The sequence below is a fragment of the Massilimicrobiota sp. An134 genome, assembly GCF_002160815.1.
Lineage (GTDB): Bacteria > Bacillota_I > Bacilli_A > Erysipelotrichales > Coprobacillaceae > Allocoprobacillus > Allocoprobacillus merdigallinarum.
On record NZ_NFLH01000002.1, the window covers coordinates 1 to 57671 of the forward strand.

Annotated in this window: 57 protein-coding genes and 1 riboswitch (1 of these 58 running past the window's edge); of the genes, 45 read left to right on the forward strand and 12 right to left on the reverse strand. The window is 32.0% G+C overall.

Annotation, left to right across the window (positions count from 1 at the left end):
• The 5 genes from B5E79_RS01180 to B5E79_RS01200 form a co-directional block, all read right to left on the reverse strand.
• Nucleotides 1–510: transposase (locus tag B5E79_RS01180; protein ID WP_143746756.1), on the reverse strand; the 510-nt coding region annotated here is incomplete at its 3' end.
• A 215-nt stretch (nucleotides 511–725) separates the two neighbouring features.
• Nucleotides 726–911 carry a hypothetical protein gene (locus tag B5E79_RS01185; RefSeq protein ID WP_087244417.1) on the reverse strand — a complete coding sequence of 62 codons (186 nt, stop codon included), beginning with the start codon at nucleotides 909–911 and terminating at the stop codon, nucleotides 726–728.
• Nucleotides 912–1362: 451 nt separating this feature from the next.
• Nucleotides 1363–1971, reverse strand: a complete 609-nt coding sequence (locus tag B5E79_RS01190) for an ATP-binding cassette domain-containing protein (protein WP_087244418.1) — start codon at nucleotides 1969–1971, stop codon at nucleotides 1363–1365.
• Nucleotides 1972–1980: 9 nt separating this feature from the next.
• Nucleotides 1981–2478: a hypothetical protein gene (locus B5E79_RS01195; protein WP_087244419.1), complete on the reverse strand. Its 498-nt coding sequence runs from the start codon at nucleotides 2476–2478 to the stop codon at nucleotides 1981–1983.
• Nucleotides 2471–3313 carry a hypothetical protein gene (locus tag B5E79_RS01200; protein WP_087296671.1) on the reverse strand — a complete coding sequence of 281 codons (843 nt, stop codon included), beginning with the start codon at nucleotides 3311–3313 and terminating at the stop codon, nucleotides 2471–2473. Before B5E79_RS01200 ends, B5E79_RS01195 begins: the two co-directional genes overlap by 8 nt.
• 162 nt (nucleotides 3314–3475) lie before the next feature.
• Between B5E79_RS01200 and B5E79_RS01205 the strand changes: the two genes are divergently transcribed.
• The 28 genes from B5E79_RS01205 to B5E79_RS01340 all read left to right on the forward strand — a co-directional run bounded on the left by B5E79_RS01205 (nucleotide 3476) and on the right by B5E79_RS01340 (nucleotide 34406).
• Nucleotides 3476–4180, forward strand: a complete 705-nt coding sequence (locus tag B5E79_RS01205; RefSeq protein WP_087244421.1) for a LytTR family transcriptional regulator DNA-binding domain-containing protein — start codon at nucleotides 3476–3478, stop codon at nucleotides 4178–4180.
• Nucleotides 4181–4227: 47 nt separating this feature from the next.
• A riboswitch (ZMP/ZTP riboswitch) is annotated at nucleotides 4228–4306 on the forward strand.
• 128 nt (nucleotides 4307–4434) lie between these two features.
• Nucleotides 4435–6105 carry a formate--tetrahydrofolate ligase gene (locus tag B5E79_RS01210; RefSeq protein WP_087296672.1) on the forward strand — a complete coding sequence of 557 codons (1671 nt, stop codon included), beginning with the start codon at nucleotides 4435–4437 and terminating at the stop codon, nucleotides 6103–6105.
• An 18-nt stretch (nucleotides 6106–6123) separates the two neighbouring features.
• Entirely contained in the window at nucleotides 6124–6612 is a 489-nt protein-coding gene (gene purE / locus B5E79_RS01215; protein WP_087244423.1) for a 5-(carboxyamino)imidazole ribonucleotide mutase, read from the forward strand.
• On the forward strand, nucleotides 6609–7334 hold the full coding sequence (purC, locus tag B5E79_RS01220; RefSeq protein ID WP_224759479.1) for a phosphoribosylaminoimidazolesuccinocarboxamide synthase: 726 nt from the start codon (nucleotides 6609–6611) through the stop codon (nucleotides 7332–7334). Before purE ends, purC begins: the two co-directional genes overlap by 4 nt.
• Before the next feature lie 11 nt (nucleotides 7335–7345).
• Nucleotides 7346–8371, forward strand: coding sequence for a phosphoribosylformylglycinamidine cyclo-ligase (gene purM / locus B5E79_RS01225; RefSeq protein WP_087244425.1), 1026 nt, complete (start codon nucleotides 7346–7348; stop codon nucleotides 8369–8371).
• A complete protein-coding gene (purN, locus tag B5E79_RS01230) occupies nucleotides 8365–8958 on the forward strand; it encodes a phosphoribosylglycinamide formyltransferase (RefSeq protein ID WP_087244426.1) in 594 nt (197 codons plus the stop codon). Before purM ends, purN begins: the two co-directional genes overlap by 7 nt.
• Entirely contained in the window at nucleotides 8959–10482 is a 1524-nt protein-coding gene (purH, locus tag B5E79_RS01235; RefSeq protein ID WP_087296673.1) for a bifunctional phosphoribosylaminoimidazolecarboxamide formyltransferase/IMP cyclohydrolase, read from the forward strand. It begins immediately after the preceding gene.
• Between the two features lie 10 nt (nucleotides 10483–10492).
• Entirely contained in the window at nucleotides 10493–10930 is a 438-nt protein-coding gene (locus B5E79_RS01240) for an ASCH domain-containing protein (protein ID WP_087296674.1), read from the forward strand.
• A 12-nt stretch (nucleotides 10931–10942) separates the two neighbouring features.
• The gene (purD, locus tag B5E79_RS01245) at nucleotides 10943–12199 is read left to right on the forward strand and encodes a phosphoribosylamine--glycine ligase (RefSeq protein ID WP_087244429.1); all 1257 of its coding nucleotides are present in this window, start codon (nucleotides 10943–10945) and stop codon (nucleotides 12197–12199) included.
• Nucleotides 12200–12208: 9 nt separating this feature from the next.
• Nucleotides 12209–15967, forward strand: coding sequence for a phosphoribosylformylglycinamidine synthase (locus tag B5E79_RS01250; RefSeq protein ID WP_087296675.1), 3759 nt, complete (start codon nucleotides 12209–12211; stop codon nucleotides 15965–15967).
• Nucleotides 15968–17344 carry an adenylosuccinate lyase gene (purB, locus tag B5E79_RS01255; RefSeq protein ID WP_087244431.1) on the forward strand — a complete coding sequence of 459 codons (1377 nt, stop codon included), beginning with the start codon at nucleotides 15968–15970 and terminating at the stop codon, nucleotides 17342–17344.
• A 155-nt stretch (nucleotides 17345–17499) separates the two neighbouring features.
• On the forward strand, nucleotides 17500–17880 hold the full coding sequence (locus B5E79_RS01260; RefSeq protein ID WP_087296676.1) for a hypothetical protein: 381 nt from the start codon (nucleotides 17500–17502) through the stop codon (nucleotides 17878–17880).
• Between the two features lie 184 nt (nucleotides 17881–18064).
• Entirely contained in the window at nucleotides 18065–19762 is a 1698-nt protein-coding gene (locus B5E79_RS01265) for a Na/Pi cotransporter family protein (protein WP_087296677.1), read from the forward strand.
• 120 nt (nucleotides 19763–19882) lie between these two features.
• Complete coding sequence (locus B5E79_RS01270) at nucleotides 19883–20257, forward strand: RidA family protein (protein WP_087244434.1); 375 nt, start codon at nucleotides 19883–19885, stop codon at nucleotides 20255–20257.
• Entirely contained in the window at nucleotides 20244–20603 is a 360-nt protein-coding gene (locus B5E79_RS01275) for a hypothetical protein (protein ID WP_087244435.1), read from the forward strand. The genes B5E79_RS01270 and B5E79_RS01275 overlap by 14 nt, the downstream gene beginning before the upstream one ends.
• A 156-nt stretch (nucleotides 20604–20759) precedes the next feature.
• Nucleotides 20760–22436 carry a GGDEF domain-containing response regulator gene (locus tag B5E79_RS01280; protein WP_087296678.1) on the forward strand — a complete coding sequence of 559 codons (1677 nt, stop codon included), beginning with the start codon at nucleotides 20760–20762 and terminating at the stop codon, nucleotides 22434–22436.
• Nucleotides 22437–22576: 140 nt separating this feature from the next.
• Nucleotides 22577–23716, forward strand: coding sequence for an anhydro-N-acetylmuramic acid kinase AnmK (gene anmK / locus B5E79_RS01285; protein WP_087296679.1), 1140 nt, complete (start codon nucleotides 22577–22579; stop codon nucleotides 23714–23716).
• A gap of 52 nt (nucleotides 23717–23768) precedes the next feature.
• Complete coding sequence (locus tag B5E79_RS01290; RefSeq protein ID WP_087296680.1) at nucleotides 23769–24608, forward strand: MurR/RpiR family transcriptional regulator; 840 nt, start codon at nucleotides 23769–23771, stop codon at nucleotides 24606–24608.
• Between the two features lie 167 nt (nucleotides 24609–24775).
• A complete protein-coding gene (locus B5E79_RS01295) occupies nucleotides 24776–25804 on the forward strand; it encodes a serine hydrolase domain-containing protein (RefSeq protein WP_087296681.1) in 1029 nt (342 codons plus the stop codon).
• A gap of 117 nt (nucleotides 25805–25921) precedes the next feature.
• Complete coding sequence (locus tag B5E79_RS01300; protein ID WP_087296682.1) at nucleotides 25922–27217, forward strand: PTS sugar transporter subunit IIC; 1296 nt, start codon at nucleotides 25922–25924, stop codon at nucleotides 27215–27217.
• Between the two features lie 22 nt (nucleotides 27218–27239).
• Complete coding sequence (locus tag B5E79_RS01305) at nucleotides 27240–28274, forward strand: MupG family TIM beta-alpha barrel fold protein (RefSeq protein ID WP_087296683.1); 1035 nt, start codon at nucleotides 27240–27242, stop codon at nucleotides 28272–28274.
• Nucleotides 28275–28286: 12 nt separating this feature from the next.
• Nucleotides 28287–29189: an N-acetylmuramic acid 6-phosphate etherase gene (gene murQ / locus B5E79_RS01310; RefSeq protein WP_087296684.1), complete on the forward strand. Its 903-nt coding sequence runs from the start codon at nucleotides 28287–28289 to the stop codon at nucleotides 29187–29189.
• Between the two features lie 40 nt (nucleotides 29190–29229).
• Entirely contained in the window at nucleotides 29230–30366 is a 1137-nt protein-coding gene (locus B5E79_RS01315; RefSeq protein WP_087296685.1) for a PTS transporter subunit EIIC, read from the forward strand.
• Complete coding sequence (locus B5E79_RS01320) at nucleotides 30363–31457, forward strand: DUF871 domain-containing protein (RefSeq protein ID WP_087296686.1); 1095 nt, start codon at nucleotides 30363–30365, stop codon at nucleotides 31455–31457. The genes B5E79_RS01315 and B5E79_RS01320 overlap by 4 nt, the downstream gene beginning before the upstream one ends.
• A gap of 2 nt (nucleotides 31458–31459) precedes the next feature.
• Nucleotides 31460–32359 carry an N-acetylglucosamine kinase gene (locus B5E79_RS01325; protein ID WP_087296687.1) on the forward strand — a complete coding sequence of 300 codons (900 nt, stop codon included), beginning with the start codon at nucleotides 31460–31462 and terminating at the stop codon, nucleotides 32357–32359.
• A gap of 55 nt (nucleotides 32360–32414) precedes the next feature.
• On the forward strand, nucleotides 32415–33518 hold the full coding sequence (locus tag B5E79_RS01330) for a metallophosphoesterase (protein WP_087296688.1): 1104 nt from the start codon (nucleotides 32415–32417) through the stop codon (nucleotides 33516–33518).
• 32 nt (nucleotides 33519–33550) lie between these two features.
• Nucleotides 33551–33958, forward strand: a complete 408-nt coding sequence (locus tag B5E79_RS01335; protein WP_087296689.1) for a hypothetical protein — start codon at nucleotides 33551–33553, stop codon at nucleotides 33956–33958.
• A gap of 97 nt (nucleotides 33959–34055) precedes the next feature.
• Nucleotides 34056–34406: a molecular chaperone Hsp90 gene (locus tag B5E79_RS01340; protein WP_087296690.1), complete on the forward strand. Its 351-nt coding sequence runs from the start codon at nucleotides 34056–34058 to the stop codon at nucleotides 34404–34406.
• Nucleotides 34407–34435: 29 nt separating this feature from the next.
• On the opposite strand, the gene B5E79_RS01345 is transcribed toward B5E79_RS01340, so the two are convergent.
• Both B5E79_RS01345 and B5E79_RS01350 read right to left on the reverse strand, forming a co-directional pair.
• The gene (locus B5E79_RS01345; RefSeq protein ID WP_087296691.1) at nucleotides 34436–37009 is read right to left on the reverse strand and encodes a cation-translocating P-type ATPase; all 2574 of its coding nucleotides are present in this window, start codon (nucleotides 37007–37009) and stop codon (nucleotides 34436–34438) included.
• 298 nt (nucleotides 37010–37307) lie between these two features.
• Nucleotides 37308–39179 carry a transglycosylase domain-containing protein gene (locus B5E79_RS01350; RefSeq protein WP_087296692.1) on the reverse strand — a complete coding sequence of 624 codons (1872 nt, stop codon included), beginning with the start codon at nucleotides 39177–39179 and terminating at the stop codon, nucleotides 37308–37310.
• A gap of 133 nt (nucleotides 39180–39312) precedes the next feature.
• Here B5E79_RS01350 and B5E79_RS01355 point away from each other — a divergent pair, with 133 nt between their 5' ends.
• From B5E79_RS01355 to B5E79_RS01405, 11 genes are all read left to right on the forward strand, one after another.
• Complete coding sequence (locus B5E79_RS01355; protein WP_087296693.1) at nucleotides 39313–39717, forward strand: DUF1934 family protein; 405 nt, start codon at nucleotides 39313–39315, stop codon at nucleotides 39715–39717.
• Nucleotides 39704–41209: a cardiolipin synthase gene (gene cls, locus B5E79_RS01360; protein WP_087296694.1), complete on the forward strand. Its 1506-nt coding sequence runs from the start codon at nucleotides 39704–39706 to the stop codon at nucleotides 41207–41209. Before B5E79_RS01355 ends, cls begins: the two co-directional genes overlap by 14 nt.
• Before the next feature lie 65 nt (nucleotides 41210–41274).
• Nucleotides 41275–42936, forward strand: coding sequence for an arginine--tRNA ligase (gene argS / locus B5E79_RS01365; RefSeq protein ID WP_087245823.1), 1662 nt, complete (start codon nucleotides 41275–41277; stop codon nucleotides 42934–42936).
• 9 nt (nucleotides 42937–42945) lie between these two features.
• Nucleotides 42946–43278, forward strand: a complete 333-nt coding sequence (rpoE, locus tag B5E79_RS01370; protein ID WP_087245822.1) for a DNA-directed RNA polymerase subunit delta — start codon at nucleotides 42946–42948, stop codon at nucleotides 43276–43278.
• A gap of 140 nt (nucleotides 43279–43418) precedes the next feature.
• Nucleotides 43419–44147 (forward strand): alpha/beta fold hydrolase, encoded by a 729-nt coding sequence (locus B5E79_RS01375; protein ID WP_087296695.1) that lies wholly within the window; start codon nucleotides 43419–43421, stop codon nucleotides 44145–44147.
• Nucleotides 44110–44862, forward strand: a complete 753-nt coding sequence (gene aroD / locus B5E79_RS01380) for a type I 3-dehydroquinate dehydratase (protein WP_087245818.1) — start codon at nucleotides 44110–44112, stop codon at nucleotides 44860–44862. The genes B5E79_RS01375 and aroD overlap by 38 nt, the downstream gene beginning before the upstream one ends.
• Nucleotides 44855–45631 (forward strand): HD domain-containing protein, encoded by a 777-nt coding sequence (locus B5E79_RS01385; RefSeq protein ID WP_087296696.1) that lies wholly within the window; start codon nucleotides 44855–44857, stop codon nucleotides 45629–45631. The genes aroD and B5E79_RS01385 overlap by 8 nt, the downstream gene beginning before the upstream one ends.
• Nucleotides 45628–46137, forward strand: coding sequence for a Gx transporter family protein (locus B5E79_RS01390; RefSeq protein ID WP_087245814.1), 510 nt, complete (start codon nucleotides 45628–45630; stop codon nucleotides 46135–46137). Before B5E79_RS01385 ends, B5E79_RS01390 begins: the two co-directional genes overlap by 4 nt.
• Before the next feature lie 44 nt (nucleotides 46138–46181).
• Nucleotides 46182–46514 carry a VanZ family protein gene (locus tag B5E79_RS01395; protein WP_087296697.1) on the forward strand — a complete coding sequence of 111 codons (333 nt, stop codon included), beginning with the start codon at nucleotides 46182–46184 and terminating at the stop codon, nucleotides 46512–46514.
• A 102-nt stretch (nucleotides 46515–46616) separates the two neighbouring features.
• Nucleotides 46617–48101 carry a glycerol kinase GlpK gene (gene glpK / locus B5E79_RS01400; protein WP_087296698.1) on the forward strand — a complete coding sequence of 495 codons (1485 nt, stop codon included), beginning with the start codon at nucleotides 46617–46619 and terminating at the stop codon, nucleotides 48099–48101.
• Between the two features lie 9 nt (nucleotides 48102–48110).
• On the forward strand, nucleotides 48111–48581 hold the full coding sequence (locus B5E79_RS01405) for an immunoglobulin-like domain-containing protein (protein ID WP_087296699.1): 471 nt from the start codon (nucleotides 48111–48113) through the stop codon (nucleotides 48579–48581).
• Nucleotides 48582–48663: 82 nt separating this feature from the next.
• Here B5E79_RS01405 and B5E79_RS01410 read toward each other — a convergent pair whose 3' ends face one another.
• The 4 genes from B5E79_RS01410 to B5E79_RS01425 all read right to left on the reverse strand — a co-directional run bounded on the left by B5E79_RS01410 (nucleotide 48664) and on the right by B5E79_RS01425 (nucleotide 52976).
• Entirely contained in the window at nucleotides 48664–50412 is a 1749-nt protein-coding gene (locus B5E79_RS01410; protein WP_087296700.1) for a DUF2207 family protein, read from the reverse strand.
• Between the two features lies 1 nt (nucleotide 50413).
• A complete protein-coding gene (locus tag B5E79_RS01415) occupies nucleotides 50414–50962 on the reverse strand; it encodes a LemA family protein (protein ID WP_087296701.1) in 549 nt (182 codons plus the stop codon).
• Between the two features lie 130 nt (nucleotides 50963–51092).
• On the reverse strand, nucleotides 51093–52427 hold the full coding sequence (locus B5E79_RS01420; RefSeq protein WP_087296702.1) for an MATE family efflux transporter: 1335 nt from the start codon (nucleotides 52425–52427) through the stop codon (nucleotides 51093–51095).
• Nucleotides 52428–52436: 9 nt separating this feature from the next.
• On the reverse strand, nucleotides 52437–52976 hold the full coding sequence (locus B5E79_RS01425; protein WP_087244517.1) for a TetR/AcrR family transcriptional regulator: 540 nt from the start codon (nucleotides 52974–52976) through the stop codon (nucleotides 52437–52439).
• Between the two features lie 164 nt (nucleotides 52977–53140).
• Between B5E79_RS01425 and B5E79_RS01430 the strand changes: the two genes are divergently transcribed.
• From B5E79_RS01430 to B5E79_RS01450, 5 genes are all read left to right on the forward strand, one after another.
• Entirely contained in the window at nucleotides 53141–53407 is a 267-nt protein-coding gene (locus B5E79_RS01430; RefSeq protein WP_087244518.1) for a DUF2624 family protein, read from the forward strand.
• Nucleotides 53408–53480: 73 nt separating this feature from the next.
• The gene (locus tag B5E79_RS01435) at nucleotides 53481–54461 is read left to right on the forward strand and encodes an asparaginase (protein WP_087244519.1); all 981 of its coding nucleotides are present in this window, start codon (nucleotides 53481–53483) and stop codon (nucleotides 54459–54461) included.
• Nucleotides 54451–55326, forward strand: a complete 876-nt coding sequence (locus B5E79_RS01440; protein WP_087296703.1) for a DMT family transporter — start codon at nucleotides 54451–54453, stop codon at nucleotides 55324–55326. Before B5E79_RS01435 ends, B5E79_RS01440 begins: the two co-directional genes overlap by 11 nt.
• Nucleotides 55327–55872, forward strand: a complete 546-nt coding sequence (locus B5E79_RS01445) for a uridine kinase family protein (protein WP_087296704.1) — start codon at nucleotides 55327–55329, stop codon at nucleotides 55870–55872.
• A gap of 41 nt (nucleotides 55873–55913) precedes the next feature.
• Nucleotides 55914–56321, forward strand: a complete 408-nt coding sequence (locus tag B5E79_RS01450) for a hypothetical protein (protein ID WP_087296705.1) — start codon at nucleotides 55914–55916, stop codon at nucleotides 56319–56321.
• Here B5E79_RS01450 and B5E79_RS01455 read toward each other — a convergent pair.
• Nucleotides 56303–56899 carry an ATP-dependent Clp protease proteolytic subunit gene (locus B5E79_RS01455; protein ID WP_087244523.1) on the reverse strand — a complete coding sequence of 199 codons (597 nt, stop codon included), beginning with the start codon at nucleotides 56897–56899 and terminating at the stop codon, nucleotides 56303–56305. The genes B5E79_RS01450 and B5E79_RS01455 overlap by 19 nt on opposite strands.
• Before the next feature lie 221 nt (nucleotides 56900–57120).
• Between B5E79_RS01455 and gap the strand changes: the two genes are divergently transcribed.
• Nucleotides 57121–57671, forward strand: partial view of a type I glyceraldehyde-3-phosphate dehydrogenase gene (gap, locus tag B5E79_RS01460; protein ID WP_087244524.1) — the 5' portion only. 466 nt of this gene lie beyond the right edge of the window; only the first 551 of its 1017 coding nucleotides appear in the window; it begins with the start codon at nucleotides 57121–57123; its stop codon lies beyond the right edge, outside the window.

Consider the following 57671-nt stretch of genomic DNA (forward strand, 5'->3'; position numbering starts at 1 on the left):
TTTCTTGACGATCTCCACGACCTTGTTTTCGTGTTTTCTACTATTGGCGTTGGCTTTTCGATGTGTTCCATCTCCAAATACTGTATCAAGATCCACAAAATCATATGCTATGGCTTCTTTGATGATCCTGTTGAAAATCTCATCAAAAATTTCTGAATCTCCATATCTTCTGATATAGTTCTGTGACCAGGTTGAATAGTTTGGAACCTCATCATCAATGGACAACCCTAAAAACCATCTGTAGGCAAGGTTCACCTTTGTTTCTTCACATGTTCTTCTCATGGAATGAATACCAAATGCAAAGTTGATAAAAAGCATTTTAAAAAGTACCACCGGATCAATACTTGGTCTGCCAAAAGAACTATATAAAGGTCTAACGAGAGGATATATGAAATTCCAGTCAATAGCTTCTTCAAGCTCTCTTACCTTGTGATCCAATGGTACTAATTCATCTATAGTACTCAAAATCAAGCTGTCATTTTTTCGATTGTTTAAACATGTCATTGCCATAATATTTTACCTCCAAATATGCATTTACATTATACCATATTTTCATGATATAGTGGTAAAATAAAAAGTCGTGGAGCCTCAAAATTTGCATATTTGGAACGAAGTCATCCACGACAATAGATATAATACCATATATTTTTCTATTTGAAAACTAAAAGCTGTTGACTTTTTACTTTGTCAACAGCCTGAAAAATAGATGTTATCAAACATCTATTTTAGGCTGTATGTGTGCGCATTTCATTTTTTAATTCATATAATGCATGACGGGCTTCTTCAATGTCATCAATCACATCATAAATTTCTTTACGTTGTTCTTCATTGATAGAATCATATTTAGAAATATCAAGAAGCTTTTCTAAAGCCTGATAAATATAATGATTTGCCTGATTTAATTGTTCCATCATTAACCTCCTTTAAATAAATAGATGTATACCAATCATAATCAATATCATTGATACATAATGATAACTCCAAATCTTATAGAATACAAGTAAAAAAATAAAAACAAGACTCCATAGGATCAATTGTAGAGCGATTAGTCCAAAAGATAAAGGTAAAGAAAAGAAAATAAAAAAGAAAATGTGAATCAATGTATAAAAGCTTATATATTTGAACCATTGTTTCAAAAAAATCTCATGTTTCTTTCGTTTAGAAAGACGTAAGCTTATCAATGTATCAAGATAGAGATACTGATAAACGATTTGATAGAAAATATAACTCCAGAATATTTGGGTGATAACAAAAATAAGATATCGAAAATCGAAGAAGGGATAGTGAAGAAGAATATAAGGTGTTATATCCTGATAAAGATATTTCAAAAAATAAACAAGCAAGCCATAAATAACAGTTATTTTAATCCATTTCATCTAAGAATAATTGTCCCTCTTCTAAACGATAGATATGTGTATAATGGATATCTGGTAAGTAATCATGAGCAGCAATCACAATGGTATGTCCTTTGTCATGTAATTGATTGATGAGCTGACAGAATGTATGAATAGATGTCTGATCTAAACCACGTGTGGGTTCATCTAATAAAATAAGTTCCTGATTTTCCATAATGGCTTGAATGATACCTGCTTTTTGACGCATACCAACAGAAAAGTTTTTTAACTTCATGGAGCTATGTAAATCTAATTGAAATTGTTGACACAATGATTCAATATAGCTGCTATCATATTGATTTTTTAAAGAAGCCAGGAATTGAAGATTATAAGCGAGAGTTTCGTTTTCTAGAAAACCTGGATTTTCAATTAAAGCTCCAATCTGTAAATCATTCTTTTTGGTGATTGTCCCTGAAGTAGGTTTGATAATATCGCAGATCAGCTTAAAAAGTGTTGATTTTCCTGAACCATTGATACCATGAATATAGATACATTCATGACCATCAAGATGAAATGAAAGATGTTGTAATACGGGTTGTTTATGAAAACTTATACTTAAATCTTGAATATCTAACATAAATCCTCCTTAAAATAGTTTTGTATAAACAATATGAAATAAAAAGTTCATAAAGATAGGTAAAGCTAAATAAATAAAATTCTTTTTTTGACCAATTTGTAGATATATGAATGTTGTTTCAATAAAAGTGACAATAAGATTAAGAATCATAAATAAAATCGTCACAAACATATCTTCTGGTAAGATGCCACCAAAAAAGAAAGCATAGCTTATATAAATAATCATTGTATAAATAAAACTGACCATCATTAAGAAATAATAAACGGAAGTATATGTTTTCTGTTCACCAATTCTTGTGATAATAGGAGATAGCAAGCGATTGCATTGTGCTGTAAACTGATAGTTCATTAATAAAAAGACATTATTCATATAAACACAAAGATAATTCGAATAAATGAGACAAATTGTATAAGTGTTTTTTCCACAAAGGATGGGTGATGCAAACAACATCATAATCAATATGATCATGACTTTCACATCGAGAAGTTTGAACCATTTTTTAATCATTTGTTTCTCTCCTTTTCAATAAGATCTGAAAACAAAGATAAGAAACTATGGCATATATGAAAAAACAAATCGCATACAATGCAAGATGTGAAAGACCAAATGGATTTTCACGAACATGTTCTAATCCTAATGCAACTAAATTGTTGATTTGAATAAGAAAAGCTGCTTCTGGAATAGGTAAATACCCTTGAATCAAGGCGGGAATTAATACCAGCAAAATACCAATGATCACACCACAACAACGATAGACATATTTGTTGGTGATAAAAGTCTGTAATGCCAAAATAACACTGGACATTAAAGCATAGCCTAAAGAAGTGAGGGTTATAAAAAGAATCAGATTGATCACTTCAATAGGGCATAGAAGCTGAGTCGTGATATAGTATCCATCAGGATAAGTCATGCTTTGAAAATGTATAGGAATTAAAAAAACATGACAGAAAATAAGTAGGCCTACTTGGATCAGGGTGATTACTCCAAAGGTCAAAAGTAAATTTTTGATGCTGACTTCCAGATAATAATGTCTTCTTGTTAATCGTGTTTCAATTATGTAAGCACTGCGAGTTTGATGCATATTTAAAAAATCATATGCCATGATATTTGGCAGCAACAGCATCAGTAAAATAAATAAAAATGGGTTTGTACCTATACGATATAAACTGTAAAAAAATTCAAGTCCAGCATTAGGATAAGCTTCCTGATAACCAGGACTGGAAAAAATAGATTGTTGAAAACTATAAATAGTGCTTATGATAATGAATATAAAAGTGACAGTCACTAGAAATAGTTTTTCTTTTGAAAGAAACGCTTTCCATAAGGAACGATGTCTTTCCATAAAATTATTGTCCTCCTTTCTTATATGTTTCCTTTATACCTTAACAGACTTATGCAAAAATAAGTCGAAAGTGTGCTAAAAATGCACAAACAGGAGTGAAAGTGGCATTTTTTATTTAAAAATGAATAGGTAAAATAAAAAAAGGGATAAGGAGTGAAGGACATGAAAGTATTTATTTGTATGGATGATGAAGATTGTATAGAAAAATTAAGTGAATTATTATATCAGACACATATGGAAGAAGATATATCTATTGATAGCTATGATCAATTTGTCAATATAGCATTTTTACGTCAAAGAGAAAGCTACGATGTGGCTTTTATTGGAGATCGTATTCATGGTGACAATGGTTTTTTAATGGGTGAGTATTTACATGATGCGAATCCTGAATGTTTGATTATCTATATTGGTGATGATTATGCGCATATGCATGAAAGTTTTCGGGCATATGGATATCAGATGTTTTTAAAACAGGAATTACCAGAACTGTTTAATGGTGAATTTCAAAGAATATGGAGTCATTACCAAAAATTACATCACGAGGAAATCTTCTATCTTGATAATGGAGGAACACGACGTTTTTTACCAGGGGAAATCGTTTATATTGAAAATGGACGTTTTCAAACACAGGTGGTGACTGCACATCAGCGTTTTTATGGACATTTTGGTGATTTAACCAAAACAAAAACGAAGTTATTGAAGTATTCTTTTTTTCAGATGCATCCCCGTTATTTTGTAAATATGCATTATATTTTAATGATTCGAAATGGTGAATTAGAAATGAAAAATGGGGATTGTATTCCAACTTCTATTATGAATAAAGAATTAATTAATGATGCGATTCAATCTTTTCTTTCTAGTCAGTAAAAAATATGAATAAATATTGAAAAAAAAGGTAAGAAATGATATTATTCAATTAGTTATACAACTGACGGAAGTGGAATAGACCACATGGAGTATAATGGGAAAGAGTCGACCGTCTGGGCAACAGTCTGGACGTTTAGACTCTTTTTTTGGTTTTTCATAAATTGATAGCGATATCAATAGTCAAAACCATGAATTTGTGATATAAAGAAAGTGTCAAGAGGTCCTAAAAATAAAAAAAGAAAGGGTGTTTAATGATGTTAACAGATGTAGAGATTGCACAAAGTGCAAAAATGAAACCCATCAAGGAGATTGCTGAAAAAGTTGGACTTGATGAAGATGATTTGGAGCTTTATGGTAAGTATAAAGCTAAGATTTCATTAGAAGCGATTTCTCAACTTAAGGAAAAAGAAAATGGAAAGTTAATCTTAGTGACTGCCATTAATCCAACACCTGCAGGTGAAGGAAAGACAACAACAATGATTGGATTATCTCAAGCATTGAATAAATTAGGGAAAAAATCTGTTGTGGCTATGCGTGAACCAAGTTTAGGTCCATGTTTTGGCGTGAAAGGTGGTGCAGCTGGTGGTGGTTATGCTCAAGTTGTTCCAATGGAAGATATCAATCTGCATTTTACTGGTGATATTCATGCTATTACGACTGCCAATAATTTAATTGCTGCGATGTTAGACAATTCTATTCAACAGGGAAACCCATTGGATATTGATACAAGACAGATTGTCTGGAAAAGATGTGTGGATCTTAATGATCGTGCATTAAGACATATTGTTGTGGGACTTGGTGGTAAAGTCAATGGTGTTCCTAGAGAAGATGGATTTGATATTTCAGTAGCGAGTGAAGTCATGGCTATTTTGTGTTTAGCAACATCATTGGAAGATTTAAAACAACGTGCAGGACGTATGATTGTGGCTTATAATCATGTTGGTGAACCTGTGACGGTGGATGATATTCAGGCCACAGGAGCTGTCACATTATTATTGAAAGATGCTATTAAGCCCAATTTAGTCCAAACACTTGATCATACGCCAGTCTTTGTTCATGGGGGTCCATTTGCGAATATTGCACATGGATGTAACTCTGTTATGGCAACAAATTTAGCTATGAAATTAGGTGATTATGCTATTACTGAAGCTGGTTTTGGAGCTGATTTAGGTGCTGAAAAATTCTTAGATATCAAATGCCGTCAGGCTGGATTAAAACCAGATGCAGTTGTTATTGTCGCAACTGTCCGTGCGCTTAAAATGCATGGTGGCGTAAAGAAAACAGATTTAGCAGTAGAAAACTTAGATGCCCTTAGAAAAGGAATTGAAAACTTAGAAAAACATATTGAAAATATTCATAAATACCATTTGCCTAGTGTTGTTGCTATTAATGCTTTTCCAACTGATACAAAGGCTGAACTTGAATTATTAAAGGAAATCTGTAAACAAAAAGGTGTCGATGTTGCCATTAGTGAAGTGTGGGCAAAAGGAGCAGATGGTGGCATTGAATTGGCTGAAAAATTATTAGAAGTCTTAGATACAAAAGAAGCTCATTTTGAGCCATTATATGATTTGAATTTACCAATTGCTGACAAAATCAAAGTCATTGCAAAAGAAATCTATGGTGGGGATGATGTGACTTTCACTAAGAAGGTCATGAATAAAATGAAAAAATATGAAGCACAGGGATTAGGTCAATTACCAATCTGTGTCGCAAAAACACAATATTCATTATCTGATGATCCAACATTGCTTGGTCGTCCTCATGGATTTGTGGTTGAAATCAATGATTTGATTCCAAATACAGGTGCAGGATTTTTAGTCGCTATTAGTGGCGATATTATGCGTATGCCTGGATTACCAAAACAACCAGCTGCCGTGAATATGGATATTGATGAAGATGGCAAGATTGTTGGATTATTTTAAATAGAAGGAGATGGAGAAATGAAAGTAGCAGTGATTATGGGTTCAACAAGTGATTTACCTAAAGTTGAACCAGCTATTCAAATTTTAAAAGATTATGGTGTTGAAGTTCAGGTGAGATGTTTATCAGCTCATCGTGCTCATCTAGGACTTAGTGAGTTTATGAAGGAAATCAATCAAAATGGGACAGAGGTTGTAATTACAGCAGCAGGTATGGCCGCTGCCTTACCAGGTGTTGTCGCATCGCAAACAGTATTACCTGTTATTGGTGTTCCACTAAGTGGCGCAACATTAGATGGTATGGACGCTTTGTTGTCAATTGTCCAAATGCCTTCTGGTATCCCAGTTGCAACAGTCGCTATCAATGGAAGTAAAAATGCAGCTTATTTAGCATTACAGATGATGGCTGTACATCATGAAGAATTAAAAACAAAACTCATCGCCTTCCGTCAGGATAATGAAAAACAGGCAATGAAAGCAAATCAGGAAGTTATGGAAAAATATCAATAAAAAAGGAGAACAAAACAATGGCAAAATTATTATATGAAGGAAAAGCAAAACAAGTTTATGAAACAGAAAATCCAAATGAATACATCATTCATTATAAAGATGATGCAACAGCTGGTAATGGTGTGAAACATGATCAGTTTGAAGGAAAAGGTGTCTTAAATAATACGATTTCTTGTATTATCTTTGATATGTTAGAAGAAGCAGGAATCAAGACACATATGATTGAAAAAATCAATGAAAGAGATATTCGTGTTAAAAAAGTAGAAATCTTCCCATTAGAAGTCATTATTAGAAATATTACAACAGGATCATTCTGTAAAAGATTAGGAGCAAAAGAAGGTATTGTCTTAGATGAACCAATATTCGAATTAAGTTATAAAAATGATGACTATGGTGATCCATTAATCAATGATGATCATGCTGTAGCATTGGGACTGGCAACGCGTGATGAATTAAAATATATCCGTGAAACAACATTAAAGATTAATGAATTATTAAAAGCATTCTTCTTAAAATTAAATTTAAAATTAGTAGATTTTAAAATTGAATTTGGTAAAACTGAAGATGGTCAAATCTTATTGGCAGATGAAATTTCACCTGATTCTTGTCGTTTATGGGATGTTGATACAAATCAAAAATATGATAAAGATGTCTTTAGACAAGATATTGGTGATTTAATTGAAACTTATAAAGCCGTTTTAGCAAGAATGGAAAATAAATAAGGAGAAAAAGTATGGATTATAAAAAAGCTGGTGTAGATATTGAAGCTGGATACAAATCAGTAGAATTAATGAAAGAACATGTCAAAGCAACGATGCGTCCTGAAGTGATTGGTGGACTTGGTGGTTTTGCTGGAGCATTTGATTTAAGTGCCATTAAAAATATGGAAGAACCTGTTTTATTATCAGGAACTGATGGTTGTGGAACAAAGGTGAAATTAGCTTTTGTGATGGATAAACATGATACAATAGGTATTGATGCTGTTGCGATGTGTGTCAATGATATTGCATGTAGTGGTGGAGAGCCATTGTTTTTCTTGGATTATATTGCCTGTGGAAAGAACTATCCTGAAAAAATTGCAACCATTGTTAAAGGGGTGGCTCAAGGTTGTCTTCAATCTGAGTGTGCATTAGTTGGTGGTGAAACAGCAGAACATCCAGGATTAATGCCTGAAGATGATTATGATTTGGCTGGTTTTGCAGTAGGTGTTGTTGATAAAAAAGATATTATTGATGGTTCAAATATCAAAGCTGGTGATGTTTTGGTTGGTATCGCATCTAGTGGTGTGCATAGTAATGGTTTTTCACTTGTGAGAAAAGTTTTTGATATCACAAAAGAATCATTAGAAACATATTATGATGAATTAAATGGAACATTGGGTGAAACATTATTAACACCAACAAGAATTTATGTCAAAGCTTTAAAAAATATCAAAAAAGCTGGCGTTCAAGTCAAAGGATGCTCACATATTACAGGTGGAGGATTTTATGAAAATGTTCCAAGAATGTTACCAGATCATGCATTAGCCCTCATTCGTAAAGATAGTTATCCTATCCCACCTATTTTCAATCTGATTCAAAAGAATGGACAAATCGAAGAACAGATGATGTATAATACGTTTAATATGGGGCTAGGAATGGTGATTGCTTTAGATCCTGCAGATGTTGACACAGCTATGAAAGCTATTGAAGCAGCAGGTGATCATTGTTATGTTGTTGGACATATTGAAGAAGGTCAAAAAGGAGTTCAGTTATGTTAAAGATTGCTGTGATGATATCTGGTGGTGGCACAGATTTGCAATCAATTATTGATGCCTGTCAGGCTGGAAAAATCAATGGAACGATTGAACTTGTGATTTCTAATCGTCAAAAAGCTTATGGTTTACAGCGTGCTCAAAAAGCAGGGATTGAAACAGCAGTTGTCAAAAAGAATGATACATTGATTGTATCAATGTTAAAGGAAAGAAACATTGATTTGGTTGTTTTAGCTGGTTATTTAGCCATTTTAACAGATGAACTGATTGATGCCTATCCAAATCAGATTATCAATATTCATCCTTCATTGATTCCTTCATTTTGTGGGGCAGGTATGTACGGAATGCATGTCCACGAAGCTGTTTTGAATAGAGGCGTGAAAGTCAGTGGGGCGACTGTTCATTTTGTCAGCAGTGAAATAGATGGTGGTCCTATCATTAAGCAGGTTGCCTGTGATATTTCGGATTTAGATAAACCAGAAGATATACAGGCTAGAGTTTTGGAGATTGAACATCGCATCTTACCTGAAGTTGTCGGGTTATATTGTGATGGAAGAATAAAAGTAGAAAATGGAAGGGCAAAGGTGATTTAAGTGAAAAGAGCTTTGATTTCTGTAACAAATAAAGATGGTGTTGTTGATTTTGCATCAGGTTTAGTGAAACTCGGATTTGAAATTGTTTCTACTGGTGGAACAATGAAAGTTTTAGAAGACAATGGTGTTCACTGTATTGCGATTGATGATGTCACTGGTTTTCCTGAAATGTTGGATGGGAGAGTGAAAACTTTACATCCTAAAGTTCATGGTGGACTTTTATTTAAAAGAGATAATCCAGAACACGTGAAAACAGTTCAAGAACATCATATTCAACCTATTGATTTGGTTTGTGTGAATTTATATGAATTTGAAAAAGCTTTAAGAGCTGGAAAACCAATGGAAGATATGATTGAAAATATTGATATTGGTGGACCTTCTATGATTAGAAGTGCTGCTAAAAACTTCAAAGATGTTTTGATTGTCACTGATCCAAGTGATTATGCAAAAGTCTTAGAAGCTATTGAAAACAATCAGACTGATTATGATTTCAGATTACGTCTTGCTTATAAAGCTTTTAGTACAACAGGGGCTTATGACGCCATGATTTCACGTTATTTTGCAGATGTATGTCATGATGAATTCCCTGATACTTTAAACATTTCATTAAAGAAAGTGGAACATTTACGTTATGGAGAAAACTCTCAACAGGCAGCTAATAAATATGAAGACAGCTATGTTCAAAAATCATTATTAGATTATGAACAATTACATGGAAAAGAAATTTCTTTCAATAATGTCAACGATTTATATGGAGCTGTGGCTTTAGTGAGAGAATTTGGTGATCAGATTGTTACAGCGGCTATTAAACATTCAACACCTTGTGGGGTTGCGATTGGTGAAACTGGTTATGATTCTTATATGAAAGCTTATGAAGCAGATCCACAATCTATCTTTGGTGGAATTGTAGCCGTGAACTATAAAATTGATAAACAGACAGCTGAACAGATGCATAAGATTTTCTTAGAAATCGTTGCAGCACCTGATTTTGACGCGGATGCTTTGGAAATCTTAAAGAAAAAGAAAAACTTACGTATCTTAAAATTAAAGAATTTAGATGCTAGAGATGCCAAATATGATATTAAATATCTTGAAGGTAAAGTGCTTGTCCAAGAGTTAAATACAAAGATGATTGATGAAATGAAAGTTGTCACTGAAGCAAAGCCTACACCAGAACAGCTAACAGATATGGAATTTGGTATGAAAGTTGTCAAATATGTTAAATCAAATGCAATCTGTATTGTGAAAAATGGTGTGACTTTGGCTATTGGTGGAGGACAGACTTCACGTGTTTGGGCTTTGGAAAATGCTATTAGAAACAATCCTGATAAGAATTTCGAAGGTTCAGTTTTAGCTAGTGATGCTTTCTTCCCATTTAATGACTGTGTTGAAGTTGCTGCCAAGGCAGGAGTTGGCGCTATTATTCAACCAGGTGGAAGTATCAGAGATCAGGATTCTATTGATTTGTGTAATGAAAAGAATATTCCAATGGTCTTTAGTGGATATAGACATTTTAGACATTAAGATATAAATAATGAATGCTAAACAGATGTGGGACAAGTTTTTGGACAAAGAGGCTGGAGATAGTTACGATGCATGGCAGTATGGTAGTCATGCCAATGGGCTTGCTTTACTGACATTGCTGAAAATCAAAACAGCAACATCTTCAGCTTATCCCATATATGTCCAATACGATGAACCTCTACCACAGGTTGGAAGTTACAGCATAATCTTAGATAAACAAGATCATGCTGTATGTATCATTCAAACGACAGAAGTTACCATCATTCCTTTTGATCAAGTGAATGATGAGCATGCTTATTTAGAGGGAGAGGGAGATCGTACGCTTGATTATTGGCGAAAAATACATGCAGATTTTTTTACACAGGAAATGGAAAATATGGGTCAGCAGTTTCATAAGGACATGTTAGTTGTGTGTGAAAAATTTAAAGTTGTATATCCAAAATCATAAGAGGAGGAAACCATGAAAGTATTAGTTATTGGTAGTGGTGGTCGTGAACATGCGATTGCTTATGCTTTAAATAAAAGCCAGAAAGTTGATGAAATTCATGCTATACCAGGAAATCCAGGTATGGCTGAAATTGGAACTTGTCATCCTGGTCATGTAGAAGATTTAGATAGTATTTTAAAATTTGTTGAAGAACATGCGATTGATTTTACAGTGATTGGACCTGAAGTGCCTTTATGCATGGGATTAGCTGATTTATTGGAAAGTCATGGACATAAAGTTTTTGGCCCAACGAAACAGGCTGCAACTTTGGAAGGAAGTAAAGCTTTTTCTAAGGATTTTATGAAAAGACATCATATTCCTACTGCCGCCTATCAGGAAGTTCACTCTTATGAAGAGGCTATTGAAGCTTTAACTTCATTTGATTATCCTGTTGTTGTCAAAGCAGATGGATTGGCAGCTGGTAAGGGTGTTGTGATTTGTGAAAATGAATCACAAGCAAAGCTGGCTTTACAGGAAATGATGGTAGAAGGAGCTTTAGACGGAGCTGGAAAAACAGTTGTTTTAGAAGAATTCTTAACTGGATTTGAATGTTCACTTCTTTGTTTTACTGATGGTGAAACAATTGTTCCCATGGTAAGTGCTAAGGATCATAAACAAATCTATGATGAAAATAAAGGACCAAATACAGGTGGTATGGGAACTGTTTCTCCAAATCCTTTCTTACCAGAGGGAATGGAAGAGATTTTGAAAAAAGATGTTCTAGAACCATTTATGGCTGGTTTAAAAGCTGATCATATGGATTATAGAGGTGTTGTTTTTATTGGTTTGATGATCGAAAATAATCAACCAAAAGTTCTTGAATTCAATGTTCGCTTTGGAGATCCTGAAACACAATCTATTCTTTTAAGATTAGATACAGATTTATTTGATATTATGTATGCTGTAAGTACAAAAACATTAAAAGATATTGATATTCAATGGAAAGACGAACATGTGGCCTGTCTTGTTTTAGCAAGTCAGGGTTATCCAGGAAGCTATGAAAAAGGCAAGGTTATTACGGGTATTGATCAGGTTGATGAAGATATCGTGATTTTCCATGCTGGAACTGCTATCAATCAAAATGGTGAGCTTGTAACAAATGGAGGACGTGTCTTAAATATTTGTGCCTATGGTCAAACATTAGAGGAAACACGTGATAAAGTTTATCAGGCTGCCAAGACTATTGAGTTTGATGGTAAATATTATCGTAAAGATATTGGATTAAATTGAGGTGAAAAGATGAGTAAAGTCTATCGTGTATATGTTGAAAAGAAAAGTGCATATGCTATTGAAGCGAATGAGTTATTAAATAATATTCAGACACAATTAAAAATAGAAACAGTGACAGATGTTCATGTTGTGAATCGTTATGATCTTCAAGGTGTCAGTGAAGATGTTCTTAAACAAGGGATTCCAACAATTTTAAGTGAACCTATGGTTGATGAAATTTATCAGGAAGATTATCCTTTAAATGAACATCAAAAAGCTTTTGCGATTGAATTTTTACCTGGACAATATGACCAGAGAGCTGATGCCTGTGAGCAATGTTTTCAGGTTTTAACAGGTGAAAAAAATGTTAAGGTCAAATGTGCCAAATTGATTGTTTTAGAAGGACAGGTATCTGATGATGATGTCAAAGATATTCAAAATTATTTGATTAATCCAGTAGATCAGCGTTTAGCTTCATTAGATAAGCCAGAACATTTGAATGATGAAGATGTACATATTAACCCTGTTCCAATTATTGATGGATTTATGGATATGAGTGATGATGAATTAAAACGTTTTATACAAGATAATGGTATGGCCATGAATGAAGATGATTTAAAAGTCACTCAAGATTACTTTAAAAATGAAGAAAAACGTAATCCAACAGAAACTGAATTAAAGGTATTAGATACATATTGGTCTGATCATTGTCGTCATACAACATTTGCGACAATCATTACAGATTTAGACATTGAAAATGGTGCATTTAAAGAAATTTTAGAAAAAGATGTTGAAAATTATAAAACATCACGTCATTTGGTTTATGGTGTGAATACAGATCGTCCATTAACTTTAATGGATTTAGCAACGATTTCTATGAAAGAATTAAGAAAAACAGGCTATTTAGATGATTTAGAAGTTTCTAAAGAAATTAATGCCTGTTCTGTAGAATTGACTGTTCATACCAATGAAGGTGATGAAGAATGGCTATTGATGTTTAAAAATGAAACACATAACCATCCAACAGAAATTGAACCATTTGGTGGGGCAGCAACATGTTTAGGTGGTGCCATTCGTGATCCTCTTTCAGGACGTGCTTATGTATACCAGTCTATGCGTATTACAGGAGCTGGAGATCCAAGACAGCCATTAGACGAAACAATGAAAGGAAAACTTCCTCAACGTAAAATCTGTCAGGAAGCAGCTCATGGCTTTTCAAGCTATGGAAACCAGATTGGTTTAACAACTGGTTTTGTCCATGAAATTTATGATGATGGATTCCTTGCAAAACGTATGGAACTTGGTGCCGTTGTGGCAGCTGCACCAAAAGATCAGGTGAAACGTTTAGAACCATTAAAAGGACATATTGTCTTATTGATTGGTGGACGTACTGGTCGTGATGGTATTGGTGGAGCGACAGGTTCATCAAAATCACATGAATTAAAAACCACAACAACAGCTGGAGCTGAAGTTCAAAAAGGAAATCCAGTAGAAGAAAGAAAAATTCAAAGATTATTTAGAAATCCTGAAGTGTCAAAACGTATTGTACGTTGTAATGACTTTGGGGCAGGTGGAGTCTGTGTAGCCGTAGGTGAATTGGCAGATGGACTGGAAATTAATTTAGATGCTGTCTTAAAGAAATATGAAGGTTTAACAGGAACAGAATTAGCGATTTCTGAATCTCAGGAACGTATGGCTATTGTGATTGATCCTCGTGATGAAGCTTTTATTAAAGCTGCCTGTGATCAGGAAAATCTTGAAGTTGTCAAAGTCGCAACAGTCACTGACAAAAACCGTTTAACAATGTCTTATATGGGACAGACTGTTGTTGATATTGATCGTGGCTTCTTAGATAAGAATGGAGCTTCACGTTATCAGAATATTCATGTTGAATTACCTGATTTTGATCAGACACCTTTTGATGAAGTGAAACAGACATCATTTGTCAAAACTTCAAAAGATGTGTTAAGTCGTTTATCTGTTTGTAGCCAAAAAGGATTGGTGGAAAGATTTGACTCATCTATCGGTAATGGAACTGTTTTATCACCATTTGGTGGAAAGACTTTAAGAACTGAAACTGAAGGTATGGTCGCTTTAATTCCGGTATTACAAAAAGAAACAACAACATGTTCAATCATGAGTTATGGTTATAATCCTGTTATTTCAAAATGGTCACCTTATCATGGCTCTATTTATGCGATTGTTGAATCTATTGCGAAAATTGTCGCAATGGGTGGAGATTATCATACAATTCGTTTCTCTTTCCAGGAATACTTTGAAAAATTACTTGATATTCCAGAAAAATGGGGAAAACCATTTGCAGCATTACTTGGTGCATATCGTGTTCAATCTGAGATGAAACTTCCATCTATTGGAGGAAAAGATTCTATGTCAGGATCATTTGAAGATATACATGTGCCACCAACACTTGTCTCTTTTGCGATTACTGGTGGAGATGTGCAAGATGTGATGACACCAGAATTAAAAGCAGCTCATCATACTTTGGTAGAAGTGATGTTACCAAAAGATGAATTCCATATTTTTGACTTTGATGCTTTAAAAGCACAATATGATGGTATTATGGAATTGATGAAAAATAAACAGGTTTATAGTGCTTATACTGTCAAAGATGGTGGTGTGATTGAAGCTGTTTATAAAATGGCATTTGGAAATGCAATTGGTGTACAATTGAATGATGAATTGGCATTAGAAAGCTTTGTTCAAAAAGATTATGGACATATCATCTTAGAAGTTGAAAATGATTCAGTTGTGACATTGCCACATACAAGAATTATTGGACATACAGTTGATTCATCTGTTATGATATATCGTGATGAAACTTTATCATTAGATGAAGCTTATCAAGTTTATGAATCTGTTTTAAATGATGTTTATCCAACAACAGAAAAAGCTCCAACAAGTGATATGATTGTGAAAGACTGTCATCAAAGATGTGAATTAAAAGCAAAACAGACATATGATGAAGTCAAAGTTGTTATTCCAGTATTCCCAGGAACAAACTGTGAATATGATTCAAAACGTGCTTTTGAACGTGCTGGCGCAACAGTTCAACTCGTCTTGATGCGAAATAAAACAGCTCAAGAAATGAAAGATTCTGTTGAAGAATTAGAAAAGGCTATTCGTCAATCACAAATTATGATGTTACCTGGTGGATTTAGTGCTGGTGATGAACCAGAAGGATCTGGTAAATTTATTGCGACAGTTTTAAGAAGTCCAAAACTAAAAGCTGCCATTGATGATTTATTAGAAAATCGTGATGGATTGATGATTGGAATTTGTAATGGATTCCAGGCATTAGTGAAATTAGGATTACTTCCTTATGGACATATTAAAGATATGGATGAAAATGATCCAACATTAACATTCAATACAATTGGTCGTCACTTATCTCAGATGGTGAATACAAGAATTGCTTCTGTAAAATCACCTTGGTTAACAGGTGTGAATGTAGGCGATATTCATACTGTTCCTATTTCTCATGGAGAAGGACGTTTTGTTGCTCCAAAAGAAGTCATTGAACAATTATTTGAAAATGGGCAGGTTTTTAGTCAATATGTAGATGAAAACAATCAGCCAACTATGGTTTCACCATATAATCCTAATGGATCAATGATGGCTATTGAAGGTATTGTTTCAAGTAATGGACGTGTATTAGGAAAAATGGCTCATAGTGAACGTCAAGGTGAAAATAGAAATAAGAATATTTATGGTGAAATGGATCAGAAATTATTTGAAGCAGGTGTAAATTATTTTAAAGGTGGTAAATAAATGGAAAGACAAATTTTTGAAAGTATGACACTTTGTCCTTTAGATGGACGTTATAGTAATGTCAAAGATGCTTTTGCCCAATATTTTAGTGAATATGCTTTAGTTAAATATCGTGTATATGTAGAAATTCAGTGGTTAAAGTTCTTGATTGAAAATATTGAAAGTGATATCTTAAAGAATTTTGATCAAGCCAATATGAAACAAATTGAAGATATAGCTAATCATTTTGATGAAGAAGCTTTTGCCAAAATTAAAGAGATTGAATCTTCAACACGTCATGATGTTAAAGCTGTAGAATATTATATTGGTAATACTTTAAAAGAAATGGGTTACGATGATTTAATCAGCTTTGTTCATATCGGTTGTACTTCAGAAGATATCAATAATACGTCTTATGCTTGTATGATTAAACATGGTTTACAAGATGTCTGGTTAAAAAAAGCAAATGAAGTTGTAGATGCAATGAATAAATGGGCAATTGAACATAGTGATGATGCCATGTTGGCACATACACATGGTCAACCAGCGACACCAACAACAATTGGTAAAGAATTTAAAGTCTATGCTTATCGTTTTGCTTCTAGTATTGAAAATATTAAAAATATTCAGATTAAAGCAAAATTCAATGGTGCAACAGGAAATTATAGTGCCATTTTAACAGCTTTTCCAAATGTTGACTGGCCTGCACAAGCTAAGAAATTTGTTGAAGAATATTTAGGTTTAACTTTCAATCCATTAACAACACAAATTGAAAGTCATGATTATACTTGTCATATTTTAGACGGTATTCGTCATTTCAATAATATTTTAATGGATTTAGATGTTGATATGTGGCTTTATATTTCTATGGAATACTTTAAACAGATTCCAGTTCAAGGAGAAGTAGGAAGTAGTACAATGCCTCATAAAGTCAATCCAATTCGTTTTGAAAACAGTGAAGCCAATGCAGATATGTCAAATCATATTTGTGTAGCTTTATCTAATAAGTTACCAAAATCTCGTATGCAAAGAGATTTATCTGATTCTTCTAGTCAAAGAAATTTAGGATTAGCTTTTGGATATTCTTTACAGGCTATGAATGAAACATTAAATGGACTTGCTAAATGTGTAGTGAATAAAGAAAAATTAGCATATGATCTTAATGAAAAATGGGAAGTTTTAGCTGAACCAATTCAAACAATGTTAAGAAAATATGGTGTGCCTGATGCTTATGATACTTTAAAAGCTCTAACAAGAGGAAAAAGTATTTCTAAAGAAGATATTTTGAAATTTGCTGAAAGTTTAGATATTCTTTCTGATGAAGACCGTGAAACTTTAGTGAATATGACACCAGCTTCTTATATTGGCAAAGCAAGTGAACTTGCAAAAATGAAATAAATAGAGAAGGTAATGGGCATCTATGATGAACATTACCTTTTTACATAAACAAAAACTATATAATTTATGCTTTACAATGAATTGATCAATCAATCTGATATTTTAACCATGAAAAGTTTGGATATGTTATAATTGTTATAAAAGGGGATGGGATAATGAAATATCGTGTTATTTATAATAAAGGACTACCTAAGTCCATGTTAGAAAAGATAAAAAATAGGGAATATACATTAGATGAGATTCATTCTATGTATCAAGTTATAAAAAGAAACTATGATGCTAAACAAAAGGGATGGATACGTGCTATGATCATTTTGATAATATGTATTGTTGGCGTAGGTGGTTTAGGAATAACAAAAGTTCAACAACAAGCCTTAATAGTTTATCTTTTTTCCATTGGTTTTGTAGCTGGATTATGTATCTTGATATTGATATATGCAAAAATTAATGCAGTCAATAAAGAAATGAACCAACTTCAAAAAGCGTTAGAAATAGGGTATCCAGAATTGGCTGAAAGATTTTTTGTGAAATCGTGATATTTTTCTCAAAAACTTAGCAGCGAAAGACATTTATGAGATAAAAGAACCTATATAATATATAGCTTTATGATTTAGAAAATATATGAAAAATGTCGATAGAAATGTTAAGATTATGTTAAAAATATTTACATTATGTTAGGAATATGTTAAGTTTTACTTGTGTATAAATAGGAGGGACATGATGGAACTGACAAACATATTCTCTTTGCTTGGAGGGTTGGCTTTATTCCTTTATGGGATGACAATGATGTCAAATGGTTTAGAGCTGGCTGCCGGGAATAAGATGAAGTCAATTTTGGAAAAATTGACAACAAATCGTTTTTTAGGAGTTGCAGTTGGAGCACTAATAACAGCGATTATTCAATCTTCATCAGCAACAACAGTCATGGTTGTAGGCTTTGTTAATGCAGGACTTATGCAATTGAAAAATGCTGTATGGGTCATCATGGGTGCCAATATTGGGACAACAATCACAGGACAGCTGATTGCCTTGGATATTACAGCTTTAGCACCTATTATTGCTTTTATTGGGGTTGTGTTGATTGCCTTTTTCAAAAGCAAGAAACTTGATGCAATTGGTGAAATTATTGCTGGTTTAGGTATTTTATTTATGGGGATGGAAATGATGTCAACAGCAATGGCGCCATTAAGAGAGTCTGCAGAATTTGCAAGTATTGTCGCAAACTTCCAAAATCCATTGATTGGTATTTTAGTAGGTGCAGTCTTTACTGCCATCATTCAGTCATCATCAGCGTCAGTAGGTATTTTACAGGCGTTAGCGATGAGTGGAGTTGTAACTTTACCATCAGCTATTTATGTTTTATTTGGACAAAATATCGGAACATGTATTACGGCTGTTCTTGCATCAATAGGGACAAATAGAAATGCAAAGCGAACAACAATTATTCACTTATCATTCAATATTATAGGAACAATTATCTTTGTGATTATTAGTATGACAACACCATTTGCTGCGTTTATGGCATCATTAACACCAACAAATGTTGCTGCACAAATTGCCAATGTACATACAGTCTTTAATGTTGTGACAACAATCATCTTGTTGCCAATTGGAACAAAACTGGTCGATTTATCATTCATTATTTTACCAGAAAAGCCAGAATTGGAAGGAAAGATGCAGTTAAAATACTTAGACTTTGGTATTTTTACAAACGACTATCATATTGGAATAAGTGCTATTGCGAATACGCAGTTGTTCAATGAAACACAGAACATGCTAGATGTTGCAATAGACAATGTCCGCAAATCATTTGAACTTTTGATAGAGTTCAAGGAAGACAAATATGAAAAGCTACAAAAGAATGAAGAATATATTAACTATTTGAATAAAAATATCGTAGACTTTACAACAAATGCGATTTCAACAGAATTTCCAATAGAAGGTTCACAGGCCATTGGTTTATTCATGAAGATATCATCAGACATTGAAAGAATTGGAGATCATGCGGTGAACATAGCCCAAAGGGCCGAGCTACTTCAAAGTGAAGACAGACGATTCTCACATGAAGCCATGGATGAGATAGGAATCATGAGCAGTCTTTGTGTCAATATACTAGATGAGCTGAGAATCATGAACTATGATGAGTTCAGTAGCATTGTAGACAAAGTTGATGTAATAGAAGAGAACATAGACAAGACACATCATCAGTTTACAGTGAATCAGCTTAAGAGATTAAAAGATAAAAAATGTACAACAGAGAACAGTGTTGTCTATACAAAGATTCTTACAGATTTTGAAAGAATTGGAGATCATGGATTGAACATAGCCAAAGGTTTCTATAAAGCCAGAGAAGCAATGAAAGCTATGAAAATGGTGAAACCAGAAATGATCGAAGAAACAGAAAAAGCAACAGCGTAAAACTTTATGTGAAAACATAAAGTTTTTCTGTTTTTAAAGTTAAAAATAATATTTTATATAAACAGTAGTTTCTATGATGAAAATTTGTTATAATATTGAACAACATAGGAGGTAATAATAATGAAAAAAGTTATATCAACGGATAAAGCACCAGGAGCTATTGGACCATATAGTCAGGGTATTGATTTAGGAGATATTATTTTCTTCTCTGGTCAAATTCCTTTGAATCCTCAAACTGGTGAAATGCCAGAAGGAATAGAAGCACAAACAAAACAGGCTTTAGATAATGTCAAAGGATTACTTGAAAGTCAAAATTTAGATTTTTCTCATGTTGTAAAGACAACAGTATTTTTAGACGATATGAAAGATTTTAATACTGTTAATAGCATTTATGCTCAATATTTTGTAGAGCCTTATCCTGCTAGAAGTGCTATTGAAGTAGGAAGCTTACCAAAAGGCGCACTTATAGAAGTGGAAATTATTGCCGTCAAATAACACTATTATTTTAGCTGAAAGATTTCATCATTATATTAAAATTTATTATAGTGATGGACATACGGAAATTATTTTTGAAGATATAAAAAGTTATCTTCAACAAAAAAGAGCAAAAAAAGGATATAAAAATGCTATTTTACTACATGAAAATTGGCTATATCCAACTATGAATCAAAAAGATTATTCATGTCATTGGGTTAACTTGTATTATTTACGTGAAAAAAATCCTTATTGTAAGCAATTATTAAAGGATAAAAATATATATCAAAAAGCAAAAATTATGTATATAAAACAAATTCAAAAAGAAATGAATACCTATGGTCATACAGTAAAAGAACTAAGGTAATACTTTGGTTCTTTTTTTGTTTATAAGAGAAGATTAAAAATCTAATTTATTTTATGAGAAAAGTAATCTTTTGGAGTAAAATGGAAGGTTTTCTAAATAAAAAAAATCAGGTATAATAAAATTGAAATTGTTTTGATATGAAAATAGGAGAAAAGTATGAAAAATAAAATCTTGATTGTGGATGATTCACAGGTAAATAGACAAAGTTTAGCGGATATTTTAAGAGAAGATTATGAAATTGTTTTTGCAAATAATAGTACTGAAGCTATTTCATTAGTGAAGAATAATCTTTCATCGCTATCTTTGATAATATTGAATTGGATGATGGCTGAAATGAATGGGATTGAAGTTTTATCTTCTATGAATAAATATCACTGGATTGATAAAATACCTGTCATCATTATTGTCACACAAAATTTACAATATCCTATAGAACATGCTTATGAATTAGGGATTAGTGATGTTATAAGTTTGCCATTTCATGAAGATATTGTAAGAAAAAGAATATCTAACATCGTCTCACTATATTCTCAAAAAACTTATTTAAAAAATATGAAAACAGAGCAATCATCTGATCAATTAGATATTGAAAAAATGAAAAACAATTTCTTTTTTGAAAAGCAGAATCAACTGGCATTTATATATGATAATCAGTTAGATATCATGTTTTTATCACAAGATGCTTCTCAACGCTTGGAATTACCAGAAATTGTTGCCCATCCTATGGCTAGAGATTCTCATAATCGTCTTAAAGTCAGATTAACAAAGATGATACAGTTAGCTCAACAGACAAATCAAACAAATCCATCTTTTGAATATGAAGATATATTTATCATTGATGGAAAAGACCTATTGTGTCATTTTCGATGTCGTGCCATCTGGCTAGGTGAAGAAAATGCACGTTTTATAGGCGTGATGGGATTTATAGATAAAGAAGAACTCTTTGATGATGAACAATTTCAAAATATTTCAAAGTTTGATCTTTTACATTTTCAACATTTTTTAATAGAATTTCAAAAAATATTTGATCAGATTTCTTTGATTGATGTTCAGACACAGCGCTATATATCTTTAACGAATGAAGATATTGAAAATATGTACTTTATGGAACATCAAGATTTATGGCAAGATATATCAATGTTTGATTCGAAAAGGTACAAAAAAGCATATGAACACCAATCAAAAGTCATCCACTTTGATTTTCAGTCACGATATATTTATTATGTCATTGATCAATATATAGAAGTGAATGATGATCCATATGTGATAGAATATAAATTAAAGATGCATGAACATATTTTAAAAAGTGATAAACAATATCGAAAAATGGTCAAAACATTAAATTATATGCAAGAGAATATATATCTGGATGGGTTAACCGAAGTTTATAATAGACGTTATTTAGAAGATGACTTGATAAAAAAAGAAGATATAACAGCGATTGCTATGATTGATTTAGATCATTTTAAAGATATTAACGATTGTTTTGGACATTTGGCAGGAGATCGAGCACTACAGGAAACAGCAAAGACCATCAAGAAAAGTGTACGTGAAAAAGATGCTGTGATTCGTTATGGTGGTGATGAATTTGTTATTTTATTCTATCAGATACCTAAACATATTTTAGATGAAAGATTGAATTCTATTCGCCAAGAAATTACAGAAATAAAAATTAAAACATACCCTGATTTAAAATTAACATGCAGCATTGGTTGTGCATATGGAAAATATGATTATCAGTTATTGAAATTAGCTGATAAAAGAATGTACCAGGCAAAAGAAAAACGAAATTGTGTTGTTATTGACGATAAAGAAGAGTTAGTGAAAGTATGATTGTAAAAATTGCTGTTTGTTTAAACATGAACTCATTCTTAAAAGATAATATATAATGAATGATATAATATTTTACAATTGTGTTTAATTTGTTGAAATAATATTTTAATAGGTGTATGATTCTTTTGAGGTGAAGAAAGATGTACGCGGTTGGAATCATGTCAGGAACATCAATGGATGGTATTGACACAGTGCTGGTTGATATTCATGGTTATGGAAAGGAAACAAAATTGAAAGTCATTGGCTACCATGAGTATCCTATGCCTATAGATATGAAAGCAAAAATTATGAAAGCCTGTGATGAAAAAGATTCTCATGTTGATGAAATTTGTAGCTTAAATTTTGAACTAGGATATCTGTTTGTTGAAGCTGTCAAAGTTTTACTTCATAAATATCATATATTATCAAAAGATATTGATTTTATTGCAACACATGGACAAACAATTTATCATATTCCTTTTCAAAAAGGTCAACTGTTGCCATCTACTTTACAAATTGGGGAACCTGCTGTTTTGGCTTATGAATTGAATACAACAGTGATTTCTAATTTTAGAGTGATGGATATGGCAGCTGGCGGACAGGGAGCACCGTTGGTACCATATAGTGAATTTATATTATATAGTGAAGAACATAAAAATATCGCATTACAAAATATTGGTGGCATTGGAAATGTGACTTTGTTAGTTGGACAGGATCTTGATCAAGTTCAGGCATTTGATACTGGACCAGGAAATATGATGATTAATGAAGCATGTCGTATCCTTTATCATTTAGAGTATGACGATTGTGGACATATTAGTGCTAAAGGAACGGTTATCAATGCTTTGTTAGATGAATTGATGCATCATTCATATATGAAAAAACAACCACCTAAATCAACAGGAAGAGAAGATTTTGGAGAAAAATATGTTCATTATCTTGTTGATAAATATAAAAAAGAAAAGCCACAAGATATTATAACAACTTTAACCTATTTTACTGCAAAAAGTATAGGTTATCATTATCAGACATATATATTGCCATATTATCCATTGCATAAAGTCATTGTTGGCGGTGGTGGCAGTCATAATCAGACACTTTTACAAATGCTTCAAAAAGAATTATATGATATCCCTGTTTATACACAGGATGATATCGGTTATTCAAGTGATGCAAAAGAAGCCATTGCTTTTGTCATTATGGGGAATGAAACATTACACCATCACTTTTCTAATGTTAAAAGTGCGACTGGTGCATCTGATTATGTTATATTAGGAAATATGACATTACCACCACGATAATTCCTAGTATTTTTATAGAAGCATTGATATAATGATAATAGGTGGTGAATTTATGAATTGTCTAGTACAGATTAAAGAAGCACAAAAAAGTTATACATCAACAGAAAAAATCATTGCTCAATATATTTTAGAACATACTCATGAGATATTAAATGATTCAGCCCAGCAACTAGGTGAAAAAAGTCAAACGTCAGCTGCTGCTGTTATTCGTTTTTCTAAAAAATTGGGGTATAAAGGATTTAGTGATTTAAAAATCAGTTTAGCTAGATCTTCACAAAATGAAGAGGAGGATATTGATACTGTTTTAGAGGAGGCAGATGATTTAACAACGCTTATTCATAAAGCTTGTCAATTAAATGTATCTACAGTTCAAAAAACATATCAAATGATTAATGAAGGACAATTACAAAAAGCAATTGAATATATGATTAACGCAAAAACAATTTATTTATTCGGGGTAGGAAGTTCTGCCATTGTGGCTTATGATTTTTCTCAAAAGTTATTGAGAATTGGTAAAAAAGCTATCTATAATACTGATATTCATGTGCAGATGACCTTTGCAGAAAGCATGACAAAAGACGATGTAGCTATTTTCATCAGTTACTCTGGAATGACTGCTGGTTTAACTGGTATGGCTAAAAAATTGAAAAAAGATGGTATACCAAGTCTGTCTATTACACAAAATTCTAGAAATACTGTCGCAAAAAATACAACGATTCAATTGTTTGTTCCTTTGGAAGAAAAAGAAATGAGAATAGGAGCTATCTCTTCAAGAACAGCATCTTTGGTTGTCACAGATCTTTTATATTATGGTGTTTATAAATACGACTTAGAAAATAACAGAGCTAAACTTTATGAAACAAAGAATCTGGTTTCTCAATTATTGAAATAATAGAGATTTGATAGATATTCTATAGAAATGGACCTCTTTAGATTTAAAGAAGGTCTTTTTTATATCTTAAAAAGAATATAATTTTGTTGAAATCTGATTTTATTGACAAAATAATTCAAAAATTAGATAATAAAATTGAAATAATATTTTAATAAGGAGAGTTATATATGAACACAAAGATTGAATATTTTTTAGAAGAATCAGTGAATCAAAACGTTTTTCCAGGCTGTTGTGTTGCTATTATTCATAATCAGATAACAGATTATTATTGTGTGGGGAATAAATCTATTTATCCATGCCAAGAAGAGAATCAAATAGATACACTTTATGATTTAGCGAGTCTTAGTAAAGTTGTTGGCACAACACCAGCAATATTAAGACTCATTCAAAAAGGATTATTATCTTATGATACACCTATTTATACAATAATTCCTGAATTTTTTAATAGAGATATAACGATCTTTCATTTGTTGACACATACATCTGGATTACCAGCGGATTTATCTTGGGGTTTAGATGTCACTAAGAATCAAATGGTTCAAGATATAAGTAATGTAAGTTCTAGCTGTATCCCTGGACAAAAAGTTGTTTATTCTGATTTGGGATATATTCTACTAGGACATATTATTGAGTCTATAACAAAAAAGAGTTTGGATAAAGTAGTAAAAGAGGAAGTCTTATTGCCATTGGATATGTATCAAACAGAATATTGTCCCAAAGAGCACATTCAATGTGCACCAACAGAAATCAGTCCACATTTTCATCAATTATTAAGAGGACAAGTTCATGATAGAAAGGCTTATATAATGAATGGTGTTGCTGGACATGCAGGACTATTTTCAAATGTTTATGATTTAGAGATGTATGCAAAAATGATTTTAAATTATGGACAATATAAAAATCAAACATTTTTAGAAGAACAATATATTCATGATATGTTTACGAATTTTTCTCTGGAACATCAAATTCCTAGGGGAATAGGTTTTTTGACTTATACTCCTGATAGTCTTTTTTCATCATTAAATTCTATAAAAACAATAGCTCATACTGGTTTTACAGGTACATCAATATTAATTGATCTGCAGAACCAAATTGCAATCATTGTTTTATCTAATAGAGTTCATCCGACACGAGAAAATACAAAGATATTGAATTGGCGTAGAGAGTTTCATAATTTTGTGATGGAAAATATATGATGTGAAATTATATTACAAATTTTATAAAATAATATTGAAATTTAATTTTAAATTGTTATAATAATAATGTAAGCACTTCCGTTAATTGGGGAGAAGAAAAGAGAGGAGAGTATAACTATGGAAAAACTTACAAATTTTATTGAAGAAAAAGTTGCACCTCCATTAATTAAGTTTTCAAACTTAAGATATGTGCAAATTATGCAGAGAACATTTATTAGTTTTACTGCACTATTAATTATAGGATCAATATTCTTATTATTAGCATCATTGCCTTTTGATCCATGGCAAAATCTTATCGGTGATTTTTCAGCAAAATTTGCTGCTGCATCAGGAGTTGGAACTGGTTTTATTGCTTTGTTTGTTGTTGTTGCAGCTGCATATGCGACAATTGAATATTATAATAAGAAAAAGGGAGAGGGATTAGATTTTGTTGCTCCAATAATCTTAGCTGTATCATCTTTCTTTATTCTTATACCAGCACAAACTGTTTCTACAATAGTTGAAGGATCAGATACTGCGGGTACATTTACAGGTGTTCCTACTGACTTTTTGGGAGCAAAAGGTGTGTTTGTAGGTTTGATTGTTGGGATTGTAACTATTGAAATTTATCGTTTCTTCATTAATAAGAAATGGACAATTAAAATGCCAGAAGGTGTTCCACCAATGGTAGCAAGTGCATTTATTGCCTTAATTCCAAGTACATTTGCGATTATATTCTGGTGGTTAATTGCAGTTGTTTTATCAATTGATTTACCAAATATTATTATGGGAATCTTTACACCATTAGTTAGTGCTTCTGATACACCAGCAACTGTATTTGTAACATCATTCTTGAATCGTGCTTTATGGGCAGTCGGTATTCATGGTGGAAATGTAGTTGGTTCTATTGCAAATCCAATTTGGACACAAATGACTGCTGCAAACCAAATTGCAATGGAAGCAGGAAAGAATTTACCATATGTGTTTACAAGTGTATTCTATGATAACTATATTTGGACTGGACTAGCACCACTTGCAACTGTAATGATTTTCTCTAAATCAAAACGTATCAAAGCTTTAGGAGTTTTAGCTTTACCTGCTGCATTATTCAATATTGGGGAACCATTAATCTTTGGTTTACCAATTATGATGAATCCATTAATGATGATTCCATTTGTATTAGGATATATGGTTGTAGCTGTAGTTGCTGTTGTTCTCACAATGACTGGAATTATTCCGGTACCAGTTTTATCTGCACCTTGGATTTTACCAGCACCTATCAAAACATTTATGGCAACATCAGGTAGTATACCAGCAGTTATATTTGTTCTTATTACTTGGGTTATTTTAGGGCTTGTATTTTATCCATTTGTAAAAGCTATGGAAAAAAATGATTTAAAAGAAGAAAAAGCGGCTTTAGAAGAAGGAAAATAAAATTAGAAAGTGGAGGTGTTCTATGTTAGGAATTTCAGTATATTTTCAAGATTTGAATCTAAAATATCTTGAAGAGGCTAAAAAATGTGGCGCGAAATATGTATTTACATCTTTGCATATACCAGAAGAAGACTATTCTGACTTAGATCAAAAATTACCTTTATTTTTAGAGAAATGTCATTCTTTAGGATTGCAGGTAGTCCCTGATGTTTCACCTGTTACTTTTGAAAAATTAAACATTCCTCATCAAGATTATAAACAGTTAAAAAGAATGGGATTTAAAGCTTTAAGATTAGATTATGGTTTTGATGATTATGAAGTTATTAAGGAATTACAGAAGGATTTTTATTTAATGCTGAATGCAAGTGTAGTTAATGATCAATATCTAAAAGGTGCACAAGAAGCAGGAGTGGATTTTGATAAATTAGCATTAACACATAATTTTTATCCTCATAGTGAAACAGGATTATCTTTGGAATATTTTCAAAAGAAAAATAAAACTTTTCAAAAATATCATTTAACTGTTCAAGCTTTTGTATGTGGAGATGTATTAAAAAGATTTCCACTTTATGAAGGATTGCCAACAGTGGAAAAACATCGTACAATGAATCCATATGTTGCAGCTGTTGAGTTAATACATGATTGTGGTATTAAGGATATACTTATTGGTGATAGTGAGGCTTCTATTTCTACTCTTAAAAATATTCAGGCTTATATGGATAAAAATATTATGCATATTCCTTGTCATTTAGAAAAAGAGTATGAATATCTTTATGACCAGGAGATTCAAGTCAGAAAAGATCTTGCTGAAAAGATTGTAAGATTAACATTGCCTAGAACACCAGATATTCCAATATTCCATAATACTATTCGTCAACGTGGATATATAGTAATGGAAAATAAACTGGCAGGTCGTTATAGTGGAGAAGTTCATATCATAAAAGAAAGTTTACCTTTTGAAGCAAGAACAAATGTTATTGGATTTATACATCCTGAATATATTGATATTATTGATTATATTGATGCACAAACAACGATTGTATTAGAGAGAATATAGGGAGAAGTCAAGATGAATAAAGTAAATATTTCTCATTTAGTGACTGAAAGTAGAAATTCTAAAACAATGAATTTAGACGATATGAGTATCCATGAATTTTTAACAGTTATGAATGAAGAAGATGCTCTTGTTCCACAACGTATTCATGATGTTTTGCCTCAAATCGAAAAGGCTGTGGAAAAAATTGTTGAGGCTTTAAATCAAGGTGGAAGACTCTTTTATGTAGGCAGTGGAACAAGTGGACGTTTAGGAATATTAGATGCTGTGGAATGTCCTCCAACATTTAGTACAACAAATGAAGTGAATGGTATTATTGCAGGTGGTCCGTCAGCTTTCGTTAAAGCTAAAGAAGGAGCGGAAGATCATGAAGATGATGGTCAAAGAGAAATCATGGAGGCTGGAATCTGTGATAAAGATGTTGTAGTAGGTATTGCTGCCAGTGGAAGAACGCCACATACTATAGGTGCTTTGAAACAGGCCAATAAAATAGGTGCATATACAATCAGCATTGCTTGTAATCCAGATAGTGAGATTGGAAAAGTTGCAAAGTTAGCTATTGATATGAATTTAGGTCCAGAAGTCATTACTGGTTCCACACGTCTTAAAGCAGGAACAGCACAAAAGCTTGTTTTAAACATGTTATCAACAGCTTCCATGGTAGGAATAGGAAAAACATATCAGAATTTAATGGTTGATTTAAAACCTTCTAATGAAAAACTGGTTGAAAGAAGTAAAAGAATTATTATGGAAGCAACAGGATGTAGCTATGAAGTAGCTCAAGAAACATTTGAAGAATGTCATCGACATGTCAAAGTTGCGATTATTAAAATATTATTAAATTGTACTGTTGAAGAAGCCAAGTCAAGATTAGAAAGCAGTCAAGGCTTTGTAAAGAAAGCAATTCAAAATCAATAACAGACTGATTTCAGTCTGTTATTTTTCTAGGAGAATAAAAATGAGTGAACAAATCAATGATTATATTAATAAAATAATAAACTTAGATTTTATTCAGGCACTTAAAATGACATTTGTACATATGACATTATGTTTTGTTGTTTTAGGAATTATTGTCTTTTTTCAATGGTTTTCTATCTTTTATCCATATATAGAATGTATATATTTTTTGATGATACAAATGATGTATGCATTTCAATATATTCAAAGAAAAAAACTGAATCCTGTTTTCATGTTGTTCTCTGTGCTTTTGAGTATGCTTTTTATTTATTATGGAAAACAATACTCTATTTTGACTTTGACTCTGCCAGTTTTATTTGTGCATATGATATATTTGGCCATGATTCATCGTATGTCTCTCTATTTAGAAAAGAGAATCCATTTTTTTATTGAACCGATTGAAGCCTATTTCAAACAGCTTGTACCAGTTTTTATCGCAGCTTTATTGATTATGGGATTGATTTATTGTCAAAATACCTATATAGGTCTTTTCATTAGCTGTGTTCAATTATGTTTATCTTTTTTAACGTCTATAATAGGGATTTTACTTATAGTTGTATTGACATGTGGATTCTGGTTAAGCGGGATTCATGGTGTGGCTATGGTAGGAATCTTGGCTAGACCTTTTTGGACACAAATGCTGATGGTAAATTTAATATGTTATATCAATCATCAGGCTATTCCTTATATTGGAGTTGAAGGTTTTTATCAATGGTTTGTATGGATTGGAGGTTCAGGTGCTACATTAGGATTAGTTCTCTTATGTCAATTTTTTGCGAAAAGTCACTATCTTAGACAAATGGGTCATCAGACTCTTCAATCAGGACTTATCAATATTAATGAACCTGTGATTTTTGGTGCACCCATTGTTCAAAATCGCTATTTAAGAATTCCTTTTCTTGCCGCTCCAATCGTTATGAGTCTTTGTACTTATATAATGATGGCTTATCATTATATCAATATACCTGTTATGCTTGCACCATGGGTATTACCATCTGTTTTTGGAGGCTTCTGGGTAACGGGTGGTCAAATCTTTTCAATTCTTTATATTATAGGAATGATTATTGTTTCACTGATCATTTATTTACCATTTTTCATTTGTTATGATCGTCAATTAGTTAAGGAGGAAAACGCATGAGAAGATTAGGTATCTCTATTTATCCAGAAAAATCATCATCAGAAAAAATCAAAGCATATATTGATCAGATGTCAAAATTAGGTTTTTCACGTATTTTTTCTTGTCTTTTATCCGTTAATAAAAGTAAAGAGGAAATTATTCAAGATTTTAAAGATATCAATCTTTATGCTCAATCAAAAGGATTTGAAATCATTGTAGACGTATCACCAAGAGTTTTTCAGGACTTAGATATTAGTTATCAGGATTTACACTTTTTTAAGGAGATAGGAGCAGATGGTTTACGTTTAGATGCTGGTTTTTCAGGAAGTGAGGAAGCCTTGATGACTTATAATCCTTATGGATTGAAGATTGAAATCAATATGAGTAATGATGTTCATACACTTGATACAATTATGGATTATCAGCCTAATAAGTATTGTTTATTGGGATGTCATAATTTCTATCCCCATAATTATAGTGGATTATCATTAGATTATTTTATGAAGTGTACAGAGCGTTTTATCAGCTATGGCATTCCTACAGCTGCTTTTGTCACAAGTCAAAATGAAAATACATTTGGGTCTTGGCCAGTCACAAATGGTCTGCCAACCTTAGAAATGCATAGACATCTTTCATTAATAACACAAATCAAACATATGCTGGCTCTCAATGTCATTGATGATATTATCATTTCTAATTGTTATCCTTCTTTAGAAGAATTAAAATCATTGGAAAATTTAGACTTAAATCTCGTCACTTTTGATGTTGATCCTATAGAGAATTTACCAGCAATGGAAAGAAAAATTTTATTTGAAGAACTCCATTTTCAACGTGGAGATGTAAATAGCTACATGATACGTTCTACACAAAGTCGTGTTAAATATAAAGCACATCATTTTGAATTGATCAATACTCCACAAATGATTCATCGTGGTGATGTTATTATTGAAAGCAGTCAATATGGACATTATGCTGGAGAACTTCAGATAGCTTTAAAAGATATGCCAAACAGTGGAATGTCCAATGTAGTTGGTCATATTAAAGAAGAGGAAATATTTATTCTTGATGATATCAAACCATGGCAAAAATTTAGATTGAAAGAAGTGAAATAAACATGAATTATATTTGTATAGATGGTGGTGGAACAAAAACAAAATTTGTGCTTTATGATGAAAATGGACAAGTTATAAAAGAAAAGTCTGCTGGATCCATTCATATTTTGACACAGTCAAAACAAGAAAGTGTATGCATTCTTAAAGAGAATGTTACGTTATTGGATCCTTCTAAACAATCTTTGATTGTTGCAGGATTGGCTGGATATGGAAATCAGGAAGATTTAAGAAAACAAATAGAAGATATTTGCCAAGAAGCTTTCGAGGGCTATACGTATCTTTTATATAATGATGTTCAAATAGCTTTAGCAGGAGCATTAGCTAATCAGGATGGTATTGTTGTGATTGCAGGAACAGGCAGCATCGCTTATTCATGCTTGAATGGACAAACAAAAAGATGTGGTGGCTGGGGTTATCAGTTAGGTGATGAAGGTAGTGCTTATTGGATGGGAAAAGAGCTTATGAAAATATATTGTCAACAAGTTGACGGAAGATTAGAAAAGACAAAATTGTATGATAAAGTTAAAGAAAGTTTATTATTAGAAAATGACTATGATATCATTTCATATCGTCATCATCTTCAAAACGAAAGAAAAGATATTGCACTTTTAGCAAAAATCAATTATGAATTGGCTTTAGAAAATGATCTGTATGCTTTGCAGATTTATAAAAATGCCGCAAATTATCTTGGTCAACTGATAAAAGTTCTAGCTCGAGATTTTCATCAACCTATACCAGTATCTTATATAGGAGGCGTTTTTCAGGCAGGTGAATATATTTTAAAGCCATTAAAAGAAACATTACAGACGACATCATGTTATTTACAGTCACCGCTTTATCCACCAGAATATGGAGGATATTTATTAGGGTGTATGTATACTCAAAAGATACTCAAAAAATAAAGAGTATCTTTTCTTTTGAATTATGTTACAATAATAAAGAAATGAGTGTGATAAAATGATAACTCCTAGACATTTGGTAAAAACGATTAAAGGTCAATATAGAATCATAGTCATTAGTGATATTCATGGTCATTTAGATAGATTTCAGGCACTTTTAAAAAAAGTGAAATACACACCTGAAGATTATCTGATTATTTTAGGTGATTTTGTAGAAAAAGGTGACCAGGTTATTGAAACCATTCATTATGTTCAAAAACTATCTAAACGTGATCGTGTTTTTGTGCTCATGGGAAATTGTGAATGGGCATTAGACGCATTGCTGACAATACCTGAACTGGCTAATCAGATACAGGGTTATTTAAAGCGTGTTTCCAGCAATGGCTGCATACGTGAAGTTTATCATCGTTTACATTTGGATCAGGGGCATGAAACAATGCTAGGTATTCAAAAACAGATTGCTGATTATTTACATGATGAAATTGCATTTATATCTCACTTACCTGTTACATTAAAGTTGAATCAATTTCTATTTGTTCATGCAGGTATTGAAAAAAGAAAAGATTATAAAAACAGTTCTTTATCTTCATTGTTGGAAATGAAATATTTTTACCATCAGGGACATCTTTTAGATGATATGGTTATTGTAGGTCATTTACCTACATCCAATTATTATCCAAATCAAATATGTAATGATATTATCATTGATGAAAAGGAAAAAATCATTTGTATTGATGGGGGAACGGGTGTCAAATCTATTTCACAATTAAATGCATTAATTATTGAATCTAAAGATGGTGTTATTCATTACTCACAAGAATATGTTCAACCTTTGCCATATCATCATGTTATATCTGATGTAGAAATATCTCAAAATGAGAAGCATAAAATTGCATATCCGCACTTTGAAGTGGAAGTCATCAAAAAAGGTGAGGAATTCAGTGAGTGTTATCAAAAGGAAACGCAACAATATTTAAAAATAAAAAACGAGTTTTTATATAAGCGTCATCATCAGACATATTGTTTAGATGATTATACTGATTATTTTATTTCAGCCAAAAAAGGTGATCTTGTGAAAGTTATAGGAATCTATAGTCATTATGCATATGTGATTCATCAAGGAGAAGTGGGCTGGATTGATGTCAAATGTATAAATTTATAAAATGAGTTTATACTTATATAGGTGATAATATAATGCATAATGAAATATATATTGAAGAATTGTTAAATGGTTTAAACATGGGCTTGCTGGCTATTGATCATTTGATTGATAAAATTGAAAATGATCAATTACGTGATATCGTTTTACATCAAAGAAAAGCCTATGGAGATTTGAAAAACAAAATAACACGTGATGACTCTCATACTGAAGATCATTTGAAAAATAAGATGATGTTAGAGTCAATGATTGAAATCAAAACATTATTAACAGACGATGCTAAAATTACAAAGATGTTAATAGAAGGAAGTAATCAGTCAGTTATGACAATGGCACATTTATTGAATAAAGATCATCATGTCGATTTAAAGGTGAAACAATATAGTGATGAATTTGAGGAAATTTCTCAAAAATACATAGATGAATTGAAAGCCTTTCTTTAAAAAGTTTATGAGTGATGATGAATTTATTTGATTGAGTCACTATAAGATGTTTTGTATTTAAAAAAGGTGTAGAATAAAAGAAAGGGAGGAAAAAGATATGAATGCAAAACAATTAGATGAAGTGGTACATAAAACACAGGAGTTAATCAAGACACCGACTTGTTGCCAGGAATTAAAAGAAATGGCGGAAAAATGGTTAAAATCAGTAGGAAGCGAAAATGAAGCTTTGATGACACAACAATATATGGCAGAATTAAAAGAAGATATCATGCCTATTGACAATTTAATTGCCTTTGCAAGTTCAAAGGATGGACAGATATATTTTGGTGAAAGTAAAGCCAAAGAAATTGTACGTCATAGTCAGGAGATTCAAGCACAGGGAGCTCAATATTGTGATTGTCCAGCTTGTGCTATTGTAGAAGACATTTTAAAGACATTAGAAGGATAATAAAAAATAAGCAAGTCCAAATGGCTTGCTTATTTTGTTAACATTTTTTTCGCTTGAATAATAATTGTTGGTAAAAGAGCGAATCCATAAATAACAAGAAGTTGATTTATAGAAATTGTATGAATCATAAATAATCCATGCATTGCTGGAACAAATAAGATGAAGTGTAGTAATGCAAAACCAATAATAAATGCAATAATGCTTGAACGGTTTGTAAAGAAACCAATTTTTGATAGTGGTTGAGAACTACGACAATTGAAACCATGTAATAAACGAGCTAAACAGATTGTTGCAAAGGCCATTGTAGAAGCTGTTAAAGGATCTCCTTTTAATCCAGTTAAGTATGCACACATTGTACAAATAGCAATAACAATACCTTCATAACTGATTTGGAAGAAAGTTGATTTGTTAAGAATAGAATCATCAGCTTTACGTGGTTTTTCTTTTAAAACATCATTACGTCCAGATTCCATACCAATCGCAATTGCAGGTAAAGAGTCGGTAATAAGATTCATAAATAATAAGTGAACAGGGAAGAAAGGTGTAGGTAATAAAAGAAGTGATGCGATAAATACACAAATAATTCCTGCAAAGTTACCAGATAATAAATAATTGATAGAGTTTTTGATATTACGGTAAACATTACGTCCAGTAATAACAGCTTTGACAATAGTAGAGAAGTTATCATCTGTTAATATCATATTCGCAGCATCTTTAGAAACTTCAGTACCCGTAATTCCCATAGCAACTCCAATATCACTTTGTTTAAGTGCTGGAGCATCGTTGACACCATCACCAGTCATGGCTACAATATCTCCGCGTTTTTGCCAGGCTTTGACAATACGAATCTTATGTTCAGGAGCAACACGTGCATAAACACTGATGTGTGTTAATTTTTCATCTAATTCTTCATCACTCATTTGATTTAATTGTTGACCATCAATAGATAAGTCACCATCTTCATAAATACCAATCTTTTTCGCAATGCTTCTGGCAGTCACAACATGGTCACCCGTAATCATAATAGGCTTAATACCTGCCATTTTACATTTCGCAACGGCATCAGCACTTTCTAGTCTTGGCGGATCCATTAGGGAAACAAGACCAACAAATGTTAGATTGTTTTCATCATCTAATTGAATATCATTACTATCTAAATCTTTATATGCAAAACCTAAGACACGTAATCCTTCATTCGCATAATTTTGATTTTGTTGAAGGATTTCGTTTTTATAACGTTCTGTTAGTGTTTCTTTTTGTCCATTGATAAGGATAGATGTACATCTTTGTAAAATAACATCTGGTGCTCCTTTTGTATATAAATGATTTAAAGAAGAAACACTCATTAATTTACGATCTGAATCAAATGGTAATTCGTTTTGACGAATAGCAGTATTTTCAAATTCTGGATCATTTTGTGTATGAAGATGAACCAAATCAATTAAAGCTAATTCAGTTGGATCTCCAATTCTCTGATCTCCATTAATCACAGCATTATTACATAATAAACATGCTTTTAATAAAACATTGTGATCATGATGATGACTATCTAAATCATCAATTTCTAATAATTTGTTATTTAAATAGATTGTTTGTGGTGTCATTTTGTTTTGTGTTAAAGTTCCTGTTTTATCACTACAGATAACAGATACACAACCTAAACTTTCGACTGAATTCAAATTTTTAATAATGGCATTTTCTTTAACCATTTTTTGTGTACTCATAGATAAAACAATTGTCACAATAGAACTTAAAGCTTCAGGAATAGCAGCTACAGCTAAGGCAACAGCAATCATTAAAGCATCAAGTAAAGATTCATGAGCTAAGAAAATATTTAAAGCCAAAACAATGGCACAAATAATCATAATCGCAACAGATAATTTACCACTGAAATCATCTAAACTCTTTTGTAAAGGTGTTTTACGATCTTTCGCTTCATTTAACATAGAAGCGATTTTACCGATTTCAGTATTCATTCCAATGCTTGTTACAATATAACGTCCTGTACCATTTGTGACTAAACTTCCAGAAAAAGCCATATTTTTCTGATCTCCAACAATGACTTCCTGTTCAATAGTATCAGTGATTTTATCAACACTATCAACCTCACCAGTCAAGGCACTTTCGTTAATTTGAAGGGATGCTGATTCAATAATACGACCATCACCACTGACAACATCACCTGCTTCAATTTGAACAATATCACCAATTGTTAATTCATTAGAATTTAATTCACATAATTGTCCATCACGTAAAACTTTGACTTTAGGAATAGAAAGTTTCTTTAAACTTTCTAATGATTTTTCAGCTTTTAATGTTTGAACTGTTCCTAAAATCGCATTAATGACAATGACCACAACAATAACAAGTGTACTTTCCAGCTGACCACTTAATCCAGAGATAATGGCGGCAATAATTAATATAATAACTAATAAATCTTGAAATTGTTTTAAGAAAATCAAGAAAGGACTTTCTTTTTTCTTTTCAGCCAATTCATTTTTGCCATACTTTTCTTGTCTTGACAAAGCTTCTTGAGTTGATAAACCCGATTTTGTTGTCTGACAATCATTTAATGTTTGTTCAATACTTTTTTGATAATACATACTTTTTCCTCCATTTTTCATCTTCAACGAATAAAAAAGACAAGCTCGCTAAAGATTTATATGTCTTTAACGAGTCTTGTCTTTAAGATGCACCAGAATAATAAATTATTCGCGATTGTTGATAACATCACACATATTGTGAGACTACTCCCTCATTGCCATTATATTAACATACTCGTCAAAATATGTAAATAGAAAATCTTTGAATTATTTTTGTGAAGAAAGTTGACTGTTATTCATCATGAAATAGATATAAATGGATAAAAATCAATACTATGGAAAGGTTATTTGGCTTTGATTATGCACTATCTTTAAACCAATAAACAAGTCCATTTTCCTGATAATCTCCAGTCAATGGGTTGATTGGTATTTTTTTGAGTTCTGATGATGGCTCATACCAGAGTTCTTCTTTTTGCATAAAGTTTGCCATTGTCTGGAAAATGACTTTTGGAATTCTTGTATCTGAAGTCATATTCATTTCACGATTATCATCATAGCCACACCAGCTTAAAATTGTATATTGTGGATTATAGCCCGCACACAAAGAGTCATAAGGTGTTGAACCAGTTTTCGTGGCAAATGTTGTGTTTGTAGGATAATTAACCATCGTAGGTGTCGTATAGGATTGAAAGGACTTTTCAAAAGGTGCAGTTAATAATTGACTCATCATTAAACAGGTATCTTTATTTAAAAGCTGTTTGTTTTGAGGCTTATATTCATACAAAACATCACCGTTATTATTTGTAATCTTGGTAATCGTATGAACATCATTGTAAATACCTTGATGAGCAAGTGTGGTATAAATAGCAGAAAAATCATAAACATTGGTATTTAAAGTTCCTAAGGCAAGAGATGGATGAGGAGAAATATGTTGATATCCAAATTGAGAAAGTGTATTCACTAATGCCTGTTCTCCTAAAAACATATGTGTTTTCACTGCATAAATATTATCACTCACCGCAATCGCCTGTGCCATTGTAACATCATCATTGGCATATTTTTTGTTGAAATTGGTTGGTGTATATGTTTTTCCATTTTCTAATTGAAAAGTAGTGGGTTCACTTTTGAATTTGGTAATGGGCGTAAAACCATTTTCTAAAGCAATATAATAAAGTAATGGTTTGATAGTAGAACCAACCTGACGTGAAGCTTGGGTTGCACGATTGAATTGTGAAGTCGCATAATCTTTACCACCCACCAATGCTAAGACTTCAGATGTCTGACTATCTAATATGAGACTAGAGACTTCTAATTCCTCTCGATCTTTCATTTGTTCGGTAATGGTTTGATTAAGCTGATCTTGAATTTGGGGATTTAAACTTGTCTGTATATTTAAACCTTGATTGACATATTCTTCTTTATAAAAGCCAAGCTCTTTTAGCTCACTTATAACCGTATCACGATAATAGGGATAAGCACATTGGATGGTAGAAGATGGATGAGGATTGAGTTTGAATTCACTTTGATAAGCCTGATTTGCCTGTTGTTGTGTAATCTGTTTTTCATGAACCATTGCATCTAAAACGATTTTCTGTCTTTGTTTAGCTGCTTTGATATCTTTAAATGGTGAATAATACTCAGGACCATTAATCACTCCAGCCAACATACTGGCTTCATTTAAATCTAAATCACGGGGTTGTTTATTAAAATAGTATAGACTGGCATTTTGAATACCATAAATACCATGTCCAAAATAAACAGTATTAATATAACCTTGTAAAATCGTATCCTTATTATAATGCGTTTCTAGACGAACAGTTAAAAAAGCTTCTTGGATTTTTCTGGACCATGTCTTATCATTATTTAAAAACATTAATCTGGCATATTGCTGGGATATTGTGCTGGCTCCTTCAACACGACCATTTTCACTGATATTGGCTTTAATAGCACGTAAAATACCAACGGGATCAAAACCACGATGTTCATAAAAACGATGATCTTCAATAGCCACAATACTCTTTAAAAAATAAGGTGAAACATCTTTGAGCTGTACATCATTACTTTGTTGTTGGGATTGATAAAAAAGTTGTTGATTTTGATCATACATTCTAATAATATGACCACCATTCAAATCAGGAGCTTCAATGATATAACTTATAGAATAGACACTTATCATAAATACAAAACCAACAATAATGATTCTTCTTAACCATTTGATACATTTGATCATGACTTATCACCTCATTTTTTCATTTTTGCCGATATTTATGAATAATATTCATGATTCATGGAAAATATGGGAATAAGAAATAAAACGTGACTTTCTCAGTGTGGTTTTGTTATAATGTAGGCGGTGATGTCAAATGTATCAAACAAAACAAATTCATTATAAAGCAATTTTTAAGCAAGATCATGATCAGCATAAAATTGAATATAAAGCCAAAGGATTATTTCATCAAGATCAAAAAACAAGTCTTGATTTTGATACACCTGAAGGACATATTCAAATATCTTATGATGATCAGGAAGTGCATTTACAACATGGAAATTCACTTTTAAAATTTCATAAAGAAAAACCATTTTGGAATCAATATCAATTACCTTATGGTTCAGTTGCTTTAAAAACAAAGTTACTGAAATTTCAAAATAATCAAGATAGCATGAAATTGAAATATGAATTGTATGATCAGCAAGGGTTAATTTCTACAGTTTATATCATGATTACGATGAAAGCCTATTGTCTGGTGGACGAACATGAAAATATTTAAAATATTTTTAAATCGTATTTTTGTGTTTGGTTTTCTTATCTTGATTCAAATATTATGGGTATTTTTTATAGGTAGAGAATTATTGGAACATTATTCTTGGATTCATTATCTGATGCGATTGATCAGTTTGATGGTTGTCTTATGGTTAGTTAATAAAGATGAAAATCCTTCTTATAAGATATCATGGATTATTGTTGTTTTATTATTCCCAATGTTTGGGGGATTATTATATTTATTGATTGGAAATAAGAAACCATCTCATAAGATACGTAGAATTTTACAGCCTGCTTTAGATGAAATCAGTCAAGTTGCCTTGTTAGAAGATGATGTTTCCAAAACCCTAACAGAGTCCAAACAGGATGCGCTTCATTATTTATCTGATTTGGGATATGGAACTTATTTAAGAACAAAGTGTCGCTATTATTCGTTAGGTGACTATTGTTATGGAGATTTATTGAAAGATATCAGTCAGGCTAAAAAATATATATTTATGGAATATTTTATTGTATCTGAAGGATTGATGTTTGAAAATATTTTAAAAATTCTCGCTCAAAAAGTTCAGGAAGGTGTAGAAGTTCGTTTTATTTATGATGATGTTGGCAGTATAACAACACTTCCTTATCATTTTGAAAAAAAGTTAGAACAACTGGGAATTCAATGTGTTGTCTTTAATCCTTTTATACCGCTTGTTTCTGCCAGGATGAATCATCGAGATCATCGTAAAATTTGTATTATAGATGGAAATATTGGATATAGTGGTGGCTTTAATCTGGCTGATGAATACATTAATGTGAAAGTGCGTTTTGGGCATTGGAAAGATACAGGTATTCGTTTGGAGGGACAAGGTGTCTGGAATTTAACAACCATGTTTTTATCAACATGGAATGCCTATAAACATCAAGATGATGATTATACACAGTATCAACCTCATCAATTGCCACCGATTCAGCAGGATGGATATGTAGTGGCTTATGGAGACTCACCTGTTGACCATGAAGAAACGGGTGAAAACATATATTTGAATCTTATTAATCAGGCTCAAAAAGAAATTCTTATCATGACGCCTTATTTTATTATTGATGAAACAATGATGAAAGCTTTTTTACTGGCAAGAAGAAAAGGGGTGCGCATTCAAGTCATTACTCCTGGGATTCCAGATAAAAGAAATGTGTATCATGTGACACGTTCTTATTATTACTCGTTAATGAAAGAAGGGGTTGAATTCTATGAATATAAACCTGGCTTTTTACATGCTAAAATGGTTTTATGTGATCAAAGAATAGCAACCGTTGGAACTATTAATTTTGATTATCGTAGCTTGTATTTACATTTTGAATGTAATGTGATGGTGACCCAAAAATCTGTCATTAAAGATATTTCGAAAGATTTTAAAGAAACATTAGCATTAAGTCAAAAAGTCACGCTTAAAGATAGTCGTCGTTTTAGAGGAATATATGAAGCTTTTTTAAGGTTATTTGCACCATTAATGTAGAAAAAATGTTGACTATATCGTCAAATATGATATTGTATTAAAAGTATGATAAGAAGGAGGATACTATGGCTGTTAATAAAATAGAACTTTCATTAAAGAAGGTCTTACAAAAAGCAATTATTGATTTAAAATTTGTGGAAGATTATCCCCTTGAACAGATTGTAATAGAAATTCCTAAAGATAAAGCTCATGGAGATTATTCTACAAATATGGCAATGCAATTAACAAAAGTTTTAAGAAGAAATCCAAGAGAGATTGCTAAGTCTATTATTGATGCATTAGATTTAGAAGCAGGACATATTGAACGTGTAGAAATAGCTGGACCTGGTTTTATCAATCTCTTTTTAAAGAAAGATGCTATGACATCAGTGATTAAAGATGTTTTAGATGAACAAGATCATTATGGATATTCTGATTTTGGTCAAGGGATTAAATATAATATTGAATTCGTATCTGCTAATCCAACAGGTGATCTTCACTTAGGACATGCGAAAGGAGCAGCGGTTGGTGATAGTATTTGTCGTATTATGAAAGCTGCTGGTTATGATGTGACAAGTGAGTATTATATTAATGATGCTGGTAATCAGATTACAAATTTAGCTTTATCATTATATGCCAGATATTTACAGGCTTTTGGACAAGATGCCTCACTTCCAGAAGATGGGTATCATGGACCAGATATTATTCAAATTGCAGAAAATTTGAAAGAAGAATTTGGTGATAAATTCTTAAATATTCCTAAAGAGGAAGCCATTGCTTATTTTAGAAAAATTGGGACAGAACATGAATTACAGAAAATCAAAGATATTTTAAAGGAATTTAGAGTTCAACATGATGTCTGGTTTAGTGAAACATCATTATATGAAAATAATAAAATTGAACCCACAATTCAAAAGTTAAAAGATCAGGGATATACTTATGAAAGTGAAGGGGCTTTATGGTTTAAATCTACTGAATTTGGTGATGATAAAGACCGTGTTTTAATTAAAAGTGATGGAAGCTATACATATTTGACTCCTGATATTGCATATCATTTAAATAAGTTGGATCGAGGATATCAGTATCTTGTTGACTTGTTAGGTGCAGATCATCATGGTTACATTCAACGTATGAAAGCTGCTATACAGGCATTAGGTTATAATGCAGATCAACTCAACATTGATATTATGCAGATGGTTCGTATGGTTGAAAATGGTGAAGTTGTCAAAATGAGTAAACGTACTGGTAATGCTGTGACAATCAAAGATCTAATTGAAGATATCGGAGTTGATGCAACACGTTATTTCTTTGCATCTAAAGCAGCAAGCTCACCATTTGATTTTGATTTAGGTTTAGCTAAATCTCAGTCAAATGATAATCCTGTTTACTATGCACAATATGCTCATGCAAGAATGTGCTCAATTGAAAGACAGGCTATGCAGGCTCATATCGAAGTTGCCAATCATTATGAATTATTGGTTCATGAAAAAGAAATTGAATTGGTTAAACACATTAATGAATTTAGAGATGAAGTGATTGAAAGTGCTAAACAAAGAGCTCCTCATAAAATCGCAAATTATATTCAAAAACTTGCGCAATTATTTCATTCGTTCTATAATGATTGTTATGTAATTGATGAAAATCATCTTGATTTATCATCACAAAGATTAGCTTTAGTGAAAGCTGCTCAAATTACTTTAAAAAATGCATTAAATTTAATTGGTGTGAATGCACCAGAAAAAATGTAGGAGGATATTATGATTGATTATAGACAAAGTTCAATGGTAGATGTTGCATTTGATTTAATGACAAAGAAAAAAAAGCCAGTTGATTTTTATAAATTATGGCAGGAAGTTTCTGAAATCAAAGGATTTAATCAAGAAGATAAAGATGAAAATGAATCTTTATTTTATACAAACATTACTTTAGATGGACGTTTTATTACAGTAGGTGAAAATCGCTGGGATTTAAGAAGTCGTCATAAATTTGATGAAGTGCATATTGATATGAATGATATTTATGCTGATGATGAAGAAGATGCATCTGAAGAAGATTCTGATGATGGTTTAATTGAAGATGATTATAATTAATAAAAAAGCAAATCACATTGAAGTGATTTGTTTTTTATTAATGATGTTATTGAAATAGAGTTTTCAGGATTTTATATATTTAAAAAGAAAGTATTTTACTCAAACAGGAAAAATGATTATAATGAAAAAGGTGAACCAAAATGAAAGACATTTATTATCAAGTGACTGGACAGGGATTTCCTGTAGTATTTTTACATGGTAATGGCGAAGATCATCATATTTTTGATCAGGCAGTCAATCTCTTATCAAAACAATATCAATGTATATGTATAGATTCTCGTTATCATGGGCAAAGTGTTCATACAGGGGAACTCTCATACCAGCAGATGTGTCAAGATGTTATGGCGGTTATGGATGAATTAAACATTGCTGCATACGATGTGATAGGATTTAGTGATGGTGGTATTGTTTCACTTATGTTAGGAATGCAGGATTCACGTTTAAAGCATATTATATCTATTGGTGCGAATACCAAACCACGCTATATCAAAAGATTTTATCGTTTGACTTTTTATTTACAAATGATATGTCTAGCTATTTTTTCTATTTATCAAAAGAAAGCCAGATTAACATTTCGACTATATAAATTAATGTTAACACAGCCTCAAATTGAGTATAAACAACTTCAACAGATTCATGTTCCTGTTTTGGTTTTAGCAGGAGAATTTGATATGATTGATGCAAAAGATACAGACCATATAGGGGAGTCATTACCTTATGGAATTGTGAAAATTATTCAACATGGCAATCATTTTTTATTAAGAGATGCATTTCAGGAAACAGTAAAAGAAATTTCTTTGTTTCTAGAAGCATGTCATCAGGAGGAGAATTATGAGTGTATGTCAAGTTCGACAATTGAAGATAGGTGAAGGAAAACCTAAAGTTTGTATTCCTGTTGTAGAAACAACAACATCTTCTATATTGAAACAGATTCAGTTTTTACAGTCCTATCTATTTGATATTATAGAATTACGTATTGATTTTTATCAGGATATTCATGATTTACAAAAAGTCCAGGATTTACTGATGCAAATCAGAAATCAAACTGAAAAACCACTGTTATTGACATATCGTTCTGCTAGAGAAGGGGGACAAATCCAATTAAGTGATGAAGCATATCTTGCACTTGTCAAAACAGCATGTCAAAGTCAATGTATTGATATGATTGATGTAGAATTGATGAGTGGTAATGTGTTGGTTTGTCAAATGGTTGATATAGCACATCAAAATCATGTGAAAGTTCTGATGTCATATCATGATTTTGAACAGACACCAAAGATTCAGGAAATGAAACAATATTTAGAGAATATGGAAATTCTCGGTGCAGATCTATGTAAAATAGCTGTTATGCCACATCGTTATCAAGATGTGGTCGACTTATTAAATATAACAATGGAGATGTCACACAGACTTTCTCGACCTATTGTCACAATGTCTATGGGATCAATCGGGAAAATTTCAAGAATTGTCGGAGAATTAACAGGTTCTGCCATGACATTTGCCAGTGTGAATCAAGCGTCTGCCCCAGGTCAAATGGAGGTAGAAGATTTACAGAAACTTTTGGAGGTGATTCATCATGATTGATTTACTAAAGGCTCAAAAGGCTTTTCAAAAATATATCAGTCATTATGATTCTACAATTCCATCTATTCGTTTAAAAATCATTCATACTTATAAAGTTATGGAGTGTAGTGAATATTTGTGTCATAAGCTCCATTTGTCAAAAGAAGATAGTGATTTAGCTTCACTCATTGCTTTGCTTCATGATATTGGACGTTTTGAACAATGGATGAGATATCAAAGCTTTGCTGATCATAAAACAATTGATCATGCCTTGTTTTCTAGTCAGTTGCTGTTTGATGAAGGGCTTATTAGAGAGTTTATTGAGGATGATCAATATGATGATATTATTAAGCACGCTATTGAACAGCATAATCGTTATCAGGTAGAAGATGGTTTTGATGAGAAAACATTGTTATTTATTCATTTAATAAGAGATGCAGATAAATTAGATAATTTTAGAGTAAAAGAAGAAGAAAAAATAGAGAATATATTATATGTATCTTTAGATGAGGTGAATCATGAGCAGATTTCTGAAAAAATTTATCAACAGTTTTCACAGCAACAGTTGATTTATGCGCCTGATCGACACACACATATTGATATGTGGTTATCTTATATTGCTTTTATTTTTGATTTGTATTTTCAAGAAAGTATTCAATATATTCAAGACAACCATTGGGTTGAACGCTCATTTCAACGTTTAAATCCTGTAGATTTTAAAGTGAATAAACAATATCAAACTTTAAAGCAGATTGCTTTAGATTATATACAAAAAAGGAGTGCAGTATGAATCATAAAAAAACAAGAAAAATGGTTTATTTAGCCCTGTTAAGTGCGATTGCGATTGTTTTACATACAGTAGAAGCAGCAATTCCTGTTCCTTTGCCAGTTGGTGCAAAGCTAGGGCTAGCTAATATTATTTCTTTAGTCGTTATTCATCTTTATGGTATTAAAGAAATGTTTATTGTGAATATATTTAGAGTTCTGGTTTCTAGTTTATTAACAGGTATTTTTATGCAGAATCCATTCTTTATTAGTTGTGGTGGTGTTTTTTTAAGCAGTTTAGCTTTAGCTATTATTTATAAATTTGTAAAACTACCAATGGTTTCTACATCTATTGTGTCAGCTATCTTTCATAATATTGGACAAGTCGCTGTTGTTGCTTTTATATTTTCATTTGCGGGTATCATGGTTTATGTTTTACCATTACTTATCACATCTATTCCAACAGGAATTTTAACAGGACTTGTTGCAATTGAGATTTTAAAACGTGTTAAAAAGGAACAATTTCAATAAAGTGAACCCAATTTGTTGGACACTTATTTAAATTTTATGAATTGATGAACTTAGTTCCGTTTTTTGATGTAACAAGTGGAAGAGGCGATTTTATCAGACAGGTAGTATTAAATATAGTTATGACCATTCCTTTTGGATTTTTATTACCATTAGTAAGAGAGAAAAAGATAAATTTATTGAATGTTATTTTTTATACTTTTCTATTAAGTTTAGGTATAGAAATCTTACAACCATTTATAAATGGTGTAAGATCATCTGATATAACTGATATAATAACAAATGTGACAGGAGGTATGATTGGATATATCTTATATTTATTATTCAAACCACTTGTAATTAAAATACTTCATTGTGTGAAAATGGGAGATGTCAATTAAATAAAAAAATATTGATATGGAATTAGTAAATTTGAAACGATTGATATGGAATCAGTCGTTTTTTATTTACAGACTTGTTATAATAAAGTGAGGAGGGTATTTATGAAAGAATATATTTTAGCAATTGATCAGGGAACGACAAGTACCAGAGCTATTTTATTTGATCAACATGGACATTTATGTCATATGCAACAAAGAGAATTTAAACAATATTTTCCTCATCCAGGATGGGTAGAACACGATGCTAAAGAGATATGGAACTCGGTCGTAGAAGTGGTTCAGGCATTGTTTACGATTGAAAATATTCAGTCTTCACAGATTAAAGCTATTGGAATAACCAATCAAAGAGAAACAACGGTCGTATGGGATAAAACAACAGGAGAACCTGTTTATCATGCCATTGTCTGGCAATCACGTCAATCACAGGATATTTGTGATGAATTGATTGAAAAAGGGTATAGTCCTATGATTCAAGAAAAAACGGGATTAATTATTAATCCATATTTTAGTGCCAGCAAAATCAAATGGATACTAGATCATATTGATTATGAACATAAGGATCAGTTATTATTTGGAACGATTGATACATGGCTGATCTGGAAATTGACTGGTGGAAAAGTACATGCGACAGATTATACCAATGCTTCAAGAACAATGTTATATAATATTCATGATTTAAAATGGGATGATGATTTATTAGCATTATTTGATATTCCTAGAAGTATGTTACCAGAAGTGAAAGAATCTTCATGTATATATGGATACAGTGATGAAACGCAAATGAGTGGATTGCATTTTAGAGCACCTATCTGTGGAGTTGCAGGTGATCAACAGGCATCATTATTTGGGCATACTTGTTTTCAATCAGGAGATATCAAAAATACTTATGGAACAGGATGCTTTATTTTAATGAATACTGGTCATATGCCTGTAACATCAAATAATGGTTTATTGACAACAATTGCATGGGGACTTCATGGAGAAATCACTTATGCTTTAGAAGGGTCTGTTTTCATTGGTGGAAGTGTTATGCAATGGTTAAGAGATGGTCTTCATTTAATACAAAATGTTGGAGAAACAGAAGCTATGGCTCAATCTTTAAAGAATAATGAAGGTGTGTATCTCATCCCAGCATTTGTTGGGTTAGGCACGCCCTATTGGGAAAATGATGTCAGAGGAACAATCTTTGGCTTAACACGAGGAACTTCAAGAAATCATATTGTGCGTGCAGCTTTAGAGTCTATCGCTTTTCAAAGTTGCGATGTGATCGAAGTGATGAAACAGGAAGCACATATTTCTTTAAAAAGTCTATCAGTAGATGGTGGAGCAACAAGTAATGCATTTTTAATGCAGTTTCAAAGTGATATGCTTCATATTGATATATTACAGCCACAAGTTAAAGAAACAACAGCCCTTGGAGCAGCGTATTTAGCTGGTTTAGCTATAGGTTTTTATAAAAGTCAGGATGATATCAAGAAAAATCATCAATTTGCTCAAGTATATCATCCAGTCATGAATCAACAAGAAGCTTTACAATATTATAAGCAGTGGCAAAAAGCAATTGCAGCAACATGTGTATTTAAATAGGAGGATTTTATGAAAGCAAAAAGAATTGTGGCTTTGACTTTATTAACATGTTTATTGATGGGATGTCAGCAAGCCGATGAAACAGCTAAAAACGATCAGTCAACTGTTGAATTGATTCAAACTGATGATAGCTGGGGAATTGCTTTGTCTTCGACAAATGTCAGCAATACAGGCTTAACATTGATTTGTAGCCAAAATGGTGGAGAGATCACAGGTGAACTTCAAACAGGTGAAAAATACTGGATTGAAGAAAAGGTAGATGGAAAGTGGCAGGAACTTTCAACACCAGAAAAACCTATTTGGCAAGATTTGTCTTATACCATTAAAATGCAAAACTTAACACAATGGGATATTCAATGGAGTGACCTTTATGGGACATTACCACAAGGAGAATATCGCATTGGTAAGGAAATACAGGATTTTCGTGGTGGCAGTGACTATGATGAAAAAGCTTATTATGCTGAGTTTGTGATTGAATAGAAGTTTACGCTAGATGTTAAAGAACACATTTATGACTAGAAAATGAAAAAACATGACTTCATTTCAAAGTCATGTTTTCATTTTAGCGGACACCGCCTCCGCCACCACCAGAGAAGCCACCTCCGCCTCCTGTAAATGATGATGAACCGCCACCACCACTTGCAGCTATAGAAGCATCATGTGAAGCTTTCATACTGTTGTGTGAGAACATATGAACCATATGCATTGTATAGATTGTATCTAATTGTGATTGTTCATTGAAGGTTGGACATAATCTTCCTAATTGTTCCTGAACTTTATCGGCAATCTGTAAAATAGAAGCAAAAATGAGATATTCTTCCCATAACTTGACTTCAATCACTTCTTTTTCATCAATCAAGCTCATTTCCTCTAAGAAAGTTTTTAAACCTATGATATGTTCCATTTCTTCTCTAATAGATGCATCATAAGTATCAGTGCTATGTGAGAATCTGATTTTTAAAAATGATGTATATGTTGTTTCTAATGTTAATAAATGCTGATTTCTTAATTCATTTTCAATATATTCATCAATACTTTCAAACCATTCATCAATTTTTTCATAATTTTCTTTGCACCACGATTCAAACTCATCTGTTTCTAAGACCTGATTAGAACCAGCTGCCTGTCTGAAAAATTGAAATAACTTTTTCTCTAATGGATGTGTAATAGGAATATCGTTATCTAAATCTACTGAATAGCCTTCTTTTTTAAAGAAGAGGAATTGTTTGACTTCTTCTTTTTGAAATTCAATATAGTTTTCTTTAATCCATCTTAATAGAATAGCAGCAATCAGGCCATCACGATCTTGATCAGTAATCAAACCTAATTTTTTAGCATAGTAATAGAATTGAAATAAATCTTTTTGACAAGGAATGTCTCTAAACATTGGTGGTTCATGATTTAATGGAATATGATCGTTGAATTGAAAATCAACACGACCTCTTGTATAAGCCACAATCAATACGACGACAACTGCACCAATTAATCCTATCACTGCAAAGACAATAGCGATAATCATCGCAGTATTATCTTTATACATAAAAGAGTTGTAATAATCTCCCTGATCATAAAATTCGTCTTCATATTGACTGCCATCAATCGCATCTTCTAATATCTTTTGAAAAGATTGATCATTCACATGAGCGTTTGTAAATGTTTCATTATCAATCTGCATCAATAATTGCATCTTAGCACCTTCAGGTACAGCACTTTGTGTTTCCATAATGACATCACCATGATCAAAATAGACAACACCCTGATATCCAAAAGCCCAGATTTTCGCATTGTTTTTGTTGAAATCATGTGATGATGAAACAGTGATTTTGACATGTTGAGGTTCTAACTCCATTTCTGAAAAGAAAGCATAGTTAAATCCTTGAGTGTCCTGATATTGTTGAACAAAATTGGCTATATCATATTCAAATGTATAAGTTCTTCGTCCATACTCACCAATACCAAAGCAGAGTTCATAGCGATCACCATCTTGAATCATCCCACATTTGCCATCTTTGTCTTCTTTATCAAGATCAACATCCCATTCACCAATATTTTGATAACGATTGCCTTGATCATCAACAACATTAAAATTCGATATATGAGAATCTCCCATATTATCAAAAACTTTATAAATTTCTGTTCCCTCTTCAATATTGATATCCCAAATTTCCTGCACATGTGCACTTCCATCATTATTTAAAGTTGTATGGATAGAGATGTCATTTAAATGGGTATCAGCTCCATAAACCAAAGAAGATAACGATGGTATGAGAATAAGTAGTAAAGAAAATATCAGACATATTTTCTTTTTCATATTAAAATTTCACCTCAGGAATCTCTTTATCATTTTCATTAATTTCAAAGTAATCAAATCTTTCAAAATGAAATAGACTAGCAATTATGCTAGAAGGGAACATCTCTAACTTATTTGTATAACTATAAACGGAATCATTATAGAATTGTCTAGCAAAACTGATTTTATCTTCAGTTTGTGTCAATTCGTTTTGTAAACTGACAAAGTTTGTGTTCGCCTTTAAATCAGGATAAGCTTCACTAATTGCCATAATCTTATTTAAGGCCTGTGTCAATTCTCCCGCTGCTTCCATTTGTTCACTTGGAATAGAAGCGTTCATATATGTGTTTCTGGCTTGCATGACACTATCCAAAGTTTCCTTTTCATGTTTGGCATAACCTTTGACAGTTTCAACTAAATTAGGAATCAAATCAGCACGTCTTTTTAAGACAACATCAATTTGTGCCCAATTTGTTTTCACTTTATTTTTTTCTCTCACTAAGGCATTATATGAGACAATCACATATAATACCAAAACAACAATGAGAATACCTACTATTATTAATATCATAATCCTTTCCTCCTATAACAACATTATATACTATTCTTTGATGAAAATTGTAAATTTTTTGTTAAATCATCAGATAAATAGAATTGTTTTATGGAATATTTATTTCAAAAAAGTAGATAAGTGTTTGATCTTATCTACTTGGTTTTGTCCAGTTTTCTTTTTTTATACCATAAATAATACCAATAGTATCAGCTAAGAACCAGCCAATAGGAATAGCCCACCATATTGCAACAGTACCTAATATTGGCGCAAAGATATATGCTAAAACGACTCTTGTTCCTAAAGAGGCAATTGTTAAAACAACAGAAATGCCAGGCTTTCCAACACCACGATAATAGCCATAGAGTAAAAATAAGCATCCAATTCCTAAATAACACATACCTTCAATCTGTAAGTATTCAACACCTTGACGAATAATTTCAACTTCTTCAGGATGAATGAAAATCAGCATGAGTGTAGGTGCAAAAATATAGACAATTAAAGAAATGAAAATACAGAAGATACCAGAAATCAGGATAGCTGATTTAAGTCCTTTGTGGATACGTTCTGGTAGGTTGGCACCTTGATTTTGAGCAATGAAGGTTGAAAAGGCATTGCCAAAATCCTGAACAGGCATATAGGCAAAAGAGTCAATCTTCACAGCTGCCGCAAAAGCAGACATAGTGATGACACCAAAACTATTGACTAATCCCTGAATCATCAAAATACCAAAGTTCATAACAGATTGCTGGATGCATGTTAATAATGAATAATCTTTAATCTTTTTGATAATGTCTTTATCAAAATAGCAGTGTTGTCGTGTTGGTAATAAATCTTTTTGTTTGATGAAAACATAAATCATAATACCAAAACCACTCACCGCTTGCGCAATAATTGTCGCAAGGGCAGCACCACTGACTCTCATATGAAAAGAGACAATGAAATAAACGTCTAAAATAATATTGATGATGGTTGCAATCGCAAGAAAATAAAGAGGCACTTTAGAATTTCCTAATGCTCTTAATAAAGAAGCAAAATAATTATAAAGAAAAGTAAAAAAGAAACCGATAAAGATGATAAATAAGTAATCATAACTTTGTTGATAGATATCTTGGGGAATATTCATAAAATGTAAAATAGGATGAATAAAAATGAGACATAATATTTCTAGAATGACTGTAAAAATCATAATGCCAATAAAAGAAATAAAAAAAGAAGTTTTCATTTTATCTATTTGTTGACCACCATAATACATTGAAAATAAGATTCCACTTCCCATACATAACCCTAGAATAACAGATGTTAAAAAGGTCATTAAAGTAAAAGAGGATCCTACAGCAGCTAAAGCATTGGAACCAAGAAATTGTCCAACAATGAAGGTATCTGCGACATTATAGAACTGTTGAAGAAGATTCCCAATAATCATCGGTATCGCAAAGAAAATTAATGATTTGGTAATAGAACCATGTGTTAACTGATTATTCATAAAAACCCCCTATAAATTATGAAGAATGAGATCAGACATTGTATGGGCATATTCTTCCATAGATTCAAAATTTTCATTTTGAAGCCATTCTCTTAATAATATCATAAAGCCACCAATGAATATATGAAGTCTTCTTTTGGTTTCTGGAGAAAGAGAAAACTCCTGTTGTAATTCTTGAATCATTGCATCTCTCATTTCATTATAAAATTCAAATGTAAAATCCTGATTAGATAAAATACAGTATGTTTCATAGTCATTCTTTAAAATATCTAAAATTTTCATTAATAATGTATTGAGCTGTTCAACTAATGTCAGCTTATGATTTTTACGTGTAAAATATAAAATCTGTTCAATGAATTCACGTTGAAAACTCTCTAGTAAATCCTTTGTATCTAAATAATGGGCATAGAATGTCCCACGACTAATATTGGCTTCATGAATAATATCAGTGACTGTCACTTTGCTGGCAGGTTTTTCTTTTAAAAGATCAATAAAAGCTTTTTTTATTAATAATTTTGAACGTGTTGCGTTACGATATTCAGTTCTCATTCAAATCCCCTCCTTCAATATTGGACAGTTTGAACCAATGTGTCTAATATTGTATAAATCATGAATATGTGTACATTGTATACATATTTTAAATCTATTATAATATATTTAAATAAGAAAAGTATATAAGAATTTCACAATATACTCAAAAAGGAGGAGAGCTTATGATGAATTTTTATCGCTTGAACCATCGTCTACAACAGATGACTTTAAAGATTTTACAGAATCTTTGTCATCGTCATGATATTGTAATTGAAGATGGAGATTTAAAGATTATTTTACATCTCATTCAAGATAATCCTCACACAGTCTTAAATGATGAGTATACGCCTATCTTATTGTCAGAAATATCTCAAAAAACAAGTCGTGAAACTTGTTTGAATTTTAAACCACTTTTAGATGAGAATTATTTACTTCAAGAGATAGAATAGCCACCAAACAGGTGGTTTTTTTATTGTTTCATCAATCATAAAATGATAGAATGTCCTGTGGGTGAGAGAATATATGAAAACAATTGCAATTGTCGCAACTGGTGGAACGATTGCTGGGAGAGGACAGATAGGAAAAGCTGTAGCCTACCATGCAGGAGAAATGGATGTTAATGAAATTATTGAATCTATTCCTATGTTAAATCAAGTTGCACATATTAAAGAATATCAATTAATGAATGTAGATAGTAATGAGATGACACCACAAAGATGGATTATGTTGTCACGTCAGATTAATGAACTGGTTGAACGTGATGATATTGATGGTATTGTGGTGACTCATGGAACAGATACTTTAGATGAAACGGCTTATTTTTTGAATTTGACATTACATACATCTAAACCAGTTGTTGTGACAGGGGCTATGCGTCCTGCCACAGCAACCAGTGCTGATGGCCCTTATAATTTATATCAGGCTGTTTGTCTGGCAGCTGATGATGGAGCCTATAATCAGGGTGTCATGGGGCTTTTTTCGAGTACGATATATTCGGGTAGAGATATCCAAAAAGTCAATAATTTTAAGGTAGATGCTTTTGAACAAAAGGCATTTGGATGTTTGGGTTATATGCAAGACCATGAAGTTCATTTCTTTTCAAAAACATTTAAAAAACATACTCTTCAATCTCTTTTTTCTAGCCAAAATTATAATGACTTACCAGCAGTAGGAATTGCTTATTTTTATGCAGGTGCGAGTCATGAAATTCTCTATTCTTTAGCTTTAAATCATCAAGGAATTATATTAACAGGATCAGGAAGTGGGAATTATAGTCAGGACTGGTTACATGCGATTGAAGATTTATCAAAACAGGGCATTATTTTTGTCCGTTGTTCAAGAGTATCACAAGGTATTGTTTTTGATGATGAAGTGTTTGATCCTCATCATTGTTGTATACCAGGAAATACTTTAACACCACAAAAAGCCAGAGTTTTATTAATGCTGGCATTAACATATACACATGATCGTCAAAGAATTAAGGAGTTTTTTAATGAATACTAAACGCAAAGGTATTATTTTTACAATGATTGCCACTATTCTTTTTGGAGTAACACCAGCTATTGGGAAAATGACATATGCAATGGGGAATAATGGTATACAATTGGCTTTTTTAAGGCATTTATTTGTCTTGCCGTTATTTTTATTTATTGTTCTTTATCAGGGAAAATCATTACGATTGAATCGTCAGCAGCTTTTAGATGTTTTCAAAGTAGGCTTTTTTGGAAATACATTGACAATTGTCTTATTGTATTCATCTTATGAATATATAGGGGTAGGAAGTGCAACGGTTCTACACTTTTTATATCCATTGTTTGTATGCTGTATGAATTTTTTGTTTTATCAGCAAAAACTCAACAAGCAACAGATTTTATGTCTTGTTTTAGCCATCCTAGGTATTTTCTGTTTTATGGATTCATCTGCATCTTCTTTATTAGGCGCTTTATTAGCGATTTTATCAGGTGTTTTCTTTGCTTATTATATGGTGGGTATGGATCATTCTTCGATTCGTTATATGAGTCCCTATGTTTTTAATTTTTATCTGGTCGTTATGAATACGATTGTGATACTGGTTTTAGCCATGGTATTGGGACGTATCCATATCATGCCAATAGAAGCATATATTTTATCAGCTGTTGTTGCTGTGCTGACATCTTTAATTGGTGTTGTTTTACTACAAAAAGGTATTTATTGTTTAGGGGCATCTTTAACAGCTATTTTATCAACTTTAGAGCCTATCACAAGTATTGTTGTTGGTGTTTTATGGTTGAATGAAAGATTGACATTATTGAAAGTAATAGGATGTATACTTGTTTTATTATCGACTTTTATCTTAGTGAAAAGTCAAAATCAAGAAGGAGAATCTTAAATGAGAATGGATGAACTGATGGATGATTTATCAAAGCAATCATCATTTTTACTTGCTATTGATGGGATGAGTGGCAGTGGTAAAACAACTTTAGCTCAAAGTTTACAAGAAAAATGGCATGCGCATGTTTTTCATATGGATGATTTCTTTTTGCCATTAGAAATGCGTACACCACAAAGGTTACAGCAACCTGGTGGTAATGTGCATTATGAACGTTTTTTAGAAACGGTCTTAAAACCTTTATCTTTACAACAATCTGTTTTTTATCAGCCTTTTGACTGTCAGACGATGTCATTTCAAACAGTTCAGGAAATACCTTATTCACCCTTTAACATTATTGAGGGTAGTTATGCGTTACATCCTTCTTTACAACGCTATTATACGCATGGAATTGTTTTAAAGATTTCGCCACTTACACAAAAAGAACGTTTATTCAAAAGAAATCCTGAAAAAATAGATCAGTTTATTCATCGCTGGATTCCGATGGAAAATCAATATTTTGATGCTTTTGATATTTTTGAAAAGTACCCTGTCTTAGAACGATGACATATTTGATCGCGCTATACATATAATATATGGGTGATATAGTGATTTTAAATGAAGCAGAAGTGCAAATAGGATTATCCTTTATTTTACAGTCAGTTTTAAAAAAGTATGATGTTGTTTTACAGGAAATGAATTTGAAAATAAAAGAAGATCATCTCTTGTTGACATCAGTTGTTTTGTATAATCAATATCATGTTGATGTTTTGTGTGAGTTCAATTTGAAATATGAAAATCAGCACTTTGTATTTGAAAATATTCAAGGCAAGGTTGAATATTTATTTTTACAGTTTCCTATTATGAGTTTTTTGAAGTCTTTTTTACAAGACTCACATATCATTTGGAAAGATAACCAGATTCAATATGAGATTGATTTACCTATTGAAAGTTTAAATCTAGCAGATGGACAATTACAAGTTATACTAAAAAACAATCAAAGTGTTTCACCTTGATTGTTTTTTAATACTTCATCAATTAATCCATAATCTAATGCATCATAGGCATTCATAAAATAGTCACGATCAGTATCTTTTTTAATACGACGTAAGGGTTGATTGGTCATTTGAGCTAATAAGCGATTGAGCTTTTCTTTTTGTTTTAATATATGACGGGTAGAAATCTCGATATCACTGGCTTGACCTTGTGCTCCACCTAGAGGCTGATGAATCATAATTTCACTATTTTCTAATGCATAGCGTTTTCCTTTTTTTCCAGCAGCTAATAAAAAAGCACCCATACTGGCTGAAAGACCAATACTGATGGTTGAGACATCACATTTTACAAAATTCATCGTATCGAAGATAGCCAAACCAGCGGAAACACTGCCACCTGGAGAATGAATATACATATCAATATCAGCCTGACTGTCCAATGATTCAAGATAGAGAAGCTGACTGACAATGGAGCTTGCCATCTCATCATTAATTTCACCACAGAGCATAATAATGCGATCTTCTAATAATCTTGAGAAAATATCGTAAGCATATTCTTTAGAATTCTTTTTTAATATCACAGTGGGTATAAAATGCATAAGTGTACCTCCATAATTCATTATAGAGAAATTTGTGTTGGATTATTCATAGAAAATTGATTTTTTCTTGCGTTAATATTGAGTTAAGCGAAGTTAAAAAACGAGAAAAGATTTTCATTCTTGTGAAAAAAATTATATAAAGCGCACAACTTTTATTGATTTCTTTGGGTTTGTGGACTATAATATAGACATAAATTATTAGTAAGGAGGATGTCATAAAAATGGCAGTAAAAGTAGCAATTAACGGTTTTGGACGTATCGGACGTCTAGCATTTAGACAAATGTTTGGAGCTGAAGGATATGAAGTTGTTGCAATCAACGACTTAACAGATCCTAAAATGTTAGCACACTTATTAAAATATGATTCAGCTCAAGGTAAATATGCTTTAGCTGATACAGTAGAAGCTAAAGAATCTTCAATCGTAGTAGATGGAAAAGAAATCGAAATCTACAAAGAAGCAGATGCTTCTAAATTACCTTGGGGAGAATTAGGAGTAGATGTAGTATTAGAATGTACAGGTTTCTATACTTCTAAAGCTAAATCTCAAGCTCATATTGATGCAGGAGCTAAAAAAGTTGTTATTTCTGCACCAGCTGGAAATGATTTACCAACTGTTGTATTTGGTGTAAACGAAGGAACATTAACTGCTGATGATACAATTATTTCAGCTGCATCTTGTACAACTAACTGTTTAGCACCTATGGCTAACGCATTAAACAAATTAGCACCAATCAAATCTGGTATCATGTTAACAGTACATGCTTATACTGG

Excerpts from the sequence above, each read along its gene's own strand:
- B5E79_RS01185 (WP_087244417.1), bottom strand. The coding sequence starts at position 911 with ATGGAACAATTAAATCAGGCAAATCATTATATTTATCAGGCTTTAGAA.
- B5E79_RS01190 (WP_087244418.1), bottom strand. The coding sequence starts at position 1,971 with ATGTTAGATATTCAAGATTTAAGTATAAGTTTTCATAAACAACCCGTA.
- B5E79_RS01195 (WP_087244419.1), bottom strand. The coding sequence starts at position 2,478 with ATGATTAAAAAATGGTTCAAACTTCTCGATGTGAAAGTCATGATCATA.
- B5E79_RS01200 (WP_087296671.1), bottom strand. The coding sequence starts at position 3,313 with ATGGAAAGACATCGTTCCTTATGGAAAGCGTTTCTTTCAAAAGAAAAA.
- B5E79_RS01205 (WP_087244421.1), top strand. The coding sequence starts at position 3,476 with ATGAAAGTATTTATTTGTATGGATGATGAAGATTGTATAGAAAAATTA.
- B5E79_RS01210 (WP_087296672.1), top strand. The coding sequence starts at position 4,435 with ATGTTAACAGATGTAGAGATTGCACAAAGTGCAAAAATGAAACCCATC.
- purE (WP_087244423.1), top strand. The coding sequence starts at position 6,124 with ATGAAAGTAGCAGTGATTATGGGTTCAACAAGTGATTTACCTAAAGTT.
- purM (WP_087244425.1), top strand. The coding sequence starts at position 7,346 with ATGGATTATAAAAAAGCTGGTGTAGATATTGAAGCTGGATACAAATCA.
- purN (WP_087244426.1), top strand. The coding sequence starts at position 8,365 with ATGTTAAAGATTGCTGTGATGATATCTGGTGGTGGCACAGATTTGCAA.
- B5E79_RS01240 (WP_087296674.1), top strand. The coding sequence starts at position 10,493 with ATGAATGCTAAACAGATGTGGGACAAGTTTTTGGACAAAGAGGCTGGA.
- purD (WP_087244429.1), top strand. The coding sequence starts at position 10,943 with ATGAAAGTATTAGTTATTGGTAGTGGTGGTCGTGAACATGCGATTGCT.
- B5E79_RS01250 (WP_087296675.1), top strand. The coding sequence starts at position 12,209 with ATGAGTAAAGTCTATCGTGTATATGTTGAAAAGAAAAGTGCATATGCT.
- purB (WP_087244431.1), top strand. The coding sequence starts at position 15,968 with ATGGAAAGACAAATTTTTGAAAGTATGACACTTTGTCCTTTAGATGGA.
- B5E79_RS01260 (WP_087296676.1), top strand. The coding sequence starts at position 17,500 with ATGAAATATCGTGTTATTTATAATAAAGGACTACCTAAGTCCATGTTA.
- B5E79_RS01265 (WP_087296677.1), top strand. The coding sequence starts at position 18,065 with ATGGAACTGACAAACATATTCTCTTTGCTTGGAGGGTTGGCTTTATTC.
- B5E79_RS01270 (WP_087244434.1), top strand. The coding sequence starts at position 19,883 with ATGAAAAAAGTTATATCAACGGATAAAGCACCAGGAGCTATTGGACCA.
- B5E79_RS01280 (WP_087296678.1), top strand. The coding sequence starts at position 20,760 with ATGAAAAATAAAATCTTGATTGTGGATGATTCACAGGTAAATAGACAA.
- anmK (WP_087296679.1), top strand. The coding sequence starts at position 22,577 with ATGTACGCGGTTGGAATCATGTCAGGAACATCAATGGATGGTATTGAC.
- B5E79_RS01290 (WP_087296680.1), top strand. The coding sequence starts at position 23,769 with ATGAATTGTCTAGTACAGATTAAAGAAGCACAAAAAAGTTATACATCA.
- B5E79_RS01295 (WP_087296681.1), top strand. The coding sequence starts at position 24,776 with ATGAACACAAAGATTGAATATTTTTTAGAAGAATCAGTGAATCAAAAC.
- B5E79_RS01300 (WP_087296682.1), top strand. The coding sequence starts at position 25,922 with ATGGAAAAACTTACAAATTTTATTGAAGAAAAAGTTGCACCTCCATTA.
- B5E79_RS01305 (WP_087296683.1), top strand. The coding sequence starts at position 27,240 with ATGTTAGGAATTTCAGTATATTTTCAAGATTTGAATCTAAAATATCTT.
- murQ (WP_087296684.1), top strand. The coding sequence starts at position 28,287 with ATGAATAAAGTAAATATTTCTCATTTAGTGACTGAAAGTAGAAATTCT.
- B5E79_RS01315 (WP_087296685.1), top strand. The coding sequence starts at position 29,230 with ATGAGTGAACAAATCAATGATTATATTAATAAAATAATAAACTTAGAT.
- B5E79_RS01320 (WP_087296686.1), top strand. The coding sequence starts at position 30,363 with ATGAGAAGATTAGGTATCTCTATTTATCCAGAAAAATCATCATCAGAA.
- B5E79_RS01325 (WP_087296687.1), top strand. The coding sequence starts at position 31,460 with ATGAATTATATTTGTATAGATGGTGGTGGAACAAAAACAAAATTTGTG.
- B5E79_RS01330 (WP_087296688.1), top strand. The coding sequence starts at position 32,415 with ATGATAACTCCTAGACATTTGGTAAAAACGATTAAAGGTCAATATAGA.
- B5E79_RS01335 (WP_087296689.1), top strand. The coding sequence starts at position 33,551 with ATGCATAATGAAATATATATTGAAGAATTGTTAAATGGTTTAAACATG.
- B5E79_RS01340 (WP_087296690.1), top strand. The coding sequence starts at position 34,056 with ATGAATGCAAAACAATTAGATGAAGTGGTACATAAAACACAGGAGTTA.
- B5E79_RS01345 (WP_087296691.1), bottom strand. The coding sequence starts at position 37,009 with ATGTATTATCAAAAAAGTATTGAACAAACATTAAATGATTGTCAGACA.
- B5E79_RS01350 (WP_087296692.1), bottom strand. The coding sequence starts at position 39,179 with ATGATCAAATGTATCAAATGGTTAAGAAGAATCATTATTGTTGGTTTT.
- B5E79_RS01355 (WP_087296693.1), top strand. The coding sequence starts at position 39,313 with ATGTATCAAACAAAACAAATTCATTATAAAGCAATTTTTAAGCAAGAT.
- cls (WP_087296694.1), top strand. The coding sequence starts at position 39,704 with ATGAAAATATTTAAAATATTTTTAAATCGTATTTTTGTGTTTGGTTTT.
- argS (WP_087245823.1), top strand. The coding sequence starts at position 41,275 with ATGGCTGTTAATAAAATAGAACTTTCATTAAAGAAGGTCTTACAAAAA.
- rpoE (WP_087245822.1), top strand. The coding sequence starts at position 42,946 with ATGATTGATTATAGACAAAGTTCAATGGTAGATGTTGCATTTGATTTA.
- B5E79_RS01375 (WP_087296695.1), top strand. The coding sequence starts at position 43,419 with ATGAAAGACATTTATTATCAAGTGACTGGACAGGGATTTCCTGTAGTA.
- aroD (WP_087245818.1), top strand. The coding sequence starts at position 44,110 with ATGAGTGTATGTCAAGTTCGACAATTGAAGATAGGTGAAGGAAAACCT.
- B5E79_RS01385 (WP_087296696.1), top strand. The coding sequence starts at position 44,855 with ATGATTGATTTACTAAAGGCTCAAAAGGCTTTTCAAAAATATATCAGT.
- B5E79_RS01390 (WP_087245814.1), top strand. The coding sequence starts at position 45,628 with ATGAATCATAAAAAAACAAGAAAAATGGTTTATTTAGCCCTGTTAAGT.
- B5E79_RS01395 (WP_087296697.1), top strand. The coding sequence starts at position 46,182 with ATGAACTTAGTTCCGTTTTTTGATGTAACAAGTGGAAGAGGCGATTTT.
- glpK (WP_087296698.1), top strand. The coding sequence starts at position 46,617 with ATGAAAGAATATATTTTAGCAATTGATCAGGGAACGACAAGTACCAGA.
- B5E79_RS01405 (WP_087296699.1), top strand. The coding sequence starts at position 48,111 with ATGAAAGCAAAAAGAATTGTGGCTTTGACTTTATTAACATGTTTATTG.
- B5E79_RS01410 (WP_087296700.1), bottom strand. The coding sequence starts at position 50,412 with ATGAAAAAGAAAATATGTCTGATATTTTCTTTACTACTTATTCTCATA.
- B5E79_RS01415 (WP_087296701.1), bottom strand. The coding sequence starts at position 50,962 with ATGATATTAATAATAGTAGGTATTCTCATTGTTGTTTTGGTATTATAT.
- B5E79_RS01420 (WP_087296702.1), bottom strand. The coding sequence starts at position 52,427 with ATGAATAATCAGTTAACACATGGTTCTATTACCAAATCATTAATTTTC.
- B5E79_RS01425 (WP_087244517.1), bottom strand. The coding sequence starts at position 52,976 with ATGAGAACTGAATATCGTAACGCAACACGTTCAAAATTATTAATAAAA.
- B5E79_RS01430 (WP_087244518.1), top strand. The coding sequence starts at position 53,141 with ATGATGAATTTTTATCGCTTGAACCATCGTCTACAACAGATGACTTTA.
- B5E79_RS01435 (WP_087244519.1), top strand. The coding sequence starts at position 53,481 with ATGAAAACAATTGCAATTGTCGCAACTGGTGGAACGATTGCTGGGAGA.
- B5E79_RS01440 (WP_087296703.1), top strand. The coding sequence starts at position 54,451 with ATGAATACTAAACGCAAAGGTATTATTTTTACAATGATTGCCACTATT.
- B5E79_RS01445 (WP_087296704.1), top strand. The coding sequence starts at position 55,327 with ATGAGAATGGATGAACTGATGGATGATTTATCAAAGCAATCATCATTT.
- B5E79_RS01455 (WP_087244523.1), bottom strand. The coding sequence starts at position 56,899 with ATGCATTTTATACCCACTGTGATATTAAAAAAGAATTCTAAAGAATAT.